General features: G+C 42.4%; 56 protein-coding genes and 1 pseudogene (2 of these 57 only partly in view). 32 read left to right on the forward strand and 25 right to left on the reverse strand.

What is annotated here, in order from left to right; all coding sequences use genetic code 11:
* The 3 genes from lepB (DUL71_RS21065) to lepB (DUL71_RS21075) form a co-directional block, all read left to right on the forward strand.
* Window positions 1-71, forward strand: the 3' portion of a protein-coding gene (lepB, locus tag DUL71_RS21065) for a signal peptidase I (protein ID WP_114939937.1). It extends 1,384 nt beyond the left edge of the window; only the last 71 of its 1,455 coding nucleotides appear in the window; its start codon lies beyond the left edge, outside the window; the stop codon is at window positions 69-71.
* A 198-nt stretch (window positions 72-269) separates the two neighbouring features.
* Window positions 270-1,409, forward strand: coding sequence for a signal peptidase I (gene lepB / locus DUL71_RS21070; protein WP_114939938.1), 1,140 nt, complete (start codon window positions 270-272; stop codon window positions 1,407-1,409).
* 22 nt (window positions 1,410-1,431) lie between these two features.
* Window positions 1,432-2,910 (forward strand): signal peptidase I, encoded by a 1,479-nt coding sequence (gene lepB / locus DUL71_RS21075; protein WP_114939939.1) that lies wholly within the window; start codon window positions 1,432-1,434, stop codon window positions 2,908-2,910.
* Between the two features lie 179 nt (window positions 2,911-3,089).
* On the opposite strand, the gene DUL71_RS21080 is transcribed toward lepB (DUL71_RS21075), so the two are convergent.
* The 15 genes and pseudogenes from DUL71_RS21080 to DUL71_RS21150 form a co-directional block, all read right to left on the reverse strand.
* A complete protein-coding gene (locus tag DUL71_RS21080; protein ID WP_114939940.1) occupies window positions 3,090-4,172 on the reverse strand; it encodes an Ldh family oxidoreductase in 1,083 nt (360 codons plus the stop codon).
* Window positions 4,173-4,649: 477 nt separating this feature from the next.
* Window positions 4,650-4,955 (reverse strand): 30S ribosomal protein S10, encoded by a 306-nt coding sequence (gene rpsJ / locus DUL71_RS21085; RefSeq protein ID WP_022830652.1) that lies wholly within the window; start codon window positions 4,953-4,955, stop codon window positions 4,650-4,652.
* 116 nt (window positions 4,956-5,071) lie between these two features.
* Entirely contained in the window at window positions 5,072-7,183 is a 2,112-nt protein-coding gene (gene fusA / locus DUL71_RS21090) for an elongation factor G (protein WP_091212900.1), read from the reverse strand.
* A 110-nt stretch (window positions 7,184-7,293) separates the two neighbouring features.
* Window positions 7,294-7,761: a 30S ribosomal protein S7 gene (rpsG, locus tag DUL71_RS21095; protein WP_110585619.1), complete on the reverse strand. Its 468-nt coding sequence runs from the start codon at window positions 7,759-7,761 to the stop codon at window positions 7,294-7,296.
* 19 nt (window positions 7,762-7,780) lie between these two features.
* Window positions 7,781-8,194 carry a 30S ribosomal protein S12 gene (gene rpsL, locus DUL71_RS21100; RefSeq protein WP_073405808.1) on the reverse strand — a complete coding sequence of 138 codons (414 nt, stop codon included), beginning with the start codon at window positions 8,192-8,194 and terminating at the stop codon, window positions 7,781-7,783.
* Between the two features lie 638 nt (window positions 8,195-8,832).
* Window positions 8,833-9,015, reverse strand: a complete 183-nt coding sequence (locus tag DUL71_RS21105) for a hypothetical protein (RefSeq protein ID WP_112574741.1) — start codon at window positions 9,013-9,015, stop codon at window positions 8,833-8,835.
* 465 nt (window positions 9,016-9,480) lie between these two features.
* Entirely contained in the window at window positions 9,481-9,687 is a 207-nt protein-coding gene (locus DUL71_RS21110; RefSeq protein ID WP_114939941.1) for a cysteine-rich CWC family protein, read from the reverse strand.
* 183 nt (window positions 9,688-9,870) lie between these two features.
* Window positions 9,871-12,243, reverse strand: coding sequence for a ribonucleoside-diphosphate reductase subunit alpha (locus DUL71_RS21115; RefSeq protein WP_112574739.1), 2,373 nt, complete (start codon window positions 12,241-12,243; stop codon window positions 9,871-9,873).
* A gap of 160 nt (window positions 12,244-12,403) precedes the next feature.
* Window positions 12,404-13,378: a ribonucleoside-diphosphate reductase small subunit gene (locus DUL71_RS21120; RefSeq protein WP_091212919.1), complete on the reverse strand. Its 975-nt coding sequence runs from the start codon at window positions 13,376-13,378 to the stop codon at window positions 12,404-12,406.
* A gap of 560 nt (window positions 13,379-13,938) precedes the next feature.
* A complete protein-coding gene (locus DUL71_RS21125) occupies window positions 13,939-14,310 on the reverse strand; it encodes a methionine-R-sulfoxide reductase (RefSeq protein ID WP_114939942.1) in 372 nt (123 codons plus the stop codon).
* A gap of 245 nt (window positions 14,311-14,555) precedes the next feature.
* Window positions 14,556-15,098 (reverse strand): annotated as a pseudogene (locus DUL71_RS21130) (RBBP9/YdeN family alpha/beta hydrolase).
* A gap of 293 nt (window positions 15,099-15,391) precedes the next feature.
* Window positions 15,392-15,862, reverse strand: coding sequence for an SRPBCC family protein (locus DUL71_RS21135; RefSeq protein WP_114939943.1), 471 nt, complete (start codon window positions 15,860-15,862; stop codon window positions 15,392-15,394).
* A 101-nt stretch (window positions 15,863-15,963) separates the two neighbouring features.
* Window positions 15,964-17,400: an asparagine--tRNA ligase gene (gene asnS, locus DUL71_RS21140; protein ID WP_114939944.1), complete on the reverse strand. Its 1,437-nt coding sequence runs from the start codon at window positions 17,398-17,400 to the stop codon at window positions 15,964-15,966.
* Between the two features lie 215 nt (window positions 17,401-17,615).
* Window positions 17,616-17,825: a hypothetical protein gene (locus tag DUL71_RS21145; RefSeq protein ID WP_114939945.1), complete on the reverse strand. Its 210-nt coding sequence runs from the start codon at window positions 17,823-17,825 to the stop codon at window positions 17,616-17,618.
* Between the two features lie 36 nt (window positions 17,826-17,861).
* Window positions 17,862-18,374, reverse strand: coding sequence for a hypothetical protein (locus DUL71_RS21150; protein ID WP_114939946.1), 513 nt, complete (start codon window positions 18,372-18,374; stop codon window positions 17,862-17,864).
* A 113-nt stretch (window positions 18,375-18,487) separates the two neighbouring features.
* Here DUL71_RS21150 and DUL71_RS21155 point away from each other — a divergent pair, with 113 nt between their 5' ends.
* Genes DUL71_RS21155 through DUL71_RS21170 form a run of 4 tightly spaced genes read left to right on the forward strand, consistent with a single transcriptional unit; the run spans window position 18,488 to window position 22,802 of the window.
* Window positions 18,488-19,357, forward strand: coding sequence for a DMT family transporter (locus DUL71_RS21155; RefSeq protein ID WP_114939947.1), 870 nt, complete (start codon window positions 18,488-18,490; stop codon window positions 19,355-19,357).
* Between the two features lie 51 nt (window positions 19,358-19,408).
* Window positions 19,409-21,352 carry a DNA primase gene (gene dnaG / locus DUL71_RS21160; protein WP_114939948.1) on the forward strand — a complete coding sequence of 648 codons (1,944 nt, stop codon included), beginning with the start codon at window positions 19,409-19,411 and terminating at the stop codon, window positions 21,350-21,352.
* Window positions 21,352-21,720: a YraN family protein gene (locus tag DUL71_RS21165; protein ID WP_114939949.1), complete on the forward strand. Its 369-nt coding sequence runs from the start codon at window positions 21,352-21,354 to the stop codon at window positions 21,718-21,720. The genes dnaG and DUL71_RS21165 overlap by 1 nt, the downstream gene beginning before the upstream one ends.
* A 5-nt stretch (window positions 21,721-21,725) precedes the next feature.
* The gene (locus DUL71_RS21170) at window positions 21,726-22,802 is read left to right on the forward strand and encodes a glutaminyl-peptide cyclotransferase (protein WP_114939950.1); all 1,077 of its coding nucleotides are present in this window, start codon (window positions 21,726-21,728) and stop codon (window positions 22,800-22,802) included.
* An 87-nt stretch (window positions 22,803-22,889) separates the two neighbouring features.
* Here the strand turns inward: DUL71_RS21170 and tnpA are convergent, their stop codons facing one another.
* Together tnpA and pgi are read right to left on the reverse strand one after the other, a co-directional pair.
* Entirely contained in the window at window positions 22,890-23,324 is a 435-nt protein-coding gene (gene tnpA / locus DUL71_RS21175) for an IS200/IS605 family transposase (protein ID WP_114939951.1), read from the reverse strand.
* A 532-nt stretch (window positions 23,325-23,856) separates the two neighbouring features.
* Window positions 23,857-25,503, reverse strand: a complete 1,647-nt coding sequence (gene pgi, locus DUL71_RS21185; protein ID WP_114939953.1) for a glucose-6-phosphate isomerase — start codon at window positions 25,501-25,503, stop codon at window positions 23,857-23,859.
* A gap of 253 nt (window positions 25,504-25,756) precedes the next feature.
* On the opposite strand from pgi, the gene DUL71_RS21190 reads away from it, so the two are divergent.
* The 4 genes from DUL71_RS21190 to DUL71_RS21205 all read left to right on the forward strand — a co-directional run bounded on the left by DUL71_RS21190 (window position 25,757) and on the right by DUL71_RS21205 (window position 29,046).
* Window positions 25,757-26,194, forward strand: coding sequence for a hypothetical protein (locus DUL71_RS21190; protein ID WP_154402449.1), 438 nt, complete (start codon window positions 25,757-25,759; stop codon window positions 26,192-26,194).
* 100 nt (window positions 26,195-26,294) lie between these two features.
* Window positions 26,295-27,387, forward strand: a protein-coding gene (gene prfB / locus DUL71_RS21195; protein WP_114939955.1) for a peptide chain release factor 2 whose coding sequence is annotated in 2 segments (ribosomal slippage) — window positions 26,295-26,354 and window positions 26,356-27,387 — 1,092 coding nt in all. Because the reading frame shifts where the segments join, the coding sequence is not laid out codon by codon here.
* A 207-nt stretch (window positions 27,388-27,594) separates the two neighbouring features.
* Window positions 27,595-28,509: an alpha/beta hydrolase gene (locus DUL71_RS21200; RefSeq protein ID WP_114939956.1), complete on the forward strand. Its 915-nt coding sequence runs from the start codon at window positions 27,595-27,597 to the stop codon at window positions 28,507-28,509.
* Window positions 28,510-28,617: 108 nt separating this feature from the next.
* Window positions 28,618-29,046, forward strand: coding sequence for a hypothetical protein (locus DUL71_RS21205; protein ID WP_154402450.1), 429 nt, complete (start codon window positions 28,618-28,620; stop codon window positions 29,044-29,046).
* 41 nt (window positions 29,047-29,087) lie between these two features.
* On the opposite strand, the gene DUL71_RS21210 is transcribed toward DUL71_RS21205, so the two are convergent.
* From DUL71_RS21210 to DUL71_RS21230, 5 genes are all read right to left on the reverse strand, one after another.
* The gene (locus DUL71_RS21210; protein WP_114939958.1) at window positions 29,088-29,489 is read right to left on the reverse strand and encodes a hypothetical protein; all 402 of its coding nucleotides are present in this window, start codon (window positions 29,487-29,489) and stop codon (window positions 29,088-29,090) included.
* 17 nt (window positions 29,490-29,506) lie between these two features.
* Window positions 29,507-29,884, reverse strand: coding sequence for a nuclear transport factor 2 family protein (locus DUL71_RS21215; RefSeq protein ID WP_114939959.1), 378 nt, complete (start codon window positions 29,882-29,884; stop codon window positions 29,507-29,509).
* Window positions 29,885-29,971: 87 nt separating this feature from the next.
* Window positions 29,972-30,649 carry a LytR/AlgR family response regulator transcription factor gene (locus tag DUL71_RS21220; RefSeq protein WP_244228808.1) on the reverse strand — a complete coding sequence of 226 codons (678 nt, stop codon included), beginning with the start codon at window positions 30,647-30,649 and terminating at the stop codon, window positions 29,972-29,974.
* Window positions 30,650-30,652: 3 nt separating this feature from the next.
* Window positions 30,653-32,182, reverse strand: coding sequence for a sensor histidine kinase (locus DUL71_RS21225; RefSeq protein ID WP_208645622.1), 1,530 nt, complete (start codon window positions 32,180-32,182; stop codon window positions 30,653-30,655).
* Window positions 32,183-32,337: 155 nt separating this feature from the next.
* Entirely contained in the window at window positions 32,338-33,210 is an 873-nt protein-coding gene (locus tag DUL71_RS21230) for a transglutaminase family protein (RefSeq protein WP_114939960.1), read from the reverse strand.
* Between the two features lie 44 nt (window positions 33,211-33,254).
* Between DUL71_RS21230 and DUL71_RS21235 the strand changes: the two genes are divergently transcribed.
* Window positions 33,255-33,854 (forward strand): hypothetical protein, encoded by a 600-nt coding sequence (locus tag DUL71_RS21235; protein WP_114939961.1) that lies wholly within the window; start codon window positions 33,255-33,257, stop codon window positions 33,852-33,854.
* 129 nt (window positions 33,855-33,983) lie between these two features.
* Here DUL71_RS21235 and DUL71_RS21240 read toward each other — a convergent pair whose 3' ends face one another.
* Window positions 33,984-35,111 carry a BamA/TamA family outer membrane protein gene (locus DUL71_RS21240; RefSeq protein WP_112574719.1) on the reverse strand — a complete coding sequence of 376 codons (1,128 nt, stop codon included), beginning with the start codon at window positions 35,109-35,111 and terminating at the stop codon, window positions 33,984-33,986.
* A gap of 205 nt (window positions 35,112-35,316) precedes the next feature.
* On the opposite strand from DUL71_RS21240, the gene DUL71_RS21245 reads away from it, so the two are divergent.
* From DUL71_RS21245 to DUL71_RS21340, 20 genes are all read left to right on the forward strand, one after another.
* Entirely contained in the window at window positions 35,317-36,297 is a 981-nt protein-coding gene (locus DUL71_RS21245) for a deoxyhypusine synthase family protein (protein WP_090530168.1), read from the forward strand.
* Window positions 36,298-36,549: 252 nt separating this feature from the next.
* Window positions 36,550-37,827: a c-type cytochrome gene (locus tag DUL71_RS21250; RefSeq protein ID WP_114939962.1), complete on the forward strand. Its 1,278-nt coding sequence runs from the start codon at window positions 36,550-36,552 to the stop codon at window positions 37,825-37,827.
* 37 nt (window positions 37,828-37,864) lie between these two features.
* Window positions 37,865-40,927, forward strand: coding sequence for a TAT-variant-translocated molybdopterin oxidoreductase (locus DUL71_RS21255; RefSeq protein WP_114939963.1), 3,063 nt, complete (start codon window positions 37,865-37,867; stop codon window positions 40,925-40,927).
* Window positions 40,928-40,953: 26 nt separating this feature from the next.
* The gene (gene nrfD / locus DUL71_RS21260; protein WP_112574716.1) at window positions 40,954-42,426 is read left to right on the forward strand and encodes an NrfD/PsrC family molybdoenzyme membrane anchor subunit; all 1,473 of its coding nucleotides are present in this window, start codon (window positions 40,954-40,956) and stop codon (window positions 42,424-42,426) included.
* 7 nt (window positions 42,427-42,433) lie between these two features.
* Complete coding sequence (locus DUL71_RS21265; RefSeq protein WP_112574715.1) at window positions 42,434-42,970, forward strand: DUF3341 domain-containing protein; 537 nt, start codon at window positions 42,434-42,436, stop codon at window positions 42,968-42,970.
* Window positions 42,954-43,538 carry a c-type cytochrome gene (locus tag DUL71_RS21270; RefSeq protein ID WP_112574714.1) on the forward strand — a complete coding sequence of 195 codons (585 nt, stop codon included), beginning with the start codon at window positions 42,954-42,956 and terminating at the stop codon, window positions 43,536-43,538. The genes DUL71_RS21265 and DUL71_RS21270 overlap by 17 nt, the downstream gene beginning before the upstream one ends.
* Window positions 43,539-43,551: 13 nt before the next feature.
* Entirely contained in the window at window positions 43,552-44,820 is a 1,269-nt protein-coding gene (locus tag DUL71_RS21275; RefSeq protein WP_114939964.1) for a quinol:cytochrome C oxidoreductase, read from the forward strand.
* Between the two features lie 49 nt (window positions 44,821-44,869).
* Window positions 44,870-46,054, forward strand: a complete 1,185-nt coding sequence (locus DUL71_RS21280; RefSeq protein ID WP_223818082.1) for a cytochrome c oxidase subunit II — start codon at window positions 44,870-44,872, stop codon at window positions 46,052-46,054.
* Between the two features lie 20 nt (window positions 46,055-46,074).
* A complete protein-coding gene (locus DUL71_RS21285; protein ID WP_199232914.1) occupies window positions 46,075-47,964 on the forward strand; it encodes a cytochrome c oxidase subunit I in 1,890 nt (629 codons plus the stop codon).
* A 138-nt stretch (window positions 47,965-48,102) separates the two neighbouring features.
* Window positions 48,103-49,161, forward strand: a complete 1,059-nt coding sequence (locus tag DUL71_RS21290; RefSeq protein WP_114939965.1) for a COX15/CtaA family protein — start codon at window positions 48,103-48,105, stop codon at window positions 49,159-49,161.
* The gene (gene cyoE, locus DUL71_RS21295) at window positions 49,158-50,021 is read left to right on the forward strand and encodes a heme o synthase (RefSeq protein WP_114939966.1); all 864 of its coding nucleotides are present in this window, start codon (window positions 49,158-49,160) and stop codon (window positions 50,019-50,021) included. The genes DUL71_RS21290 and cyoE overlap by 4 nt, the downstream gene beginning before the upstream one ends.
* Window positions 50,022-50,034: 13 nt before the next feature.
* Window positions 50,035-50,607 (forward strand): cytochrome c oxidase subunit 3, encoded by a 573-nt coding sequence (locus DUL71_RS21300; protein ID WP_317127560.1) that lies wholly within the window; start codon window positions 50,035-50,037, stop codon window positions 50,605-50,607.
* Between the two features lie 21 nt (window positions 50,608-50,628).
* On the forward strand, window positions 50,629-51,348 hold the full coding sequence (locus tag DUL71_RS21305) for a cytochrome c oxidase subunit 3 (protein ID WP_114939967.1): 720 nt from the start codon (window positions 50,629-50,631) through the stop codon (window positions 51,346-51,348).
* A gap of 11 nt (window positions 51,349-51,359) precedes the next feature.
* The gene (locus DUL71_RS21310) at window positions 51,360-51,701 is read left to right on the forward strand and encodes a cytochrome C oxidase subunit IV family protein (RefSeq protein ID WP_112574708.1); all 342 of its coding nucleotides are present in this window, start codon (window positions 51,360-51,362) and stop codon (window positions 51,699-51,701) included.
* The gene (locus tag DUL71_RS21315; RefSeq protein WP_114939968.1) at window positions 51,701-52,399 is read left to right on the forward strand and encodes an SCO family protein; all 699 of its coding nucleotides are present in this window, start codon (window positions 51,701-51,703) and stop codon (window positions 52,397-52,399) included. The genes DUL71_RS21310 and DUL71_RS21315 overlap by 1 nt, the downstream gene beginning before the upstream one ends.
* Window positions 52,400-52,405: 6 nt before the next feature.
* Window positions 52,406-52,981: a DUF420 domain-containing protein gene (locus DUL71_RS21320; protein ID WP_114939969.1), complete on the forward strand. Its 576-nt coding sequence runs from the start codon at window positions 52,406-52,408 to the stop codon at window positions 52,979-52,981.
* 25 nt (window positions 52,982-53,006) lie between these two features.
* Entirely contained in the window at window positions 53,007-53,285 is a 279-nt protein-coding gene (locus DUL71_RS21325; RefSeq protein WP_112574705.1) for a hypothetical protein, read from the forward strand.
* A gap of 83 nt (window positions 53,286-53,368) precedes the next feature.
* Window positions 53,369-53,746 (forward strand): DUF983 domain-containing protein, encoded by a 378-nt coding sequence (locus DUL71_RS21330; RefSeq protein WP_114939970.1) that lies wholly within the window; start codon window positions 53,369-53,371, stop codon window positions 53,744-53,746.
* Window positions 53,724-54,386 (forward strand): DUF2461 domain-containing protein, encoded by a 663-nt coding sequence (locus DUL71_RS21335; protein WP_114939971.1) that lies wholly within the window; start codon window positions 53,724-53,726, stop codon window positions 54,384-54,386. Before DUL71_RS21330 ends, DUL71_RS21335 begins: the two co-directional genes overlap by 23 nt.
* 25 nt (window positions 54,387-54,411) lie before the next feature.
* A complete protein-coding gene (locus DUL71_RS21340) occupies window positions 54,412-55,239 on the forward strand; it encodes an OmpA family protein (RefSeq protein ID WP_244228809.1) in 828 nt (275 codons plus the stop codon).
* Between the two features lie 124 nt (window positions 55,240-55,363).
* Here the strand turns inward: DUL71_RS21340 and odhB are convergent, their stop codons facing one another.
* The gene (gene odhB, locus DUL71_RS21345; protein WP_114939973.1) at window positions 55,364-56,947 is read right to left on the reverse strand and encodes a 2-oxoglutarate dehydrogenase complex dihydrolipoyllysine-residue succinyltransferase; all 1,584 of its coding nucleotides are present in this window, start codon (window positions 56,945-56,947) and stop codon (window positions 55,364-55,366) included.
* 59 nt (window positions 56,948-57,006) lie between these two features.
* Window positions 57,007-57,671 carry the 3' portion of a 2-oxoglutarate dehydrogenase E1 component gene (locus DUL71_RS21350; RefSeq protein WP_114939974.1) on the reverse strand. Its footprint extends 2,152 nt past the window's final position, so 665 of the gene's 2,817 nt are visible here — the last part of the coding sequence; the start codon falls outside the window, past its right edge; it ends in the stop codon at window positions 57,007-57,009.

Genomic DNA, 57,671 nt, shown 5'->3' on the forward strand with positions numbered 1-57,671 from the left:
TGAGCTGGGATGCTAATTCGCCATCATGGTGTAAGATCAGATGGGATAGGGTGTTTAGGAGGATTAATTAATGTGCAGATGGGGAAGATGTGCGGATGTGCAAATTTCAGATGTGCAGATGAGGGATTTTCCGGAACCAATAATTAATATTGAAGAGCGTAACATATAACGTGTAACATATATCTTATACATAAAATATAAACATTAAAAAATCTGCACATTTGCACATCTGAAATTTGCACATTGAAGCACATTTGCACATCAAGAATATGAACTGGAAATTCTGGAAAAAGAAAGATTCAAGTAAAGTAAAAAAGAAAAAAAGCGCGCTCCGTGAATGGGGCGATGCCATCATATTTGCAGTAATAGCCGCTACCCTTATCCGTACGCTATTTATCGAAGCCTACGTGATCCCCAGCGGTTCGATGGAGAACTCGCTTTTAATTGGTGACTACCTGTTTGTGAGCAAGGTTAACTATGGTGCAAGGATGCCGATAACACCTGTTTCGTTTCCGTTTATGCACCATACAACGCCATGGGGCACTCAGGCCTATTGGGGTGGTGTAAAATTACCTTATTATCGTCTGCCGGGTTTAAGCGACATTAAAAAAGGGGATATCGTTGTATTTAACGCGCCGATAGAGGCTGATTCGCCTTATTTCAGGCCTGTTGATAAACGCGAGAACATTATCAAACGTTGCCAGGGAACTCCGGGCGATACTTTAAGTGTTGTAGACGCGCAGGTTTATATCAATGGCAAAGCCGCACCAAGTCCTGAACGAGGCAAAGAAGGTTATTTTGTTGAAACCAACGGTCAGGAGTTTAACCCGGCTATTTTAAATGAACTTAAAATAGAGATCAGGGGAAATACCGGTAACCGTTACGAAATGATGATGGGAAAAGAGTCTGCAGCTACCTTGAAAACGTATTCAAACGTAAAATCAATTGTGCCGGCCGTTACACTTAAAGGCACCAGCGATCCGCTGAACCCGGTTTATCCAGTCAAATATCCACGTTATAAGATCACGCCTAACTTCCCGGATTTTAAATGGAATGTTGACAACTACGGGCCCATTATTATCCCCAAAAAAGGCTGGACTGTTAAACTGGATAGCCTCACTTTCCCGGTTTATGGGCGCGCTATCGAGCTTTATGAAAACAATAAAGTAAATGTTGTTGGTAAGGATATCATGATTAACGGAAAAAAAGCCGATACTTATACCTTTAAGCTTAACTACTATTTTATGATGGGTGATAACCGTCATAATTCGGAAGATTCGCGCTTTTGGGGCTTTGTTCCTGAAGATCACGTGGTAGGTAAGGCATTATTTACCTGGATGAGTATTGACAGTACAGCCACTTTCTTTGATAAAATAAGGTGGAACAGGCTGTTCAGGGGCATACATTAATTGAAAATATAAAAACACTGAAGTGAACGGAATAGGATTAGTAATTGCATTTGTTCTTTTTATAGTATTACCATTTGCAGGTTTGTGGAAACTGTTTGAAAAGGCAGGAAGACCAGGTTGGGAGGGCATTGTACCACTCTATAACTTTTTTATCATCATTAAGCTCACCGGAAGGCCTGCATGGTGGTTTATCATGTTGCTTATACCTGGTTTAAACTTTTTAATAGCTTTAGGCCTGATTGTTGATTTTTTGAAATCGTACGGTAAGTTCACCTTTGCCGAACATGCCCAGGGTGTTGTTTTGCCTTTTATTTACTTCCCTAAATGGGGTAATGATAAAGACACTAAATATTTAGGTCAATCGGCCAGTCCGGAGTTTAGGACAAAATATAAGATTGCCTTAAAGAAGACCCAGGCACGTGAGTGGGCTGATGCTATCATCTTTGCGGTAATTGCCGCTACCTTGATCCGTACTTTATTTATTGAGGCTTATGTGATTCCCAGCGCTTCGATGGAAAGCTCATTGCTTATTGGCGATTACCTATTTGTAAGCAAAGTGAACTATGGCGCGCGTTTACCCATGACACCTGTCGCGTTCCCTTTTGCACACCATACCATGCCGCTTATTAACACAAAGGCTTACTGGGATGGTATCGAACTGCCATACTACCGTTTGCCAGGATTAGCCGATATCAAGAAAGGCGATGTGGTGGTATTTAACTACCCGATGGATGCCGATTCGCCGTATTTTAGGCCGGTTGATAAGCGTGAGAACTATATCAAGCGCTGTCAGGGTACGCCAGGCGATACACTGAGTGTTGTTAACGCACAGGTGTTTATAAATGGCAAGGCGGCTATTACGCCTCCTAAAGGTGAGATCACTTATGACGTTAAAACAGATGGAAATGAGCTTAATCCGCAGATTGCAACCGATCTACACCTGTCAGATCTCTCATCTATAAACAACAACGAGTTTATAACCAATACCACCGAAGAGTCAGCGAAAGCGTTAAGAGGATATTCTAACATCAAATCGGTTACACCAAGGTTAACGCCAGGAGGCGCGTCCGATCCAATGAACCCGGTTTATCCAACCATATTCTCTAATTACAAATTAGGGGCAAACACCCCTGATTATAAATGGAACGTAGATAATTACGGACCTATCATAGTACCTAAAGCTGGCTGGACAGTAAAACTGGATAGTTTAACGTTCCCAATCTACGGTCGCGCTATTGCGGTTTATGAAGGCAACAAGGTTGAGGTGAATGGTAACGACATCTTGATTAATGGTAAAAAAGCGGATAGTTACACCTTTAAACTTAACTATTATTTTATGATGGGCGATAACCGTCATAATTCAGAAGATTCACGTTTCTGGGGTTTTGTTCCTGAAGATCATATTGTAGGCAAGGCATTGTTTATCTGGATGAGTGTTGACGATAATGCTTCGTTTATCCACAAGATCCGCTGGAGCAGGTTGTTTAATCTGATCCATTAGTCGACGCCCCTAACCCCCTAAAGGGGGGAACAATAGTTAAAGGCCTGTTTTGCGGAGCAAAACAGGCCTTTACTTTTATATAACTGCCGCGGGCTTCCAGCCCGTGGTTTAGCATGGTTTCAGCTTTCAGCTGAACTTTTGTGTAAGCTGAAACCATAGTCCCAACGGGTTACGCTGTGCTAAACCCGCGGTAGTGGCTCTATTCCAAACCTTTCCGCCAGTTTATTTAAATCTTCAACAACGGAATCAACTAACGGGATACCATTAACCATTCTATCGGCTTCGGCTTCCAGTTCGGGTTCGCCGGGGATGATCACTTTTTGATCAGCGCCAACTGTCGCCGATGATTTAAAGCGTTCTATCCAGTTATCTAAATGATTTTTAAACTCGTCTACCGGGCGGAAGCCATCAACGCGCATAGCGCCTAAAAAGTGCCCTATGCCTGCGCCAACCGGATCGTTAGGCGGATCAAGAAATGCTACAAACGGTGGTACCCATGGGCCATAATTTGCGCCAGACAACACTGCCGATAAAATATCTACCGTAGCGCTGAGCCCAAAACCTTTGTGGCTGCCATGATCACGGTCGCTACCCAGGGGAAGGAGTGAGCCGCCGGTTTTCAATGCGTGAGGATCTGTTGTATAATTACCTTCTTTATCCTGGATCCAACCTTCGGGCACTTGTTTTCCCAAACGCTGGGCTATTTCCAGCTTACCGTTAGCCGCAGCCGAGGTTGCCAAATCAACTATCACCGGTGGGTATTTACCTGCCGGAAAAGCATAACACATGGGATTGGTACCCAGAAGTCGTTCGCTTGAAAAAGTAGGCGCCACCAACGGACTTGCATTAGTCATGGCAAAGCCTATCATATCTTTCTCCACAGCCATGAGCCCGTGATAACCGGCGATACCAAAATGATTGGAATTACGCACCGAAACCCAACCCGAACCATATAATTCGGCTTTTTTTATGGCTACTTCCATCGCGTAAGGTGCAATCACCAATCCAAGACCCGCATCGCCATCAATGGTAGCTGTTGTAGGCGTTTCGTGAACTATCCGGATGTTGGGAGTAGGATTAATGCGTTTCTTCTCCCACAGGCGTACATAGCCGCTTAAACGGGCCACGCCATGCGAGTCAATACCCCGCAGATCAGATTTGAGCAGCACATCAGCAGCTAATACAGCGTGTTCATGACTGCAGCCTATGGCTTTAAATATATCTTCGGTGAATGAGCGTAGGGTAGATGGTGATATCAGCATAGCGGCAAAGATAACCGTTGATTATGAACCTTGATGCACTTGATTTTAGGATTTCTTGAGTTTAGTCTACCTCTATACAGGAAAATCCTATAATCCTGTAAATCCTATAAATCATGGTTCAGACAAAGTTCCGCGTTAGGGATGGGAGCGGATACCGGCCCGTGAATAAGGCCTGCAGGCGTATGAGCGCACAGCCCGGGCCGCAGGCAACGCCCCCCAACAGCAGCTTGCTTAAATAAATTGTTAAAACATACGTGATTGCGAGGTACTAAGCAATCGCGAACTATACAGGGGAGATTGGCATGGTTGTCCGGTAAAGTTGGGGATTGCTTCGTGCCTCGCAATGACGGCTGGTGATGATTGCTTCATTTCCTTACAGCTAATGCAATAAATATATCCAACCAAAAAAGACCATCCGCTTACGCAAATGGTCTTTTTTATTTTTTGTCCCACACCTTTCAGTGGGCCGGTCGTCTATCAAACTTTGATCTCAACCTCAACACCGCTTGGCAATTCAAGCTTCATCAGGGCATCTACAGTTTTTGAGTTAGAGCTGTAAATGTCTAATAAGCGCTTGTATGAGCAAAGTTGGAATTGCTCACGTGCTTTTTTGTTTACGTGTGGTGAACGTAATACGGTGAAGATTTTCTTTTCGGTTGGTAACGGAAGTGGTCCGCTAACTACAGCGCCAGTTGGCTTTACTGTTTTTACGATTTTCTCGGCAGATTTGTCTACCAGGTTGTAATCGTAAGATTTCAATTTGATCCTGATTCTTTGGCTCATTGTTAATTTGAATTTTAACTACCCTAAGAGCTATTTATTAGGGATAGTTGATTTTTATTATTTATTGAATTACTGAATCAGCTATAGTAGCTGATTCAGTAATTTAAAATTGATTATTAGTCGATAGCAACTTGTTTGCGGCCTTTTGATTTGGCAACAACTTCGTCCTGTACGTTACGAGGTGCTTCAGCGTAGTGGTCAAACTCCATAGTTGAAGTTGCACGGCCTGAAGTGATAGTACGTAATTGAGTTACGTAACCAAACATTTCAGAAAGTGGTACCATTGCTTTGATTACCTGTGCACCGTTACGGGTGTCCATACCTTGCAGTTGGCCACGACGACGGTTCATGTCACCGATAACATCACCCATGTTTTCTTCAGGGGTTAAGATCTCGATTTTCATGATTGGCTCAAGCAATACCGGTTTACATTTAGGCAATGCCTCACGGTAAGCAGAACGACCGGCGATCTCGAATGATAACGCGTCCGAATCGACAGCGTGGAATGAACCATCAATCAAACGAACTTTTAAGCTTGTAAGTGGGTAACCTGCAAGTACACCATTGTCCATAGCGGCTTTGAAGCCTTTTTCAACAGATGGGATAAACTCACGTGGAATTGAACCACCAACAATTTCGTTAACAAACTGCAAGCCTTCTTTGTTGTCGTCGGCTGGAGAGATAACAACCTGGATATCCGCGAATTTACCACGACCACCAGTTTGTTTCTTGTAAGTTTCACGGTGTTGAATAGTACCTGTGATAGCCTCTTTGTAAGCTACCTGAGGAGCACCCTGGTTAACTTCCACTTTAAACTCGCGTTTTAAACGGTCCATCAAAATATCAAGGTGTAACTCACCCATACCAGAGATAACTGTTTGACCAGTATCTTGATCTGTTTGTACGCGGAAAGTTGGATCCTCTTCGGCCAGTTTACCTAAAGCGATACCTAATTTATCAACGTCGGCCTGAGTTTTAGGCTCAATTGCCAAACCGATAACCGGCTCAGGGAATACCATCGACTCAAGAACCAACTGATGTTTCTCGTCGCAAAGGGTATCACCTGTTTTGATATCTTTAAAGCCTACTACCGCAGCAATATCACCTGCACCCACGTTAGGGATAGGGTTTTGCTTGTTAGCATGCATCTGGAATATACGGCTGATACGCTCTTTGCTTTCTGAACGCATATTGTACACGTATGAACCTGCATCAAGGTTACCAGAGTAAACACGGATGAAGCACAAACGACCTACGAATGGGTCGGTAGCAATTTTAAATGCTAATGCTGCAAATGGTTCTTTAACGTCTGGTTTAACCAAAATTTCGGCACCGGTGTCAGGGTTAGTACCAACAACACCTTTTGAATCAAGAGGTGAAGGCATTAACTCCATCACATAGTCAAGCATGGTTTGTACACCTTTGTTTTTGAAAGATGAACCGCAAGTCATCGGAACGATTTTGCCGGCCAAAGTAGCCTGACGTAAAGCGTCTAATACTTCGCGCTCAGTGATGGTTGTAGGATCTTCAAAGAATTTCTCCATTAAAGAGTCATCAAACTCAGCAACTGCTTCCAATAATTTCTCTCTCCACTCAGTAGCTTCGTCAAGCATATCGGCAGGGATAGGCACTTCGGTAAAGGTCATACCTTTATCATGCTCATTCCAAACAATACCACGGAAGTTGATCAGATCAACCACACCTTTAAACTGGTCTTCAGCACCGATAGGTAACTGCAATGGGATAGCAACGCTGCCCAACATTTCTTTAACTTGTTTTACCACGTTTAAGAAATCGGCACCAGAGCGGTCCATTTTGTTAACGAAACCAATACGCGGTACGTTGTAGTTGTTAGCCAAACGCCAGTTAGTTTCTGACTGAGGCTCAACACCGTCAACCGCGCTGAATAAGAACACCAAACCATCAAGTACACGTAATGAACGGTTTACCTCTACGGTAAAGTCCACGTGACCCGGGGTATCAATGATGTTCATGTGATAGTTATGGTTACGGTATTTCCAGTTTACGGTTGTTGCAGCCGAAGTGATGGTGATACCACGTTCCTGCTCCTGGGCCATCCAGTCCATAGTAGCGGCACCTTCGTGTACCTCACCAATTTTGTGGCTTACACCAGCATAGTAAAGGATACGCTCGGTAGTGGTAGTTTTACCAGCATCAATGTGAGCGGCAATACCAATGTTTCTTGTATATTTTAGATCTCTTGACATTTTATTTGTTTTGTGATTTCACTTGACCCTTTAATGATTACACCGATTAAAAAGTGTAAACGTAAATAATCGGTGTAATCTTATTATTAAATCGGTGTAATCTAAATCTTTTAGAACCTGAAGTGTGAGAACGCTTTGTTAGCCTCAGCCATTTTGTGCGTATCTTCTTTCTTCTTAACAGCGGCACCCTCGCCTTTAGCTGCTGAGATGATTTCGCCGGCTAATTTCTCCATCATGGTTTTTTCACCACGGCGACGAGCATAGCTGATCAGCCATTTCATACCCAAAGCTACTTTACGCTCAGGACGAACCTCTGTAGGTACCTGGAAGTTAGCACCACCTACACGGCGGCTTTTTACTTCAACAGCAGGCATTACGTTGTTCAAAGCTTTTTTCCAGGTTTCTAAACCGTTTTCGCTTGTTTTTTTCTCAACAATTTCAACGGCGTTGTAGAATATAGCGTATGCGGTAGATTTTTTACCATCATACATCATATTGTTTACAAACCTTGTTACCAAAGTATCATTGAACTTTGGATCAGGAAGGATAATTCTCTTTTTTGGTTTTGACTTTCTCATTGCTTTCTATCCTCCTTAATTATTTCTTTTTACCTTTTGTTGGCGCTGCTGCTACCTGACCTGGTTTAGGACGTTTGGTACCATATTTTGAACGACGTTGGTTACGGCCAGCTACACCTGATGTATCCAGTGCACCACGGATGATGTGGTAACGTACACCTGGTAAGTCTTTAACACGACCACCGCGGATCAAAACGATAGAGTGCTCCTGTAAGTTGTGACCTTCACCTGGGATATAAGCGTTTACTTCTTTACCGTTGGTTAAGCGCACACGGGCAACTTTACGCATTGCTGAGTTTGGTTTTTTAGGGGTAGTGGTATACACACGTGTGCATACGCCTCTTCGCTGTGGACAGCTGTCCAACGCTGGTGACTTACTCTTGTCAACCAGAGCTACTCTACCTTTTCTAACTAATTGCTGAATAGTAGGCATTTCTTGCTTTTTTGTCTAATTATTTTATCCCGCATTTCGGGACTGCAAAAGTACGAACATTATTTTTGATTTTCAAGTAGTTGTGTGAAAGTTTTTTTGAGGGGAAGAAGTTGATGGCGTGATGGTTGTAATTCTTTCTAAACACGGATTTGTCTGAACCCGGATTTCTGGAATTAAAGAATTAACAGAAGCAATAATTTCAATAAATTCTTTAATTCGTTTAATTCGAGTTCAGACAAATCCGATAAATCCGCCAATCCGTTTAATCCCGGTTCAGATAACTTGGGCAATGCCTTCGGCCCGGGCTGTACGTTCATACGCCTGCCGGCCTTACGCGCAATGGCCGGTATCCACTTCCATCCCTATTGCAAATATGTGTGTATAGAAAAAGGGCCGGTTACCGATGTAACCAGGTTTAGGTGACAGCGGGCCGGCCCATAATATCTTTTAGTTAATTAGGAAAAATGGTTAATTTATCATCAAACATAAAATTTAATTTGAATATTTTAAAATTAAATTTCGTTTTTTTTTAATATTCGATATATAATTTGTTTTAACCATAAAAAGAGCGCCGGTAAAACCCGACGCCCTCTTTCATCACTCACTAAACTACTTATAGAAAACTTAAATTAACAATCTTAATAACCGCGGTCGTGATAATGGCCATGATCGCTACCATTCTGGTAGCCATTATTATAACCGTTATTATATCCGTTGCGGTACCTGTGATGGTGACCATAATCTTCACGTACTACACAACCTGAGGTTACAGATACTACTGCTGATATTAATAGTGCCAAAGCAACAAATTTCCTTTTCATGGCGTAAATTCTTTAATCCATCATCTTTATTGAAGATGTACACATATATGACTAATGGAAAATGAAAAGGATTAATTTGATGTGGGTATTTAATGAAAATGGAATGGTAAAAACTTCATTTTTAGTATTTAAATCCATTGGCCTGTGAAGGTGATATGACATTAGGTGTGGAGGGCTTGTCATCCTGAGCCTGTCGAAGGACGTGCGTAGAGGCCCACCCCGCTATGCTTCGACAGGCTCAGCATGACCCCGTTTTTTAATTATGTCATGGGTAGGTACAAAGCAATCTTAAACTATACAGGGCTAACCTTTATAGCTGCTTTGCTGCTCGCGGATTATTAATAATTATAATTTGTTTTTATAGGTATTAATGAGCTCCCTTCGGTTGGTTGTCTTCGTACCTCGCTTTGACGGGATGTAATAAGTAGTTGTTTATCTTAAAAAATAGAGTGGCCACATTTCAAATCAAACCAACCCCATGCTCTCCCTATACTCCTGCTGAATAATGAGCAAACAGTTGGCGCACAAGCATCCATCATATAATTCACTTACATACTGAACCTCATTCAATGTAAGCTGAACCGTACTGCACTGGCACTTGGTGAATGAGTTGGCTTTACATTCAAAAGGCGTTTCGCAACGTTCGCAGCGGATAATCTCGTGTTTGGGCATTTCTTTATTTAGTCCGAAAGTCGGTAAGTCCGCAAGTCCGTAAGATGGAGCTGCAAATGCCGATCATCAAAAGTATCAATTAAACATAAATTGAATGTCAACGAAATCCCACTAAAACAAAAAGCCCATAAACCGTAGTCTATGGGCTTTGAAAATTATATACGGACTTACCCGACTAAAAACTTACGCTGAGCAAGTTACGCAGCCTTCTTCCATTGAACAGGTTGGGCCTGCAGGAATTTCGTCGGCAACGGCGTCAACAACGGCTGGGATAACCGGATCCATGTTTTTACCACCTTGGTTCTCAACGGTAAATTTAACCGCTTGCGAAGCTGCTTGTGTACGCAGGTAGTACATACCTGTTTTCAAGCCTTTTTTCCATGCATAGAAGTGCATTGAAGTCAGTTTTGAAGCATTTGGCGAGTTGATGAACAGGTTCAATGATTGCGACTGGCAAATGTACGCGCCCCTGTCGGCAGCCATATCAATAATGCTACGCATTTTGATTTCCCAAACAGTTTTGTACAATGCTTTGATATCAGCAGGGATCTCAGGAATCTCCTGGATTGAACCATTTGCACTGATGATCTTATCTTTCATGCTGGTGCTCCACAAGCCAAGGTTAACCAGGTCACGTAATAAGTATTTGTTCACTACAATGAACTCACCACTTAATACACGACGGGTGTAAATGTTTGAGGTATATGGTTCAAAGCACTCGTTGTTACCTAATATCTGTGAGGTAGACGCTGTTGGCATAGGCGCAACTAACAATGAGTTACGTACGCCATGGTTCATTACATCTAAACGCAGGTTTTCCCAATCCCAACGACCGCTTTCCGGTTTTACACCCCACAGGTCAAACTGGAATTTACCTTGTGACAGTGGTGAGCCTTTGAATGTTTCATAAGCGCCATCTTTTATAGCCATATCTTTTGAAGCTGTCATAGCTGCAAAGTAGATGGTTTCAAAAATCTCGATGTTCAGTTTTTTAGCTTCATCGCTTTCAAACGGCATACGCAGCTGGATGAAAGTATCGGCCAAACCTTGTACACCTAAGCCGATAGGACGGTGACGTAAGTTTGAATACTCGGCTTCTTTAACAGGGTAGTAGTTACCATCAATGATCCTGTTAAGGTTCACGGTAGCCTGGTAAGTTACTTCGTATAGTTTATCATGGTCAAAAGCACCATTGTTGATGTAGCGTGGCAATGCTAATGAAGCCAGGTTACAAACAGCTACTTCGTTTGCATCGGTATACTCAATGATCTCGGTGCAAAGGTTTGAGCTTTTAATGGTACCTAAGTTTTGCTGGTTTGATTTACCGTTGGCAGCATCTTTATATAATAAGTATGGTGTACCGGTTTCAACCTGAGCGTCAAGTACTGCAAACCATAGCTCTTGTGCTTTTACAGTGCGGCGCTGACGGCCTTCTTTTTCGTATTTGGTATAAAGCTCTTCAAATTCTTTACCCCAGCAATCGGCTAAGCCTGGTGCTTCGTGCGGGCAAAATAAGCTCCAATCTTCATTAGCTTCAACGCGTTGCATGAACAGGTCAGATACCCAAAGGGCATAGAACAAGTCACGGGCACGCATTTCTTCTTTACCGTGGTTCTTACGCAGGTCGAGGAATTCGAAAATATCGGCATGCCAAGGTTCTAAGTAAACAGCGAAAGCGCCTTTACGTTTACCACCGCCCTGATCTACATAACGTGCAGTATCATTAAATACACGCAGCATTGGGATAATACCATTGCTGGTACCGTTAGTGCCGCTGATGTATGAACCTGTCGCCCTTACATTGTGGATGCTTAAACCGATACCACCCGCGCTTTGCGAAATTTTAGCGGTTTGTTTCAAAGTATCGTAGATGCCTTCAATGCTGTCATCTTTCATGGTTAACAGGAAGCATGACGACATTTGTGGTTTTGGTGTACCAGCATTGAACAGGGTTGGTGTAGCATGTGTAAACCAACGCTCGCTCATTAAATGGTATGTTTTAATAGCGCTTTCAATATCGTGTTTGTGGATACCTACCGATACACGCATGAACAAATGTTGAGGACGCTCAGCAATTTTACCGTCTATTTTTAACAGGTACGATTTTTCAAGGGTTTTAAAGCCGAAGTAATCGAAACCAAAGTCGCGGTCATAAATGATGGTGCTATCAAGTAACTCAGCGTTTTCCTGGATCACTTCCCAAACATCATCAGCAATAAGTGAGGCATCTTTACCGGTTTTCTTGTCAACATATTCATGCAGGAGGCGCATGGTTTCAGAAAACGATTTGATGGTGTTTTTATGCAGGTTTGATACCGCTATACGCGAAGCCAGCAAAGCATAATCAGGGTGCTTGGTGGTTAATGAAGCGGCGGTTTCGGCAGCCAGGTTATCCAGCTCGGAGGTGGTTACGCCATCAAATAAACCTTCAATTACCTTTTTAGCTACATCAATAGGGTCAACTAACTGAAACCCGTAGCACAGTTTTTCAATACGTGCTGTGATCTTGTCAAATTTTACGGACTCTCTTCTACCGTCTCTTTTTATTACGAACATTTTCCCCCTCCTTTTGCCCCGTTAAAAGCGAAGCTTTTTTAGTTAATATTATTGTGATTTGATTATTTTCTTGAACCTGAACCTTGATTTTCCTGATTTGAGGATTGCCTGATATTGGAGTAAAGCCTAACCTCTAATCTCCAACCTCTGACCTCCAAACCTAAAAATCATCATCAAGCGAAAAGCTCTTGCTTTCGGCCGATGCGTTCAGTACACCACTTTTTTGATAGTCGCCTACGCGTTTTTCAAAGAAGTTGGTTTTTCCCTGCAACGAGATCATTTCCATGAAATCGAACGGGTTGGTCGCGTTATAATATTTATCGTAACCCAGTTCGCTCAGCCATCTGTCGGCCACAAATTCAATGTATTGGCTCATCAGTTTGGCGTTCATGCCTATCAGGTTAACCGGCAACGCATCGGTTACAAATTCTTTTTCTATCTCAACCGCATCGGTAATGATTTTGGTAACCTGCTCTTGCGGAAGTTTGTTTTCAAGCATGCTGTATAATAAGCAGGCAAATTCGCAATGCGAACCCTCATCGCGCGAGATCAGCTCATTGCTGAAAGTAAGGCCCGGCATTAAGCCACGTTTTTTAAGCCAGAATATAGAGCAAAAACTACCTGAGAAGAAAATACCTTCAACAGCCGCAAATGCAACCAAACGCTCGGCAAAGTTGCCATTGTTGATCCATTTTAATGCCCACTCGGCTTTTTTGCCTACGCATGGTACAGTTTCTATGGCGTGGAAAAGGCGGTCTTTTTCGGCCGGATCTTTAACGTAGGTGTCTATCAGCAGGGCGTAAGTTTCAGAGTGAATGTTCTCCATCATGATCTGGAAACCGTAAAAGCAACGGGCCTCAGGCAATTGCACTTCACTCATGAAGTTTACCGCCAGGTTTTCGTTCACGATACCATCACTTGCGGCAAAAAATGCAAGGATGTGTGAAATGAAATGTTTTTCGCCCGAATTAAGATTTTCCCAGTGTTTAAGGTCGTCCGAAAGATCGATCTCTTCAGCCGTCCAGAAGCTGGCCTCCGCTTTTTTGTACATCTCCCAAATTTTGGGATACTTGATGGGAAGGATAACAAACCGGTCCTTGTTTTCCCGTAGTAATAATTCGTTTTCCAAACTCATAAACGTTTACCTTTTTTATATTTTCCTTCAGTTGAGGTATTCAGACACGAAAGCGGGCCTTACTTTTTGATAAAGCCTTACATTGTTGATGCCATCGGATTGCTCCTTAGCAATTATGTTGTGTAACTTTCTGACAGCCAATTGTTTAATTAGGGATTGACGAGTGCGTCGGGCTGCCGGCTGAATGCCTTTTTTATTACTTGTTGAGCAAAGTTAATGTTTGAGTTGTGTACTTGTGAATGATAGTTTTTCACAAATAGCCGAGTTATCAACACTTATGTGTATGGGAGTTATTAACACTAAAAATTAATGAACTTGAAAAGAGGGGGTTAAAATCACAGCTATAAATTAATGCCTTCGAAACTTGCAGATTACGATAATTTAACATTGTAAATTACTTGACGTTTTACCGACAATTATTGCCAATTGTGAAATGCTTTTGCTGTGTGAAAGTATCAAAATTAAAATTGTAAAATAAATTGCACATCCTGTAAAAATGTGGAAAACAAATACGCCCGTAAATCATCAACTTACGGGCGTATTCCTCAAAGTTTTACGATTTATTTTGCGTCCTCAAGCGGAACAAATTTCATCGATACCGAATTCACGCAATGACGGGTATTTTTCGGGGTCATGTACTCGCCTTCAAATACGTGGCCCAGGTGGGCGCCACAATTTGCGCATAAGATCTCAACCCTGCGGCCGTCCGCGTCTACCTCACGGCGAACAGCTCCCGGAATTTCATCATCAAAGCTTGGCCAGCCACAAAATGATTCAAATTTATCTTCCGAACGGTACAGCGGCGCGTCGCAGCGTTTGCAAACGTATAAGCCCTGTGCCTTGTTGTTAAGCAATGAACCTGTGAACGGACGTTCGGTGCCTTTGTATAATATTACCCTTTCTTCTTCGGGCGTTAATTGATTGTACTCCATATATTTTGATTACTCCGATTGGTTTTAATTTCACCGGTTGATGAGCTCAACCCGATGTTTTAATCTATATAAAGATACGACAATTTGGAGCGATATAATGTTTTACGAGTTGATGTTTACACTGGTTTGACGGGGATTTAAATGTGCAGATGTGCAAATTTCAGGTGTGCGGATGAGGGAAGGTAATTATCGCTGCCGCAGGTTTAAAGTCCGTAGCTAAGCATGGCTTCAGCTAACGTTATGAATTAGTATCCCGTATCCAGTTTTTTCAATAAATCCAGCCCTTTATTCCAGTCGCCATAGTTTGCTGACGCATTGATATGGCCTGCGTCACCAATATTCACAACTTCACTTCCCTAACTGTCTGCAAATAGGTGGGCCCGTTCCGGGGTTACGTAGAAATCATTGTTACTAATCACTGTTATAGATTTGAATGGCAGTTTGCCTAAAGGCATCGGCGTAAAGCCACTTGTACCTGTTGGATAGCTATCCGCTTTGGTATCACTCGGTGCAACCAGTAATGCGCCCTTTATCCCGATATTGTATTGCCTTGCCCAATAGGCTATGGCAGCACAAGCCAGACTGTGACCAACTAAAATTACGTTTGACGGATCATAGCGTTTTACATAGTTGTTCAAAGTTTTTACCCAATCGCGGCAAACCGGGGTTTCCCAATCCTGTTGTTCAACACGGGCGAAATTGAACTGCTTTTCCCAAATGCTTTGCCAGTGTTGAGGGCCTGAATTACCCAATCCCGGATGTATAAGAATATCAGCGTTGAAAGTCATGATTTCGGTAAGGTGTTAAATTGTCTGATAATTGAATGCTCAATATATGGATTTTTAAACAGTTGCCCGTAGTAGGCTAAAGGAGTTAAGCTCTCCCTTTAGAGGGTAATAGCCCATCAAAAGACAGTCAGAAGTTTTTAAGAGTGCGGGCTGTGCGATTCCCTCCCCTGGGAGGGTGTAGGGAGGGGTTTCATCGACAGGCTTATTCACTAAATGACGTATAAACCCCTCCCTGCCTACTCGCGATCCTAACGCACCCCTCCCTGGGGAGGGAATTGTCAACTCGTGGGCTATTACCCTTTAGGGGGCTGGGGGGCTTCAGCAATCTGTTTGATCACTTCATTTCTTTTCAGCAACAACCTCGTCATGTAGTTTGAAAGAAAAAGTCCGTTCACAAGATCTCCTAAGATCCCGCCCGGCGATTCAAACGTAAAAATATCCCGCATCATGGTTTGGTTAAGGATGGGGTAAAAATAATGCTCATGCGTAAAGCTTTTGAACGCGCCCTCAACCATGATATCCGTAAAATGATTAGGGTATTCCATTTCGGTGATTTTAGAAGTGAGGTTTTGCCATACACTGAAATGTTTTGCCCGCCAGGTAACGCTTTCGCCAAGTTCAATGAGGCCGCTTGTACGTCCGGCAATAGCCTGCTCGCCGGTGTGTTTGGTTGATTCTATATGTACATCGATATTACGGGCAATGTCAAATACTTTTTCAATGGGGGCATTAATATGGGTAGCGAGTAAGATCTGTGAAGGCATAAGCTATAGCAAAAAAGGCTGTCGTTTAACGACAGCCTAAATATAGTGTTACGCTCGTGTAATAATCAGCGTAATCATCAAAATCAAAAAATAATCAACGGTTAAAATTCCGCGTTTTTAGGGAACCTTGGGAATGGGATCACATCACGGATGTTGCCCATGCCGGTAACAAACAGCACCAACCGCTCAAATCCTAAACCAAAGCCTGCATGCGGACAAGAACCAAAACGACGGGTGTCCAGGTACCACCAAAGTTCCTCGGTAGGGATGCCCATTTCGTTCATACGTTGCTCCAGTTTGTCTAAACGTTCTTCACGCTGAGAGCCACCAACAATTTCACCAATACCCGGGAACAGGATGTCCATGGCGCGTACGGTTTTACCGTCATCGTTCTGGCGCATGTAAAACGCTTTGATCTCCTTCGGATAATCTGTCAGGATCACCGGTTTTTTAAAGTGTTTCTCAACCAGGTAACGCTCATGCTCGCTCTGCAAATCGGTGCCCCAGCCTTCAATCGGGTAAACAAACTTTTTCTTTTTGTTTGGGGTTGATTCCTTCAGGATGTCGATGGCCTCGGTATAAGTAAGGCGCTCAAAATCGTTATTTAAGCAAAACTGCAGTTTTTCAAGCAGTGTCATTTCTGAGCGCTCGTTTTGCGGTTTGGTTTTCTCTTCCTCGGTTAAACGCTGGGTTAAAAACTCAATATCATCGGCATTTTTATCCAATGCATATTTGATCACGTATTTCAGCATGTCCTCTGCAAGGTCCATGTTGTCAACCAGGTCGTTAAATGCAACTTCGGGTTCAATCATCCAAAACTCGGCCAGGTGACGGGTTGTGTTTGAATTTTCTGCACGAAAAGTTGGACCGAAAGTATAAATATCGCTCAGGGCCATAGCGCCGAGTTCACCTTCCAGCTGGCCGGATACGGTTAAGTTAGTGGCACGACCAAAAAAGTCCTGTTTGAAATCTATCTCCCCGGTTTCGGTTTTCGGGATGTTATCCAGGTCAAAGTTGGTAACGTGGAATGTTTCGCCGGCACCTTCCGCGTCTGAAGCGGTAATTACCGGTGTATGCAGGTAAACAAACCCGCGCTCCTGGAAAAACTGGTGCACCGCGAATGCCAGACTGTTACGTACCCTGAAAATAGCGCCAAAAGTGCTGGTGCGGAAACGCAGGTGAGCATGCTCACGCAAAAACTCCAGGCTATGTTTTTTAGGTTGGATAGGATATTTTTCGGGATCGCTATCGCCTAAAATTTCAATGTCGCTTGCCACAACTTCAACAGTTTGGCCTTTACCTAAAGAGGCAATCAGTTTACCCTGAACGCTTAGCGCGGCGCCAACAGTAATGCGTTTAAGCAAAGCCGGGTCGGTGTTTTCAAAATCGACAACTATCTGGATATTATTATTAGTTGAGCCATCATTCAAAGCAATAAAACGATTTGAACGGAATGCACGCACCCATCCTTTAACTGTTACATCAATTTCGGTTTGCTGGCTTTGCAGCAATGCTTTGATCTTAGTTCGCTGACTCATAAAGTGTAATTCTGTATAAAACTGTATAATTTTTAGAATCGCAAAAATACAATTAATTATCAAAGCTTACTTTGAAACATCAGCTAAAAAACACAGTGCAGGGCAGTGGCGAAAAGGCGGGGATTATTAAGGGAAGAGGAGAAGAAAGAAAAAGATGTGCGGGGGAAGCACAGCCGGGAGCACAGCACGCTCCCGGCTATTTCTTTTTCTGAAGCTTAGTTGCTTGATACCATAATGGTGTCACGACGTAAGCTTGGCGTCGCCTTGCTGCCAATCATAATCGTGTCTTTGCCTTTATTCAATGACTGATTAAGAATGCTTTTTTTAGCAGTAGCACTGTCTTGTGCGGGCGCTACGCCATTTTTTTGACAGCCAGCCAGTAACATGAATGATACTGAGGCGATTAATAATAGAGCTTTTTTCATAAAACAAATTTACAACTAATACGAATGATAAGTAAGCTAAGTTACAGTAATACAAAAGTTAATACTAAGTGTAGCTTTAAACTTGCCCTCGCCAAAAGAAACCTTATCCGGATGGCTTCCTGGCGGATTATCACTCACTTTCAGGAACCTTAATTCAAAAAATCCCTGTAGTATTTTACTGGTTTGATTATATGAAATTATGGTTATTGAACTAAGGTGGGTTGGATCGGGAACATATTTACCGGTTAGTGTGCCGGATTTTTTAATTTGGTAATAATTTTCGTTTGCCTTGAGCGTGTAATAGCCAACGCCATCAAATACAAACTTAAAACCAACTTCTTCTTCCTCGCCCGAAATGCTGCTTTTGGCTGATACCGTGATGGTATCTCCCAATATGTTTGAACCGGTTGGGTCGGCCTCCCATAATGTATTATTTTTTTTCGCAAGTATAAAATCTGGCGCGACGGGAAAGTTGCAGCAATCTTTCTTTTTACATGCCGAAAAAAGCAGGGCCACGGCTATGGCTAACATAAACCAGGGATATTTCATTGCTTTGTTGATGACAGGTTAACTAATTGTACAGGAGATATAAAGATATTTAAAAATAGGGGCATATTATACAGGCATTCAGTAAGTTTGCCCCTCATTTAAATTTACCGCTCATGAACCCCAGGTTAAGTCTCGTTATTGGCATTTTATGTATCTCCTTCTCGCCGATATTTGTAAAGCTTGCCGGGGTGTCGCCGATAGGTTCGGCATTTTACAGGGTGTTTGTAGCCTGGATATGCCTCGCCCCTTTTTGTGTAATAAAAAAGAAACTTAAAGTAGATAAAAAACAGTTGCTTATATCCATAGCTGCGGGGATGGTTTTCGCGATGGATATCGCGGTTTGGAATATTTCCCTGCTGAAAATAAGTGCCACCGTTTCAACACTGATAGCCAACCTGGCACCGGTTTGGGTGGGGCTGATGAGTTTCTTGTTTTTAAGAAAACGTTCGGGCCTGTTATTCTGGATTGGTACACTCATAGCAATTACCGGTATGGTGGTATTGGTAGGTTATGAACATATATTACATATGGAACTTAACACGGGCATATTATTAGCCATACTGGCAAGCTTTTTTTATGCTACCTATATCATGATCACCAAAAATATTATGGCAGGTATTGATGTGTTTAGCTTTATGTTTTACAGTATGCTTAGCGCCAGCATTTTTTTACTGGTGATAAATGGATATATGCATAATGACATTATTCATCTTTCATTAAAAGTGTGGCTTTGCTTTATAGGTATGGGGCTTATATGCCAATTAGCAGGCTGGCTCACCATTAATTACTCGTTACGTTACCTCGAATCAACCAGGGTATCTATCGCGTTGTTAAGTCAGACTGTTTTTGCGGGCTTGCTGGCCGCTTTTTTATTGAAGGAGCGTTTAGGTTTTAACGAGATCATTGGCAGTGTAATTGTTTTGGGCGGAATAGCCGTAACTTTTTTAAAGCCACGTAATCAGGCAAATAAAATAGTATCTTGACGATTGTTAATTATCCAATTACGTTTTGCCCTACATTTGCATTTTTAACGCATGATTCAAAAATCCACTATCGACCGTATTATGGAAGCCACCGACATTGTGGAGGTGATAGGGGAGTTTGTGCAGTTAAAAAAACGTGGTGCCAACTACGTAGGTCTTTCGCCTTTTGCTAATGAGCGTACCCCATCGTTTACGGTGTCGCCGGCTAAGGGCATTTTTAAAGATTTCTCGACGGGTAAAGGCGGTTCTGCAGTTACATTTTTGATGGAGCTGGAAAAGTTCAGCTATCCCGAAGCCCTAAAGTGGCTGGCCAAAAAATATGGTATCGAGGTAGAAGAAACCGTTGAAGCGCCTGAAAATCGCGAGGAAGAACTTCGCCGGGAAAGTTTGATGATCGTATCGGCTTTTGCTGCCAAGTTTTTCCATGAAACCATGCTCGAAACCGAAGAGGGGCAAAGCATTGGTTTGAGTTATTTTAAAGAACGCGGCTTTACCGCCGAAACCATAAAGAAATTTGAGCTGGGCTACTCGCCCGATCAATGGGAAGCCTTTACAGGCAAGGCTTTGCGCGAGGGTTATAAAGAACCGTTTCTGGTTGAAAGCGGCCTGTCGGTAAAACGTGATAACGGTGCTTTGTATGACAGGTATCGCGGCCGGGTAATGTTCCCGATTCACAGTTTTACGGGCCGGGTAATCGGTTTTGGCGGTCGTACGCTCAAAAAAGATAAAAACGTAGCCAAATACGTTAACTCGCCCGAGTCCGAGATCTACCATAAATCAAACGTACTTTACGGGCTGTATTTTGCCAAAAAGGCCATCCGCGAGCAGGATAATTGCTACCTGGTAGAAGGCTATGCCGACGTACTTTCGGTGCATCAGGCCGGGGTTGAAAACGTGGTGGCCTCCTCAGGTACATCACTTACAACCGAACAGATCAAGCTTATTGCCCGTTTTACCAAAAACATCACCATATTATATGACGGTGATGCTGCCGGGATCAAAGCCTCGTTACGAGGTTTGGATATGATCCTGGAAGAAGGGCTTAACGTAAAAGTGGTATTGTTCCCCGATGGACATGACCCCGATTCGTTTGTACAATCAAAAGGATCAAGTGCCTTCAAAAAGCATATCGAGGAAAATAAAAAGGATTTCATCCTGTATAAAACCCAGATCCTGCTTAAAGAGGTTGCCAATGACCCGATAAAGAAAGCCGACGTAATTCGCGAGGTGGTTGAAAGTATCGCTAAAATTCCGGATAGCATCAAGGCATCGGTATTTATAAAAGAGTGTAGCGGCTTATTACAGATAGATGAGCGCGCCCTTTTATCCGAGCTTAACAAAATGCGTGCGGCCAAGGCCAAAAAGGAGGAGCAGCAACGGCAGCAACAAAATAACAGGTTTGCGGAAATGCCTGACGAGCCTCATTTTTTTGACGAGCCCGTTGAACTGGAACCTCCGGTTGCAAAAGATGATGCTTTTCAGGAAAAGGAAATTGTGCGTTTATTACTGCATTACGGCGGTCGTATGATTGACTGGGACGGTATTGCAAACACCTACATCGGTCCTTTCATTATAGCCGAGTTAAGCGACGTTGCTTTTGAACATCAGGTTTGTAAGCAAATTACAGAAATTTATCGCCGTGAAGTTGAAAACGGTGTGTTACCCGATGATAACTATTTTATTCACCATAAAGATAAAGGCATTGTTGATTTAACCATCAATATGCTGGCCAGCAAATATTCGCTCAGCGAAAATTGGTACGAAATGCATAGGATTACCGTGAATGATGAGCAGGTGAATATGAAAGCCACTATCCTCGGTGCTATTTTTCACCTCAAAAAGCATAAGGTGGGCAAGATGCTGGAAGACCTACGCTCGCAGCTTCAAAAAGCAGACAGCGAGGCCGACCAGGAGATACTGCTTAACCAGTATATGCGCATGAAAAAAGTGGAAAAATCTATATCCGACTTTCTGGGCTCCGTAATCATCAAATAATGGCGCAACACCTTGAACTTGGCCGAACCGGCGAAGCATTGGCCAAAACCCACCTCGAAAAAGCAGGCTACGAAATCATGGACGAAAACTGGACTTACGGAAAAGCCGAAATAGATATTATTGCTTATAAAGACAAGGTTATTATATTTACCGAAGTAAAAACCCGCACGGGCAATGGCTTTGGCCAACCTGAAGATTTTGTTGATAACCGTAAACAAAAACTCCTGGCCGAAGCTGCCGATGAATATATTTACCTCATGAACCATCAGGGCGAAGTGCGGTTTGATATCATTGCCATTTTGTTTGACCGTAGCGGAAATTATATACTAAACCATATAGAAGATGCGTTTTGGCCTTCGGCCACATAACACTTATGAATAACAATAAATTAAAGCTATTTTTTGCCGTTCTTGCCCTAACAGCTTTAGGTTGCAGCTGTAACCATAAACCTGAAAGCGCGGCTACAGACTACACCATAAGCCCCGACGCGGGCGCAAACTACAAAGCAGGCGATAAGATCGATATTAAAGTCCATGCTCCTGCAGGCAGTAAAGTTGATTCGGTAGTTTACCTGCTCGATTCGGCGAAGATTGCTTCCAGTAAAGATACTTCGGGTATCAGCCTCAAGACAGACACCATTGGCTTAGGCATCAGGATGATCACTGCTAAAGTTTATGAAGCCGGTAAAAGTAACGAGGTAACAACCAATATCCTGTTACTGGCGGCTAAAGCACCAGCCAGATACACTTATAAAGTGGAGAAGGTTTTTCCGCATGATACAGCTGCATATACCGAGGGGCTGCAATATGTCGACGGCGTTTTATATGAGAGCATTGGAGATTATGAACATTCGGCAATCCGTAAGGTGGATTTAAACACAGGTAAAGTTTTACAGGAAACCAAACTTGATAAAAAATACTTTGGCGAAGGGATCGCGGTTGTTGGCGATAAAGTAGTACAGCTTACTTACAAAGAGAAAGTTGGTTTTGTTTATGATAAGAACACGCTGAAACTACTCAATAACTTTACCAACAATGTTGGTCCTGAAGGCTGGGGAATGTGCTTTGATGGTAATAAACTGTATATGGACGATAGCACCAATCGCCTTTGGTTCCTGGATAAAAACAACTATCGCCCAATTGGCCACGTCGACGTATGCGATGATAAACAACAGATTGATTCCATCAACGAGTTGGAATACATCAATGGCAAAATATATGCTAACGTTTATCAAACCGATAGCATATTGGTGATTAATCCTAAAACCGGCGCTGTGGAGCAAATTGTGGATATGAAAGAGATCTACCCGGTAGCAAGCCGTCCGCAGGACAGGGATTGGACCAATAATGTATTAAACGGCATAGCTTGGGATGCAAAAGGTCAGCGCCTGTTTGTAACAGGTAAGAAATGGCCGCACCTGTACCAGGTTAAATTTGTGCCGGTTCCGTAAGCCCCCCTAACCCCTAAAGGGGGAATTACAGTTTGAAAGAATTATTTTAATAATGCAAAACGCCCGGATTTTCCGGGCGTTTTGTGGTTAATTATTGACGTATTGCCAGCCATACCTGGTCATAAACTCTTCAACCTCTTCATTAAATGATTTCTTTTGGTGGTGATTTTCTTGGTTGTTAATATAGCTAATGACAGTTGATACTTGTGATTCACTTATCGATACTGCAAAGTAATCGTCCTGCCAGCTGAATTGCTGATCAATTAACTTCATTTTGTTTATCCAAAGAGAGGACTCGCCTTTAATTAGCTGACTTATTTTGGCAATATTTTGATCTTTACCTAAAGAAATCAGGCAATGAATATGATCCGTATAGCCATTGATGGCCTGTAAGAATATTCCTTTCTCTTTGCAGTTTTCCATGATGTGTTTGTGTACCTGATATCTTACATTTTGCACAAGCAATGGCTGCCTGTCTTTTGTAGCGAAAACCAAATGAATCCAGATTTTTACAAATGACATGGTTTATGGGTTTTGTCCTAAGATATGGTTTATTGGGGCTAAAGCCACTTATTTTAACTGATCTTATCCGTTGGTTAAAACCAACGGCAATGAAACGAAAGTTAGGTTTTCTTGTCCTAAAGGTATGGCTTATTTTGGCTAAAGCCAAGCTATCACTGCTAACGAATCCGTTGGTTAAAACCAACGGCAATGAAAGGAAAGAGTTTAGATTTTCTTATCCTAACGGGACAGTTATATTGGTTAGAGTTATTTTGTCAATTATAATTCTGTTCAACTTGAACCAATGGTGATGAAAAGAATTTGAGAATTGTTTTAAATGGGTGAATAGAACATGCTTTGTTTTGGCGTTTTTCCATAGACAATCAATTCATTGCCGTTGGTTTTAACCAACGGAACAAAGAGTGAAATTAGAGTCGGCTTTAGCCGAAACCGCCGGAAAAGTTTCTGCTATAAATTAAAACTTTTTTAAAAACAAGCAACGCCCGAAAGATCCGGGCGTTGCTTGTTTTTAAACTTATCCTTAGAGGAGGGCTTACCTCCAGGCTTTATACTGATTGATCAAACCATTGGTTGATGAATCATGGCTGCTGATCTGTGCATCATCTTTCAACTCAGGAAGGATTTTGCCGGCAAGTTGTTTACCAAGCTCAACACCCCATTGGTCAAAGCTGTAAATGTTCCAGATAATACCTTGGGTAAAGATTTTGTGCTCATATGCCGCAATCAGTGCACCTAAAGTATATGGAGTGATCTTTTTAATCAGGAATGAGTTTGTTGGACGATTGCCTTCAAATACTTTGAACGGAGCAATCTTAGCAATTTCTTCTTCAGATTTTCCGGCTGCTTTAAGCTCTTCAATAACTACCTCTTCGGTTTTGCCGTTCATTAAAGCCTCGGTTTGAGCGAAGAAGTTTGAAAGCAGCATGTTGTGGTGCTCGCCAAGTGGGTTGTGTGATTGTGCCGGAGCAATAAAGTCGGCAGGGATCAGTTTAGTACCCTGGTGAATTAACTGATAAAACGCGTGCTGACCGTTTGTACCGGGCTCACCCCAAATGATCGGGCCTGTTGAGTAGTCAACATCTTTACCATTACGATCAACATGTTTACCGTTACTTTCCATATCGCCCTGCTGGAAATAAGCAGAGAAACGGTGCAGGTACTGATCATAAGGCAAAATAACGTTGGTTTCTGCCTCAAAGAAGTTGTTGTACCAAATACCTATCAAACCCATGATAACCGGGATGTTCTGGTCAAATTCGGCAGATTTAAAGTGATTATCTGTAGCGTGTGCGCCGGCAAGTAAGTCGGCAAAGTTTTCAAAACCAATGCTCAGGGCAATTGATAAACCGATAGCACTCCATAAAGAGTAACGACCACCTACCCAATCCCAAAACTCAAACATGTTTTTGGTGTCGATACCAAATTTCTCAACAGCTGCCGCGTTGGTTGAAAGTGCCGCGAAGTGTTTAGCCACATCAGCCTCGGTAGCGCCACTGGCCAGGAACCAGTCGCGTGCGCTGTGAGCGTTGCCCATAGTTTCCTGGGTAGTAAAAGTTTTTGAAGCCACCAGGAACAAAGTAGTTTCAGGATCAACCGCTTTCAGGGTTTCAACTATATGAGTACCATCCACGTTGCTTACAAAGTGAAGGTTCAAATGATTTTTGTATGCTTTTAATGCTTCGGTAACCATTACCGGGCCCAGGTCAGAACCACCGATACCAATGTTAACAACGTCGGTAATAGGTTTGCCTGTGTAGCCTTTCCACTCGCCGGAGATGATGGCTTCGCTGAAAGATTTCATTTGGTCAAGCACTTTATTTACATCAGGCATAACATCTTTGCCATCAACATAAATTGGCGTGTTGCTGCGGTTACGTAATGCGATGTGCAGTACCGGTCGGCCTTCCGTAACGTTGATTTTTTCGCCCGAGTACATGGCATCTATTGCCTCTTTTAATGAACACTCTTTGGCCAACTGTATCAATAAGGCGATGGTTTCATCGTCGATACGGTTCTTTGAGTAATCCAGTAATATATCCTCAAACTGAATCGAGAATTTATTAAAGCGCTGGTCATCAGCGTCAAACATTTCCTTCAGGCTTTTTGCTACAATATCAATGTAATGATCTGTTAGGTATTTGTAAGCCTGGGTTGTTGTAAAATCGGTAGTTGGCAGCATAATTGTTTTGTTTTTTGACAAAAGTAAAAAGTTAATTGTAAGGTGGTTATTAAATAAAATAATTGTCTGTCTTAGTGTTGTTTAAACACGGCTGGGATAGTGTTTAGTTTACACCGAAAAATTATGAGAATTACAAAGGAATTACAAATATATTTTGAAGTTTAAAATTTTTATTTAATATATTTGTGTCGATGGTAATCAAATGAGGTATTTATCATCATTTTGTAAATTTACTTTAAAAGCACGTATTACTATGTTTGAGAAACTGTTTTTGCTTGTAAAAGATAATGCCGGGACGGCCGTTATCAACAACCCGGTGATCCCTGCTAAACATCACGATGCAGTGATTAATGAAGCTTCAAGTTCAATCATTGAAGTATTAAAAGGCCAGCTTGAAAGCGGCAAGGTAAAGGAACTTATAAAGTACTTTCAGTTTTCGGGTAGTTACAACAATTCATTAGTATCGAGCATTACCAATAGTTTTGCTAACAAGCTTAACAATTTTTATGGCATTGATCCTGCACATGCTTTAGCTGCAGCCAAGGCTTTAATCCCAACTGTGATGAACGAGTTGGTTAAAGAAACCAAAAGCGGCGAAGCCAAGGAATTTGCATTGGGCACTATGCTTACTAAGCTGAATGGTAACCGTACCGATCTGAACCCACTTGTGAAAGACCTGATGGTTGCCTAACATACTATTACATCTGCCTAATGAATGGGCCTGCTAATTGCTTAACAATTTGCAGGCCTTTTTATTTATGGCAATTTTTCAAATTATATATATTTGCCGTATGACTAAAGAACAAGTTCAGGATTTAAGGGATAGAGTAACTTCCCTGAGGAGGCATCTTTGACATTGATAAGAAGCTGGAACTATTAAAAGAAGAACAGGAAATAACCATTGGCCCGCATTTCTGGGACCATCCTAAAGAGGCCGAAAAGGTACTCGCATCCATCAAGGTAAAAAAAGTATGGACAGACGCGTTCCAAAAAGTGGTAGCTGTTGTTGATGACGCCGGCGTACTTTTTGAATTTTACCAGGGAGGCGATGCTACCGAAGCCGAAATGCAGGAGCAATATAATGCAGCTATAAAAGCGGTTGAGGAGCTTGAATTTAAAAATATGCTTTCGGCCGAAGAGGATCAGCTTAACGCGGTGTTACAGATCACGGCCGGTGCCGGTGGTACCGAAAGCTGCGACTGGGCCGGTATGCTCATGCGTATGTACATTATGTGGGGCGAAAAAAATGGCTATAAAGTAACCGAACAGGATTACCAGGAGGGCGATGTAGCCGGTGTTAAAACGGTTACCCTGCAGCTGGAAGGCGAGTTTGCCTACGGTTATCTTAAAGGCGAAAATGGAGTACATCGTTTAGTGCGTGTATCACCTTTTGATGCTAATGCCAAACGCCACACTTCATTTGCTTCGGTGTATGTGTACCCTTTGGTTGATGATACCATTGAAATTGAGGTAAACCCTGCCGATATCGAGTTTGAAACTTTCCGCTCGGGTGGTGCGGGTGGCCAGAACGTGAACAAGGTAGAAACCGCCGTTCGTTTGTATCACAAGCCTTCAGGTATCATTATAAAAAACCAGGAGTCGCGTTCGCAATTACAGAATAAGGATAACGCCATCCGCTTGTTGAAGTCTCAGTTATATGAAATTGAGATGCGTAAACGTATGGAGCTGACCAACGCCATTGAAGGCAATAAAAAGAAAATTGAATGGGGCTCGCAGATCCGCAACTATGTTTTACACCCGTACAAACTGGTTAAAGACCTGCGTACCGATCACGAAACCTCAAATGCCGCTGCAGTACTTGACGGCGATCTTGATGACTTCCTGAAAGCCTACCTCATGGAATTTGGCGGACCGAAGAGTTAAAAGGAATGTAGACGGTAGAGCGGATGTCATGCTGAGCTTGTCGAAGCATAGCGTGTAGGGCCTCTGCGCACGTCCTTCGGCAAGCTCAGGATGACACCCCAAGGCTTTATTTACGATATAAAACGGAGTTATCAGAAATGATACTCCGTTTTTTGTTTTAGGCAGATTAATTGTATTTTGGACAGATCCAATTTGCCTTTAATAGATATGAAAACCATTTTATCAGCCTTTGCATTGACAGCCATAACTTTTGTTTCCTTCGCGCAGGAAAAACCGATGCCGCTTTATCCGAAGGGCGTTCCCAATTCAAAAAAAGCTCCGTCAACTTATGTCGAAAAAACTGACGACAGGAGCTGGATTTCGATGGTGACAGAACCAACACTAACTCCATATCTGCCAGAAAAGGGTAAAGCAAACGGTGCCGCTATTGTTGTTTGCCCGGGTGGTGGCTATTCCGGATTGGCTTCTGATCACGAAGGCAAGGCTATAGCACGGGCATTTGCGGAAATTGGCGTAACGGCTTTTGTGTTAAAATACCGTTTGCCAAGCGATGATATCATGGCTGATAAATCTATCGGGCCGCTGCAGGATGCGCAAATGGCAATTTATATCGTGCGTAAAAATGCAACCCAGTGGAATATCAATCCGTCAAAAATAGGTATCATCGGTTTTTCGGCAGGCGGGCACCTGGCATCAACCGAAGGAACGCATTTCGATAAACCTGTTATTGAAGATAAAGAGAACATCAGCGTACGTCCTGATTTTATGATGCTGATCTATCCTGTAATTTCTTTTGGCGAATATGCCCACGTTGGCTCAAGGGAAAACCTGATAGGTAAAAGTCCATCGGCAGCACAGCTTGAGTTATACTCGAACGAAAAACAGGTAACTGCTAATACCCCGCCTACATTTTTGGTGCATGCAGAGGATGATACCGTAGTACCGGTACAAAACAGCCTGTTATTTTATGACGCCCTGTTAAAAAACAAAGTGAAAGCCGAAATGCACCTTTTTCAGGAAGGTGGGCATGGTTTTGGAATGAACAATTCTAAAAACAAAGGCAAGTGGTTTGAATGGGCTGCCTCATGGCTGGAAGAGAATGGCTTTTTAGGCGGAAAATAATTAAGGATAAGTAATTTTCTTCTGCTGTGAAAACAGTAGGCTAATTTTATTGTTGAGGTAAACAGTCTTTTTTCAAAAAGTACGAAGTTCGACCTTAATGATCATTTTATGTTGAAAAGAATACTGTTAGCAGTGTTATTCGTTGCCGGTGCCTGCTTTAATGTTATTGCCCAAACTATCAAGTTCAAAAACGTATCTAACCAGGATCTTACCTACGTTTTAAATAACCTGCAAAAGCGTTACGTTTATACAGATCATAAAACGCTGAACATTGCGGTATACCTTGTAGCCGATCAGCAGGGTGATGTTGATGCCCCGGCAGATTGCAAAACGCCGGGTTCCATTTATATCGCGGTGTCTGAGGTTAAGCCCAAGCCCGAACAATATGTTTATAAATTGAACCCGGTATGCGACCCTAAGTTTGTCAACTGGATCAAATCAAAAAAGATGTATAAGATTGCATTTAGCTATGGGGCAGCAGTGAAAAGGAAAACCGCTACTATTGGAATAACGCTGAAGAAGTTGGTAGTGGAGTAAAGTTGCTGTGCTGGCAGTGAGATAATAAAGGCTTGGCGGTCTTAAACCACATGGTAGAACCAAAAATCCGAGGCTGAAAAACCGCTTTTGCATATGATATAAGATATAACGTCATTTATTTCCGGATCCTCATCTAAAACAAAATCTTCGTTGTTTAAATCCGTTGTTGTGATATACTCAATATAAAGTTGATTCTTTAAAGCTATTCGTATATCATCCAATTGACTTGTAAGGGTAAAAATCATTGGATATCTTCTCCATATATATCCAATGATTTTATCTGACAGTGCTATTATGGCCACTTTTTCATCATCATCATCGCAGTATGATATCTCATATCCTTCCTTGCTCAAACGTTCAAGGCAGTAAAAAAACTCATATATGCTCCAAAGGACATCATCTCTGCTCATGGCTTTTTTAACAATGTCAGTTATATTTTGCATTATGTTTAATCTATGTATTAACTAATATCCATTATCCCAACAATCTTATCTCCTTCAAAAGTGAAAATTGAATGCCCTTTCAGGTTCAGCTCATCACCTTTCTTTAAACCGTTCGGCAGGTCGATGGCTATAATGGCGTTGTAATCAATTTCTATCTCGGTTTTGTTGCCGGTATGCTTAAATGACCGGATAATTTGCTCGCGGCGCTCAAAAAGTCTTACAGCCTGTTCAGCCTGGTTCCTGAAGGCTTCTATACCATCAAGCTCCATGTTTACATCGCCGTTTGATACGTTTTCAAACTTTACGGTTGGAGCAAGATCTTTAAGCATGCCTTCAACATCAAAATTGTTATAGGCCTTTACATAATTGCTGATGATAAGTTCACGTTGTTGCATGAACTAAAGGTAATGATTGCCGGGTATATTTAAGATTTACGAAGTTTTTAAAACTTCGTAAGTCTTATGCAGGCGTAAGCGAATAAATTATTTAGTCATCCCCAAATTCTGCACATAAGCACCACCCACGGGCAACATAAAGCCATTAATGGTCACCTGGTGGCGTTCTATCTTATCAATTTTACTTACGGCGGCAATAAACGACCGATGGATCCTGATAAATTTTTCGGCAGGGAGTAGGTTTTCCACTTCGGTGATGGTCATGCGGGTAACCACCTTGCTATCCTTCAGCATAAAATTGACATAGTTACCTGTGGCTTCCAGGTGATAGATTTCATCAAAATTAACACGTACCTGGTCGTAACCGGTTTTCAGGAAAATGTAATCCTTAACATCGGCAGTGTTCCTGAAATTGTAAAGCTCGTAGGCTTTATTGCAGGCTTTTATAAACCTGGTAAGCGCGAAAGGTTTTAATAAGTAGTCAACCGCGTCGAGCTCAAAGCTGGTTACAGCATGTTCAGTATAGGCGGTGGTGAATATAACCAGCGGCTTTTTGTTGAGGCACGTTAATAGGTCGATGCCCGAGATATCGGGCATCTTAATATCAAGAAATAGCAAGTCTACCTGTTCGCGCTGCAGGTAATCCATGGCTTTAAAGGCATCAGTAAACTCGGCTTTCAGGTCAAGAAATGGCACCTTGGCGGCATGCGAGCGAATCACATCAAGCGCTATCGGTTCATCATCAATGGCTATGGCGGTAATCAAAGCTTATTGTAGTTGTATAGTTAAATGTATGAAAAAATCCCTGGCACTTTCGCGGATCACCAGCTCATGTTTGTTAGGGTACAGGAGTATCAGCCGTTGTTTCACATTTTCCAGACCAATGCCGTTGTTATATTTTTCGGTATCGTTAAACACTTTTGGGTGGATGCTATTATGCACATCAAAGTAGAGCGTGTTTTCTTTGGTTTGCAGACTGATATTGATATGCGATGGTTGGCGCAGACTGATGCCGTGTTTAAAGGCGTTTTCAATAAAAGGGATTAGCAGCATGGGGGCAATCTGCAGGGCGTTTACATGCTCTTCAATTTGTAGTACAATACTGATATCGGGCGATGTTTGGGTTCGTAGCTTTTGCAGGGCGATGTAGTTATTCAGGTAATCGATTTCGCGTACCAGCAGTATTTTTTCCTGCATGTTTTCCTGTAGCATAAAGCGCATCATATCGCCAAGGCGCTGCACACCTTCAGCGGTGCGTTCGGCATTTTCCTGCAGGGCGGTACCATACAAAGTATTCAAGGCGTTAAACAGGAAATGCGGATTAATTTGTGAGCGAAGGAAGTCCAGATCTGCTGTCGAACGGCCGAGGGCGGTTTTTAAATAGGTGATTTCCTGGTTGCCAGCCATTTTGCGTTTGTAAACTATCCAGGCAAAAGGGCCGGTAATAAGCAGTTGTATACCGCAATTAAAACCGCCAACAATAAATGTTGGCTCCGATGATTCAAATATCAGGCTTGTTAAAATGCCTATTGGGATGCTGATCAGTAACATAACACCTGCAGTTTTAAGCAGGTAGTTGAAAATGCCACGATTTTTGGCCAACGTTTGCGGTATTAAACTGTAGAAAGACAAGGCGTAAATGCCTATAGCTACCGGTGCTATAATTACGAAAGTAGTGATCAACTCAACCGGGAAATCGGCAAGCGCCATCATGAAGGCAACGATCATGCAAATCACAATCGCTATAATGCAATCGTGGGTAAGCACACGGTATTTGGCTTGTATTTTATCTACGTTACTTAACAGGAAATTTGCCGAATACTTGATCATGCTGTAAAAAGTAAGCATCATCATCACCCATAAAGCATACAGCACATTAGTTTTGAAAACAAGGTTATACACATAATCTGGAGACTTATGGTAAAACAGGTAGCCCTTTAGCCATGTATCGGTTATGCCAAACAAGCCCCAAAGAGCGGTAAGAAGAGCTAACCCTAAAATGATGTGCCAGGCAATGCGCCGTTTTTCGGCTAAGGCCGGAATGATAACAAAGTTCCAAAGTAAAAAGGCACCATAGTATCCGGTATATCTGAATACCTCCGGAAAAAAATAAAATTTAGAGTACGAATAATGCAGGTGATAATTGTTGAACATGTACCTGTATGGGGTCCATATTTCTTTATAGTTACTGTCGGCAACTTTGGTTAACAGCAGTATAAGTGCAAAAGCATAAATGGTGGTTGCGGCCCAAAATTCAATTTTGCCAAGGTTCAGGTTTTTTTTCAGCAGATCGTTCATAGTGTTTTGAATTATGCCCGCAAGGTATAATGCACAATACTACTGAATAAATAAATGGGATGAAACCGGATCCTGGTGGGATGAAGCCCCCTAACCCCCTAAAGGGGGAACGATAGTTGAAAATCACAACGCGGCGCAAATCAAAAGCACCCCCTTTAGGGGGCGGGGGGGGCATCCATTATCTCCAGCAACTCATTCAACTCTCTTACCTTATCTGCAGAGCCAAGGTTTTCATACGCGCTGATGAGGTTACGGAGCACACGTTTAATGATATCGGTGTTAGAGCAGGGTTCGTAAAATTGCTTATCAAATTTGAGGTTAAGCTGTTTCAGGAACATATCTACATCGCGCCTGCCAAACAAGAAGCCTTTATTAAAGGCGTTAATATAAAACAGGATGCCACTTTCAAATTCGCTTTGCATACTTTCATCCAGATAGGCCAGGATGAAGTGTTGCGGCAGGTTTACGCCATATACCGGGATATCCAGTTTTTGCGCTATGATAGAATAAATGATGGCTAACGAAATCTGGTTGCCCTTTTTGGTTTCCAATACTTGGCTCAGGTAGCTGTTTTGCGGATCGAGGTGATTGGAGGTGTTGCCGCTGAAACCGTAGATGTTGTAAAATACATGGTTAATGAGCTTGATCTGCTCTTTCGGACTGGCCTCGTTCATCATTTGCAGCCAGATATCACGCTTAATGGCCTCTATCTGGTTGATGATCTTTTGCTCGTCAAGATCCGGGTATTGGTAACGGTTAATGATCAGGATGCCTTGCAGCAGATCAAACGCCCCACTTTGGTTCCATAATTTCAGGTCGTTTTTAAGGCTGCTGAACTGTATTTCGTGTACCAGGTTGGCAATACGCTCCTGTAAAATAGGGTCAAAAGCCTGCTCAAAAGCCGACTCAAGATAGCTGATAGCTTCGGCTCCATATGAAAACAATTTGTTATACACATGTTCATAAATGCCGCTGTCCGGATCGTCCAGCAGGCGGATCAATGAATTAACTTCAGTTGGATTTATCATACACTGTAATGCTAAAATACTAAACCTTTTCTATTTTTACAGCGATGTATAATATAAGGTATGGGCTTAGTTATCTGCGGCACCGTTTTTTGGCCAATAACAGGCATGGCATACACTCTCCATTTGTTTACAAGCTGATTGATACGGTTATTTACGATTATACTTCCCAAAAAGTGTACCGTGATATCAAAGAAATTTGCAGGAAGCAACATTCTGACAAGAGTGTGATAAATACACTACCCTTGAAATTTTACCGTTTGCTTTATCGGTTTGCTGTTTACTTTAAACCACAAACAGTATTGTTAGCTGATACAGCGGATTACATCACAGCGTTTGTTATCAAACAAGCTAACCCCGAAGTTAAAGGTATTTCATCTTCAACATCTGGCACTCGTCAGGCTGACATGATCCTGGCAGATGCCTTAAAACAAAACCCTGCCAGTTATCTTGAAAAGGTTATGCCATCCGTTCATGACGATACCGTTTTAATATTTACAAACATCCATCGCAACTCCGCAGCCCAACAATCATGGGAGCAGCTTAAATTAAATCAACAGGTTAGGGCTACTATCGATCTATATTTTATCGGGATGGTGTTTTTTAAACCGGGGATGAGTAAAGAGGATTTCAGGGTGAGGTATTGATAGCTTATGTCTGAACTCGAATTAAACGAATTAATTGAATGGGCGGAATTTTGAAAAAATGGAATTCAGAAGAAAGCGGCATTCGATGAATTATAAAAATTCGTTTAATTCGAGTTCTGACAGACAACATTAAAACGACTGCCCCAATCCAATATAAAATCCGGTTAATCTTTTTTCGTTAGGGATTTTCTGGCCTACGCCATAATCTACACGGACAGCGAGGCCTTTTTGAACATCAAAAAAGTAACGGAGGCCACCGCCGTAGTTTGGTTTTAGTTCCGAAGAACTGAAGCTGTTTTTAAAAACCTCACCGGTGCCGACAAAGCCTGCAAAGCCTATACGATTGCTTAGGCGGTAGCGCAGTTCGGCTTGTCCGGCTATCATGTTGCGGTCGCGAAAACGGCCGTTATAATAACCCCGCATCAGCTCGTCGCTACCCAGATCGGGCAGTAAATAAAATGGCGAAGCAGAACCGGTAAGGCTTTGTTCCTGCACATCGAGGCCAAGCACCCATTTAGGCGCAAGTAAAAAAAACTGCGAATATTCGATATTAAAGAAACCTCCCTTGTAATCGTTATTGCCAAACATGCCATGTATAGCCTGGAAATAAGCACCTATAATAAGGCCTTTGGTGGTGTAAGTATTATTGTTCCTGTTATCAAATGTAATGGTAGGACCTATATATACGCTTGGCCCGCCTCCGCGATTTTCAACACGCGGATCGGTATAAAATATACCTGTTTTATCATCATCACTGAAATGGTAGTCCCATGCACCGGCGTTTATACCTGCGTATAAATTATCGGTGATCTTTTTTTCACCTGCAAAGTTTACTTTGAAACGTTTTTGACCAATCCTGTCGGAGTTGGCCTTTAAGGTATTATTACCAATGCCATAAAAATCAAAGGGGAAGTTGATATAACTCACGCCTGCCGTAAGGTGATAGGTATTGCCTGGAGTCCAGTAGCTGCTGGTAAGGCTTAAACGGCTTTGACCTTTGGTGGTTATAGTAGCGTAGGCAAAAACATTAGATACACGGGTATTGAGCTTGGATGTATCGGTGTAAAAAGATAACAATCCGGCGCCGCCAACCTCAAGGCCGGTTTCGGGGGCCGAGCTTAAAACGGGTAATATAACAAAACTGCTTTTGCGTGTGGTATCTTTATCAAAATACATCCGCTTTACTACACGGGATATTTGCGAAAAGGCACCGGTTGAAATAGCGCACAAAAGCAATAAGGTAACGAGTTTTTTCATAGGTGTTTACGGTGGCTAATATAACCCATTTTGGTGTATAAGGTTCTGCCAACAATATTTTAAAATTAGGATGACATATAAGGACGAGGGTAGGGGTGAAGGGATGACAATTTCAGAACGAAATAGTTATAAAAAGATAAAGTTTCATTTAAAATTCAATTTAACTAAAATGTCTACTTTTGCGCAGAAATTTTATTGAAATATTATGAGCACTACAAGAGGACCTATTTCGCAGTTTATTGAAAGAAATTATCTGCACTTTAACGCCGCGGCATTAATGGATGCAGCTAAAGGCTATGAAACACACCTTGAAGAAGGCGGTAAAATGATGGTTACCTTAGCCGGTGCCATGAGTACAGCCGAGCTGGGTATTTCACTGGCTGAAATGATTCGTCAGGATAAAATTGCTATCATATCATGTACAGGCGCCAACTTGGAAGAGGATATCATGAACCTTGTAGCGCACTCGCATTACAAAAGGGTACCTAACTACCGCGACCTGAGCCCTCAGGAAGAGTGGGACCTGCTTGAAAATCATTACAACCGTGTTACTGATACCTGTATCCCGGAAGAAGAAGCTTTCCGTCGTTTGCAAAAACATATCCACAAAATTTGGAAAGATGCTGATGACAGCGGCGAGCGTTATTTTCCGCATGAGTACATGTACAAAATATTATTAAGCGGCGAGCTGGAGCAATACTATGAGATAGACCCTAAAAACTCATGGATGCTGGCTGCTGCCGAAAAGAACCTGCCAATTGTTGTACCGGGATGGGAAGACTCAACCATGGGCAACATCTTTGCTTCATACGTAATTAAAGGTGAGCTTAAAGCATCAACCATGAAAAGCGGTATCGAATACATGGCATGGCTGGCCGACTGGTATACTAAAAATTCATCGGGCAAAGGCATTGGCTTTTTCCAGATTGGTGGCGGTATAGCGGGCGACTTCCCGATTTGTGTTGTACCTATGCTTTACCAGGATATGGAGATGCATGATGTTCCTTTCTGGAGCTACTTCTGCCAAATCTCTGATTCAACCACATCATATGGTTCGTATTCAGGCGCTGTACCTAACGAAAAAATAACCTGGGGCAAGCTTGACATCCATACCCCTAAGTTTATAGTAGAGAGCGATGCAACCATTGTTGCACCACTTATTTTTGCCTGGTTACTAAAACAATAGATAAAATTTTATAATTAAAGTTGGATTGTAATTATTCCAAAAAAATGTCAAATGACATTAATATGCATTTAGCAGCGTTTAAACGCGGTTTTTTGTCTATTTAGAACGATTATAAATTATAGGTTGGTGTCATTTATGTGTCACCGATAGTGTATAAAATTATACTTTTGTGCCTGTAATTATCCGATGAAACATACATCTTACAACAGTTTCCATCATTAATATAAAAATTATTTAGCATAAATACACTGTATGAGAAGTTTCTCATTGATTCTTAAACAATTCTCAAGGTCGGTTTTACTGATTGCCGGGTTTGCTTTTTGGAGTTTATCTAATGCGTACGCGCAGACTGACGCTGCTAAAGGCGAGGCCATTTTCAAGTCAAAATGTACTACCTGTCACAAAATCGAAAGCCGCTTAATTGGTCCGGCATTAGGTCCGCAACTTACTGAAGAAACTGATGATAAATATCTTATCCAGTGGATCCAGAACAACCAGGCATTAATTGCTGCTAAAAACCCTAAGGCACTCAAAATTTACAATGAGTACAACCAATCGGGTATGACCGTATTCGCTGACCTTAGCGATGCCGATGTTGGTAACATTATTACCTACGTTCGTAACACATGGAAAGAAGATCAGGCTAAGCCAGCTGCTGGTGCTGCTGCTCCGGGTGCCAAAGTTGAAAGCGGACCAAGTGATATGGTTGTTTTCGGTTTGATCGGTATCATCGTTATCGCTTTCATCGTTATCCTGGTATTAAACAAGGTAGTAGGTTCATTAGAGCGTATCCTGCTTAAAAACAAAGACCTTGTTATCGAGGACGAAGTTACTGCAGATGGCGCTGTAGCGGTTGACGCTAAAAAAGAGTTCATCGCCAAGATCCTTAAAAACAAAAAACTGGTATTCTTTATATTGGTTGCAGGTACTGTTGCTATGTGCAGCTGGGGTTGGGTTTCTTTATGGACTACCAACGTACACCAGGGTTACCAGCCGGTACAGCCAATTAAATACTCACACGAGTTACACGCCGGTATCATGAAAATTGATTGCCAGTACTGTCACTCAGGTGCATACAAGTCAAAAAATGCTTCTATCCCATCATTGAACGTATGTATGAACTGCCACAAAGTTGTTAAAACTGAGTCGGAAGAGATACACAAGATCTATGACGCTTTGGGTTACGATCCAAAAACACAGAAGTATGACAGCACCCAGGCTAAACCAATCCAGTGGGTACGTATCCACAACCTGCCTGACTTAGCTTACTTTAACCACTCTCAACACGTAAAAGTTGGCGGTATTAAATGTCAGCAGTGCCACGGTCCGGTACAGGAAATGAAAGAGGTTTACCAATACTCTCCGCTTACCATGAAATGGTGTATCCAGTGCCACAAACGTACCGAAGTTAACGGTAAAGGCAATGCTTACTATGACAGCATCCTGGCTGCACACGATAAGATCAAGAAAGGTGAGAAGGTTACAGCCGCCGTGTTAGGTGGTATCGAGTGCGGTAAGTGTCACTATTAATAAAAAGAATTTTAGCATTACAGTTTATACAGCTTAAATGGACAGCAATAAAAAATACTGGAAAGGTTTAGAAGAACTAAACAGAACACCAGAATTTGTTGAGAAAAATAAGAACGAATTTGCAGAGCCAATTCCTATCGAGGAAGTGCTTAGCGGATCTGGTTTGTCATCTAAAACTCCACGTCGCGACTTTTTAAAGGCGCTTGGCTTTGGTGTTGGTGCAGTTACATTGGCGGCTTGTCAAAAAGTACCTGTGCATAAATCAATTCCATACCTGATTAAGCCTGAAGAGGTTACCCCGGGTGTGGCTAACTATTATACTTCAAGCTACGAAGGTCAGGCTATCCTGGTTAAAACCCGCGAAGGTCGTCCTATCAAAGTTGAAGGTAACCCTAACGATTTATTTTCAAAAGGTGGTTTAAGTGCACAGGCCCAGGCTTCTGTACTTGACCTTTATGATGTAAACCGTTTGCAGGGCCCGCGTATTAAAGGCGTTGAGGCTGGCTGGGAAGAAACAGACGCTTACATTAAGAAAGAGCTTGCCGCGGTTGCCGCTTCAGGTAAAGGTATCCGTTTGGTTACTTCAACGGTGTACAGCCCTTCAACTTTAGCAGTTATTGCTGAGTTCACAGCTAAATACCCTACTACTAAACATATCAATTATGATACCGTATCATATACAGGTATCATCCAGGCTAATCAAAACAGTTTTGGTAAAGCAGTATTGCCTCACTACAACTTTGATAAAGCCGATGTAATTGTAAGCTTTGGTGCTGATTTCTTAGGTACCTGGATCTCTGGCGAAGAATTTACACGTCAGTACGTATCTAATCGTAACAGCAAATCACTTGCTAACAAAAAAATGTCCCGCCACATTCAGTTTGAAACTGGTATGAGCATGACCGGTACTAACGCCGATGCCCGTATCACTACCAAACCATCTGAAATTGGTGTTGCATTGATCAACTTATACAATGCTATTGCAGGTACTACTTTGCCAGGTTCAAAAGCAACCGGCAGCAAAAAAGTTGATACCGCTATTATGTTAGCTGCTAAAGAATTAGTTGCTGCAAAAGGTAAAGCCTTAGTAGTTTCCGGTTCAAATGATGTTGCTACACAAGTATTAGTAAACGCCATCAACTCTTTATTAGGTAGCTACGGTACTACTATTGATCTTGATAACCCATCAAAACAATACGCTGGTAACGATGCTGCATTTGTTGAGTTTGTAAACGAAGTAAAACGTGGTGATGTTGGCGCGGTATTATTCCTGAACGCTAACCCTGCTTACGATTACTACAAAGCCGACGAATTCAAAGCTGCTCTTAAGAACGTTCGTTTATCGGTATCATTTGCCGATCATGCCGACGAAACAGCTTTATTAGCTACCGTTAACGCGCCAAACCACCATTACCTTGAGTCATGGGGTGATGCTAACGCTGTTGAAGGTTACTATACTGTAATTCAGCCGGCTATTAACCCGGTTTACAACACCCGTCAGGCAGAGCATAGCTTACTGGCCTGGATGGAAAATCCTATAAAAGATTACTACACCTACGTTCGCAAAACCTGGGATTCAGGCTTGTTAGCAAAAGGCGGCCTGTCTGGTCAAAAAGGTTGGGAAGCTTTATTACAAGCAGGTATGGTTGTAGCTACTCCTGCAGCAGCAGGTGCTTACAGCTTTAGCCTTGACCTTGCCGGTGTAACTCAAAAAATATTAACTCAAAGCAAAGCAGTTGCTGCTGATGGCGACAAATTTGAGTTACAGCTTTATGTAAGCCAGGCTATCGGTGACGGTAAACGCGGTAACAACCCTTGGTTACAAGAGCTTCCTGACCCGGTTTCAAAAGTTACCTGGGATAACTTCGCTGCCATGTCAATTTCTGATATGAAGAAATTGAAACTGGAAGAAGGTGACGTGATCAAAATTGATGCTAACGGTTATTCAGTTGAGTTGCCGGTATTGGCTCAGCCAGGTCAAACTCAGGGCACTTTATCAGTAGCTGTAGGTTACGGTCGTACAAATGCTGGTCCGGTTGGTAACAACGTTGGTAAAAACGCTTTCCCATTCTTTAGCTTAAGCAATGGCACCTTCCAAACTGCTGCGGTAGCTACTTTCAAATCGGCTGGTTACAAATCGCCGCTTGCTCAAACACAAACCCACCACTCATATGAGGGCAGGAGCGTGATCCGCGAGGCTACTTTTGTTGAATACAAAAAGAACCCTGCAGCAGGTAGCGGTAACGAGCATGGCCGTAAAGATTACAATGCCGAATCACTTTGGGATAACCATGACCGCCCTGTTTATGACTGGGTAATGGCTATCGACCTTAACGCTTGTACCGGTTGCGGTGCCTGTGTGGTTGCATGTTCTGCAGAAAATAACATCCCGGTTGTAGGTAAAGATGAGGTTTCACGTCGTCGTGAAATGCACTGGATCCGTATCGACCGCTACTATAGCTACAATGACCATGGTAACAGCGAAGAAGCAGTTACTAAAGAAAAGGAAATTGATAAGCTTGATAACTTTGACAATGTATCGGTTGTTCACCAGCCAATGCTTTGCCAGCACTGTGATCACGCGCCTTGCGAAACTGTGTGCCCGGTATTAGCTACCGTTCACTCATCAGAAGGTTTAAACCACATGGCTTACAACCGTTGCGTAGGTACACGTTATTGCGCTAACAACTGTCCGTTCAAAGTACGTCGCTTTAACTGGTTCAACTACTGGAACGATGCACGTTTTGATAACTACCTGCAAGGTGAGCATACACAATTAGTACTTAACCCAGACGTAGTTACACGTTTCCGTGGTGTTATGGAAAAATGTTCAATGTGTATCCAACGTATCCAGGCTGGTAAACTGAAAGCTAAAATTGAAAAACGTCCTCTTAAGGATGGCGAAATCAAAATGGCTTGTCAGCAAACATGTTCTGCCAACGCTATCGTGTTCGGTAACAGGAATGATCCTAACTCTGAAGTTTCAAAAGCACTTGCAAGTGAAAGAACTTACTACGTGCTTGAAGAACTTAACGTACAACCAGGTATCGGTTACCAGACAAAAGTTAGAAATATAATAGAAACTGAAGCTCAGGCATAAATTTTTATATACAGAGATTAAGATATATGGCATCTCATAGTGAATCAATAATAAGGGAACCGTTAATTACGGGTAAAGACATCACGTATGGACAAATTACGAATGATGTATTACGCCCTGTAGAAAATATGCCGGGTAAAGCCTGGTGGATCGGTTTTAGTGTGGCTTCGCTTGGCGCCTCACTTTGGGTTTTCGCGATCAGCTGGACTTTCTGGTTCGGTCTTGGTGAGTGGGGCCTGAACAAAACAGTAGGATGGGCCTGGGACATTACCGGTTTCGTATGGTGGGTAGGTATCGGTCACGCCGGTACGCTTATCTCTGCGGTGTTGTTACTGTTCCGTCAAAACTGGCGTAATTCCATTAACCGCTCGGCCGAGGCGATGACAATCTTCGCGGTAATTTGCGCGGCTACTTATATCGCCGCTCACATGGGTCGTCCATGGATGGCTGTTTATTCATTACCGTTACCAAACCAGTACGGTTCATTATGGGTAAACTGGAACTCACCGCTTATCTGGGACGTATTTGCGATTTCAACATACTTCTCGGTTTCATTAGTATTCTGGTATACTGGTTTATTGCCTGATATCGCTACTATCCGTGACCGTGCACAAGGTCTTCGCCGCCGTATCTATTCGGTATTGTCTTTCGGCTGGACAGGTTCAGTTAAAACCTGGCAGCGTTTTGAAACAGTATCATTGATCCTGGCAGGTGTTTCAACCCCACTGGTACTTTCGGTACACACCATTGTATCCATGGACTTTGCAACTTCATTGGAACCAGGATGGCACACTACCATCTTCCCTCCATACTTCGTTGCCGGTGCGATCTTCTCTGGTTTTGCTATGGTGCAAACCCTGTTGCTTATCGCACGTAAAGTATTAGGACTTGAAAATTACATCACCATGTTCCACATCGAATCGATGAACAAGATCATCATGTTAACCGGTTCGATAGTAGGTGTGGCTTACTTAACAGAGTTGTTCATCGCGTTCTACTCACAAAACGAGTATGAGCAGTATGCTTTCGCAAACCGTATCGCCGGTCCGTACTGGTGGGCTTACTGGAGTATGATGACCTGTAACGTAATTACTCCACAGCTGTTCTGGTTCAAAAAGATCCGTACCAACATCCCGTTGTCATGGGTATTATCAATCGTGGTTAACATCGGTATGTGGTTCGAGCGTTTTGTAATTATCGTTACCTCATTGCACCGTGACTTTATACCATCAAGCTGGGCTATGTTTTATCCAACCTGGGTTGACGTGAGCGTGTTCATCGGTTCAATTGGTGTATTCTTTACCATGTTCCTGTTGTTCATCAGGGTATTACCTTCAGTGGCTATGGCCGAGGTGAAACTGTTGCTGAAAAGCTCAAGCGAGCAAGCTAAGAAGAAACTTATGGACGAAGGTCATGTTGAGCCGGCTGAGGCTGAGTTCTACATCGCTTCACTTGAGAAATTTGATAGTGTTAACCAGTCTGAATACTTAAAAGCATAATACTATAATGAGTAGCACTAAATATATATTAGGCGTTTTTGATGATCCCGATGAAATGATGCACGGGATTGATAAGCTGCAAAAAAACAGCGTACCAATTTATGATGTTTACACTCCTATGCCTATCCACGGTATCGAGGCTAAACTGAACATTAAGGATTCGCGTCTTGGTTATGCAGCATTTATGTTCGGCTGTTTAGGTGGCACGATCATGTTCTCGATGGTGTATTATATGCTTGTTCATGACTGGCCTATTAACATCGGTGGTAAAAACTTTTTCGCTATCCCCGATTTTATCCCGGTTACATTTGAGTGGACGGTATTATGGACTTCTTTTGGTATGACATTTACGTTCTTCTTCGCGTCACACCTGTTCCCGGGCCGTACGCCAAGGGTAATGGATTTAAGAGCGACAGATGACAAGTTTGTAATTGCCATTAACGCTAAAGGAAACATTCCACACGAGGATATAACTAATTTACTAAAAGAAGCGGGCGCTACAGAAGTGAAGCATAACGACAGAAAATATGTTAGCTATGAATAAAATTAAAATATTAGGAACAATAGTTACCGTTATCGCTGCTTCGATAATTTTTACATCGTGCAAAGATAAAAGGAGTACCGGTTGGGAGTATGCACCTAATATGTACGAGCATTTAGCATACGATCCGGATCAAAAAAATAACAATTTCAAAGATGGTAAAACGGCTCAGTTGCCACCTGCCGGAACAATCCCGGTTGGCTTTACCAAATTTGATTATCCAAATACCAAAGAAGGTTATGAATTAGCCAGCGTAGAGGTTAAATCAGTATTGGCGCAAACCCAGGCTAACTACGCTGATGGTAAGATTTTGTTTGAGCATTTCTGCTCTCCTTGCCATGGTGTTAACGGACAGGGTGACGGATTAGTGGTTCAGCACGGTTATCCGGCCCCTCCATCATATTCAAAAGGCCAGTCATCACGCGGTGGTAACATGAAAGACCTTACAGACGGTAAAATTTATCATACCATTACTTACGGTGTAAATGCTATGGGTTCATACGCTTCTCAGCTTGCTCCCGAAGAACGCTGGAAAGTGATCATGTATGTTCACCATTTACAAACCTTATAAGAAAAAGATATTAATGAAGACTCATAATAATTTTGACGGGCAATACGAATTTGTCGGCAAAGCCAAAACATGGAGCTTGATATGCATCGTGATTGGTTTGGTTGCCATACTTGGTGGCTTTGCGCTTGGTCAAGCCGAGCGTACTTTTGCCAACCTATTGCTGATGACCTACTACTTTGCAGCGGTTTGTATGTGCGGTATTTTCTTTTGCGCCGTACAATATGCAGCTCAGGCAGGTTGGTCTGCATCAATGATCAGGATCCCTCAGGCTTTCGGTAAAGTTTTGCCGATTGCGGCAGTTACCCTTATTTTGGTAGTAATTGCAGGGTTTTCATTAACACATACAGTAACCAACGAGGAAGGTAAGCAGGTTGTTGCCCCTTACTTATATAAAATTTGGGCTGCTGTTGGCGTTACTGATCCTCACAGCGAAAACTATAATGCTATCATCGCTGGTAAAGCAGGTTACATGAACAAAGTAGGATTTGTGATCCGTTTGATCTGTTTCCTTGGTTCATATTGCATATTCGGTCGTTTATTAGCTAAATATTCAGAAGCTGAAGACGATTTGGGCGGTATGTTCTACTACAAAAAGAGCTTTAACATGTCATGTCTGTTCCTGGTGATCTTTGGTTTTACTACTCCTATCTACGCTTTTGATACTATTATGTCATTAGAAGCTGAGTGGTTTTCAACCATGTTTGGCTGGTATAACTTTGCTGCCATGTGGGTAAGCGGTTTATCGGTTATCACCCTTACATTGATCAGGTTGAAACGTATCGGTTATTTTGAATGGGTTAGTGAAGATCACATGCATAGCTTAACCAAGTTCATCTTCGGTTTCTCTATCTTCTGGACTTACGTATGGTTTGCTCAGTTCTTGCTGATCTACTATGCTAACATGCCTGAAGAAACTGTTTACTTCTTTAAACGTTGGGAGCCAGAGTTTAAACCATGGTTCTGGATTAACATTGTTGTTAACTTCCTTACTCCGTTATTGGTGTTGATGTCACGTGACTCTAAACGTATCTATCGTACAGTTGAGATTATGTGTATCATCCTGATCGTTGGTCACTGGTTAGATTACTTTATGATGATCATGCCTGGTACAGTTGGCCCAACTTCATCATGGTTAACTGAAATTGGCCCGATTGAGATAGGCGTATTCGTAGGTTTCGGTGGTTTATTTACTTTCACAGCGATGACTGCTTTAACCAAGTTCAAGTCGCTTGTTCCTAAAAAACACCCGTTCTTGCAGGAAAGCCTTCATCATCACATATAATAATTATTACATTTGCACCAAAATACAGAATACCAAACAGCTTACTAAAATGGGATTCAGAAAACTAATAAATTCTAAAAAATTACTATCGTTCTTCGCTGCGTTTATGCTCCTGGGCACAAACCTGCTGATGGCGCAAACTGCGGCCGCAGGTGCGGCACAGGAGGAAGCCCCTAAGGTTGACTGGACCGGGGTAGCATATTATGTAGCTATATTTTTCCTGATCTGTTTAGGTATTGCTATTGTTGGCAAAATCCTTAAGATATATGACCTTACCCTGAAAATGCAGGGTAAAAAAGGTATCAAATGGAACAACATTATGGCGGTGATCTGTATCATCTTCCTTCTTGCTGGTCTTTATGGTTCTTACTGGTCATTTACTGAACAAGGCAGCATGACTTTGCCAGAAGCTGCATCAGCTCACGGTGTTAAAATAGATGAGATGTTTACCGTCACTACTGTTTTAACGATGATAGTATTTTTCGTTACCCAGATCTTGCTGTTTACATTCCTGTTCCGGTACCGTCATTCTGATAAACGTCGTGCGCACTTCCTGCCTCACAATAACACCATCGAGAAAGTTTGGACAATTGCTCCGGCTATCGTTCTTACCATCCTGGTAGTATTTGGTTTCTTTACCTGGCAGAAGATCATGAACAGCGAGAACCTTAAGGATGATATCAACATCGACGTAACCGGTCACCAGTTTGCATGGGAACTACGTTACCCTGGTAAAGATGGTGTATTGGGCCCTAAAGATTTCCGTTTGGTTACAGGTGCAAATAACCTGGGTGTTAACTTCAAAAAGAAAAGCAGCTTTGATGATTTAAAGGTTGATACTATGTATCTGCCGGTTAATAAATCAATCAGGTTGAATATCCTTGCTCAGGACGTGATCCATAGTGTTTACATGCCTCACTTCAGAGTTCAATTGAACGCTGTACCTGGTTTGCCAACCTTCTTTAAATTTACCCCAACTATTACTACCGCTCAAATGCGGACTAAATTGGACGATCCTAAATTTGAATATACCCTTTACTGCAACAAAATATGCGGTGGAAGCCACTACAACATGCAAAAAGTTGTACGTGTTGTTACCGAAGCCGAATATCAGTCATGGCTGTCAAGGCAAAAGCCTTACCTGAATGACGCTTTAAGAAAAGAGCTTCATTTTGCAGCAGCAAACAGCGAGCAGAGCGGTGCTTCAACAAATAGGATAGCGTTAAATAATTAATAAAGATAAGAAAGATAGATATGTCAACATTAGCAGTTCACGACCACGCAGGAACACACCACGACGAACACGGTCACGAACATCACCATGACCAATCATTCCTGTCTAAATATGTATTTAGCATGGACCACAAGATGATTGCCAAGCAATTCCTGATCACAGGTATTACTATGGCGGTTATCGCAATGATTTTGTCAATCCTGTTTAGGATCCAACTTGCTTACCCTGATAAAACATTCCCGCTGTTAACTACCCTGTTAGGTCGTTTTGCTCCTAACGGTCGTATCAGCCCCGATTTTTACCTGGCTTTGGTTACCATTCACGGTACCATCATGGTATTCTTCGTATTAACTGCCGGCTTGAGCGGTACTTTTGCCAACTTATTAATTCCATTGCAGGTAGGTGCACGTGATATGGCTTCGCCTTTCATGAACATGCTTTCATACTGGTTCTTCTTTTTAGCCAGCGTTATCATGTTGTCATCATTCTTTGTACAAAAAGGCCCTGCCAGTGGTGGCTGGACAATTTACCCGCCGTTATCTGCATTGCCTAAAGCGATGCCAGGCTCTGGTGAAGGTATGACCCTTTGGTTAATTAGTATGGTATTGTTCGTAGCATCATCATTAATGGGTGGTATCAACTACGTAAGTACTGTATTAAACATGCGTACAAAAGGTATGGACCTTTGGAAAATGCCTTTAACTATCTGGGCATTATTCCTTACAGCTATCTTAGGTATCCTTGCATTCCCGGTTTTAGTTGCCGGTGTTGTATTGTTGATATTTGACCGTAGCGTTGGTACAAGCTTCTATTTATCTGATATCGTATTGAACGGCGTACAGCAACCATTTGAAGGTGGTAGCCCGATCCTGTTCCAGCACTTATTCTGGTTCTTAGGTCACCCGGAAGTATATATCGTAATTATGCCTGCGATGGGTATCTCATCTGAGATAATGTCGGTAAACTCACGCAAACCTATCTTTGGTTACCATGCGATGGTTTACTCTTTGATCGGTATCACTGTATTATCGTTCATCGTATGGGGCCACCACATGTTTGTTACCGGTATGAACCCGTTCCTTGGTGGTGTGTTCATGATCACTACGCTGATCATCGCTGTACCATCGGCTGTAAAAACATTCAACTGGTTAGCTACACTTTGGCGTGGTAACATCAGGTTTACGCCTGCTATGTTGTTCGCTATCGGTATGGTGTCGTTCTTCATCTCTGGTGGTTTAACAGGTATCTTCCTGGGTAACGCTGCTTTGGATATCAACTTACATGATACTTATTTCGTAGTTGCTCACTTTCACCTCGTAATGGGTTCTGCTGCTATATTTGGTATGCTTGCAGGTGTTTACCACTGGTTCCCTAAAATGTTCGGCCGTATGATGGACGAGAAATTAGGTTACCTGCACTTCTGGTTAACATTTATCTGTGCTTACCTGGTATTCTTCCCAATGCACTTTATGGGTCTTGACGGTGTGCCACGTAGGTACTATGCCTTCACCGAATTTGCTTCAATGCAAAAATGGTTAACCATCAATACCTTTGTTACCTGGGCTGCTATTATCGCCGCGCTTACACAGTTTGGTTTCCTTTACAACTTCTTTGTATCAATCTTCAAAGGACAGAAAGCAACTCAAAACCCATGGGAGTCAAATACTTTAGAGTGGACTACTCCTGTTGAGCACCTGCATGGCAACTGGCCAGGTGAAATCCCAACTGTTTACCGTTGGCCATATGACTACAGCAAACCAGGTGCAGAAGAGGATTATATCCCACAAACTGTTCCTTACTCGCAAACAATGAGCTCGAACCAGCCTCACGATTTTGAAGATAATCCTGCAGGTTTAGAAGAACTGAACAAGTTTACAAGTACGCTGAAAGCAAACGAACAAGTAAAATAATTTTAATACTTATCTGATCTTTTAGGGTACCAGTTAAGTCTTAAGTCGGAAGTTTTAAGTACGAGGTTTAACAACTGAGAACTTATTGCTTGGAACTTCCGGCTTGGCAGGTACCCTAAATTTTTAGAAATATTTTAGATGAGCACAGCCGCAAAAAATAGGTTTCAAAAGATCAATATTACAACCATTGTTCTGCTGTTTGTTTTGATTCTTGCCGGTGGTGTTGTACGTAGCTCGGGTTCAGGTATGGGTTGTCCCGACTGGCCAAAATGTTTCGGAAGGTATATCCCACCTACCGATATAAGCGATCTCCCAAAAGATTACAAGCAAAAATATGTTGCCAAACGCCTGGAGAAGAACCAGCGTTTTGCTAAAACACTTGATGTGTTTGGCTACAGCGACTTGGCTAAACGTATCCGCGAAGACCGTTCTATCCTTGTTCCTGAAGATTTTAATGCAGGTAAAACCTGGACTGAATATATAAATCGTTTAGTTGGTGCGTTATCCGGCTTCTTCCTGTTGCTTTCGGTGGTATTTTCTTTTAGCTATTGGAAAACAGATAAGAGGATAGCTATCCTGAGCATATTCAATCTTGTTTTGGTTGGATTTCAGGCCTGGTTGGGTTCAATTGTAGTATCTACCAATTTAGTAGCCTGGATAGTTACTGTACATATGCTTTTAGCCCTGGCCATTTTAGCGATTTGTATTTACACTTACCACGTTGCGAAGATCTCCGGAAAGAAAACTGCGGGTTCAACGCCTTTGGTTTACATCATAACACTTGCAGCAGTTTTTGTAAGTATCCTGCAGATCGCTTTCGGTACTGAAGTTAGGGAGAAGATAGACGCGGTTGCTAACCATTTTCAGGGCGGTTACCGCAAAGATTGGATTACTAACGCCGGCGAGATATTTCAGCATCACAGGGATATCGCTATCCTGGTATTGGTGCTTAACGTGGCTTTATTTGTTTTGATCCGTAAGGGCTTTAACAGGCATTCTATTCAACAACAGTTGATGAGCTTTACATTTTTAATGATCACGCTACAGATAGTAACCGGGATCTTATTATCATACCTCGCTTTGCCGCCGGTTGCCCAGGCCGCACATATTGTACTGGCGAGTTTAATATTTGGGGCACAGTTTTATTTGCTTTTGAATTTATTTCAAGGTGTTAAGGGTAGGGAGGTAAGCAGATGAAATGGGCTGATTTTTCAAAACTAATTAAAACGAGGCTCACCTCGTTGGTGGTGTTTTCGGCATCAATATCATTTTTAATCGGAAGCCGTGCAAACGGTCATATCGTTTGGATTGATTGGGTAAAACTTATCATTGGTGGTTTCCTGGTTACATCAGCTGCTAATGCTTTTAACGAGATCATCGAAAAGGATCTTGATAAGCTGATGAAGCGCACCATGGACCGCCCGATTCCTTCCGGTAAAATGACTACCGGTCAGGCATTGGTGTTGGGTTTAGGTATGGGCATGGCTGGTACTTACCTGCTTGGCAGTTTAAACCTGTTAACAGGATTATTATCAGTATTCTCGATATTATTATACGCGTTTGCTTATACACCGTTAAAGCGTAAATCGCCCATAGCGGTTTTTGTTGGCGCTATTCCCGGTGCTTTGCCTCCACTTATTGGTTATGTGGCCGCGCAGGTACACGGAAGGATCGATGAGATCGCGATAATTTTATTTTCGATCCAGTTTATCTGGCAATTTGTTCATTTCTGGGCTATTGCATGGGTTCTGGATGACGATTATAAGCTGGCCGGTTTTAGGTTGCTACCATCGGGTAAAAGAGATTTAACAAGTGCGGTAATTACGTTTATATTTGCCATTGTATTAGTACCTGTGAGCTTGCTGCCAACCATTTATGGTTACGGAGGTTACTGGGTAGGGGGCGTATCGCTGATATGCAGCCTTATATTTTTGTACCAGTCATTTATGCTGTTGCATACCAGGCAAATACCCGAGGCCCGCAAATTAATGTTCGGCTCGTTTTTTTACCTGCCGGTAGTTCAGATAATGTTTTTAGTAGATTTTATAGTTAAGTGAGATGATGGCAAGGATGGAACAAGATAACGACAGGCTTAACCTGGGTGCCAAAAAGTTTAACATGTGGATTTTCATATTCACATCGTTTATGCTTTTTGCAGCATTTACCAGTGGTTTTATTGTTTATGCCGGTGGTAGTGGCCACGGTTTAAACGTGATCATGCCTCAGTCGTTTTTGTATAGCACTATTGTTATTGTATTAAGCAGCGGTACGTTGTTTTTGGCCTCGAGGGCTGCAAAAGCATTGCAGTTTGATAAGCAGAAGCTGTATTTATGGATCACGTTGGGCTTAGGTTTGGCATTTTTTGCCTTACAGATCTATGCCTGCTACGTGTTAACCTACAAAATGCAGATCTATTTTGTTGATCCTAATGCTTCACGTTCGTTTGTTTACGTTTTTGTAGGCGCGCATTTGGTGCACATTTTTGCCGCGCTGTTATTGTTAATAAATACGCTTATAGGTACATACCGTAATATCCCACAGGTACGGAATATGTTTAAGATGGAATTAACCTCCATTTTCTGGCATTTTCTCGATATTATATGGATTTATCTGTATGTTTTTTTACTTTTGAATCATAATTAATACACCCATAGATTAGTACAGATGAGTACAACAGTTTCACAAATTGACGAAGTAAAAACTTCGCCCTGGTCGGGAGGAAGATCCCCGTTCAACGTGGAGTACGGAAAAATAATGATGTGGTTTTTCCTCCTTTCGGATGCGTTCACCTTTTCATCATTATTGATAGCTTATGGTTCATTACGTTTCAGTGCAAGCGTATGGCCAGGTGCTGATAAGGTTTTTCAATCAGTACCGGGATTAGTTGATCACGGTGCACCACTGGTGTTTGTGGGTTTAATGACCTTCATCCTCATCGCAAGCTCTGTTACCATGGTATTAGCTGTTGAGGCTGGTCACCGTAACGCAAAAAGCGAAGTGGTAGGTTGGATGATAGCTACAGTTATTGGTGGTTTAATGTTCCTTGGCTGCCAGGCTTTGGAGTGGGGCCATTTACATCATGAAGGTTTCTGGTGGGGAAGTGTTCCTCCTGCAGAAGAGCTTAAAAAGTTATTCACGGGTGGTACCGAGGCTGTGCAGCATATGACTTCTCAGGAGTTTGCTAACCTGTTCTTTACCATCACAGGATTCCACGGTTTCCACGTATTTACGGGTGTTATTATTAACATTATCATCACGGTTAACGTGTTGATGGGCACATACGAAAAACGCGGCAGTTATTTAATGGTTGAAAAAGTTGGTTTATACTGGCACTTTGTAGACCTTGTTTGGGTATTCGTATTTACATTCTTTTACTTAGTTTAAAACATTTACATATGTCAGCAGAATCGCACGAAGTTCACCACGATGGTGAGCACGAATCAATGAGCAAAAAGCGTATATGGCAGGTAGCCGGTATATTAACCTTTATTACTTGTATTGAGTTTATCATTGCGCTTGCTATAGTTCCAAGTCACCCCGAACTTTTGAAATATGCTAACCCTGTATACATTGTTTTAACTTTGTTTAAAGCATTTTATATAGTTGCATACTTTATGCACTTGAAGTTTGAAAAAATGGGGTTGATCCTTTCTTTAGTAATCCCAATTATATTTATAATCGGTTTAATCCTGGTACTTACAAACGAAAGCCACCACTGGGTTGACTTAAGGTTCTAATGAACAAGGCTTCCATCTTAAAAAAGATTATGATCCTGGTGCTCATCTTAGCAGTACCAGGATTTTTATATTATTTACTTACCGCAAAGGGTAAAAACAGGTATAAACCTCTCGCTGTTTTCGGCCCCAAGGAGGTTGCCAAAACCGGCCATAAGTATCACGGCAAATATATCCCGGATACCATTTACCACACCATTCCTGATTTTAAACTTACCGACCAGGAAGGTAAACCGGTTACCTTATCTACCCTAAAAGGAAAGATCTTTGTAGTAAACTTCTTTTACGCCAACTGCCCAACTGTTTGTCAAACCATCAATAAAAACATGAGTTGGCTGGTAGGAACGTACTATAAAAACAAGATGGTTTATTTTCTGACCATCACTGTTGATCCAGAGCATGACACGCAGGAGGTACTAAATAAATACTTGCAAACCTTTAAGCCCGAATCAAACCGCTGGCTGATGTGCAGCGGTGATACCTCATCTGTTTACAGCTTTGCACGCAATGGCCTTTTTGTTAACGCTGCAAGAGCCGGTAACGACTTTGTTTATAGTGATGACTTCGTGCTGATTGATCAGGAACATCGCATCAGAGGATACTACAAGGCCGCTGTAACCCCCGAGGTTAACCGCCTTAACGATGAGATTAAAGTGCTTATTGCCGAAGAGCTTCGTAAAGTTGATAAGGCCCTATATTAATTGACTATGAGTGATAAATTTATAATCCGCTTTGTTGCGGGTGTTACCATATTTGTAATTGCTGTTGTTGTTTTATTAAACAGGCACCTTATTCCCGGTCCGGCAGTTGCCCCCGCGTTTACTCCGTATTTGCCAATGCTTAACGCGATGCTCAATGGCACCTGTACGCTGTTGCTGCTTTTATCGCTTTATCAGATTAAACAAGGTAATATAACCTTACACAAGCGCCTTAACATTGTTACCTTCTGCTTGTCTTCGCTTTTCCTGGTATCGTATATCCTGTTTCATTACCTGATGCGGAATGAAATTATTTATGGTGATATCAATGGCGACGGAAAATTGTCAGAAGCAGAAAGGGCTTCAGTTGGTTGGTTGCGAACAGTTTACTTAGTCATTTTATGGCCCCATATTGTACTTGCCGCAGCCGTTTTACCGTTAATATTGATGAGTTTTCACCGTGGCTTGCAAATGCAGGTTGAAAAACACCGTAAGCTGGTACGCTGGGCATTCCCGATATGGTTATACGTTACTGCAAGTGGTGTTGTGGTTTACTTAATGATCCGTCCGTTTTATCATTTTTAATTTATAATTAGTTAAATTTGCACCTATGAAACAAGGTTTTAAAGTTATCCTTTTTGTAATGGCCCTTGGCCTTATGTTGATTGCCCGCGAGCCGGTAAAAGCCCAGTGTGCGCAATGTGCAGCAACAGTTGAAACCAACGCGCAAAGCGGTAGCTCAAAAACAAGGGGATTAAATAATGGCATCCTGTTTTTATTGGGTGCGCCTTACTTTGCAGTTGCATTAGGCGGCTACATCTGGTATAAAAAATACCGTCGTAAAGATGTTAAGCTTGAAATGCGCCCCGAAAAACTCAATCTGAATTAATAAAGAGAACGCGACCCTATAATGGGCGCTGTCATAATCTTATAAGATACTTCCACGTGTCTCAAACACCAAAGTCATGGGCTATGCTTAAATGTAAATGCCCCCGCTGCAGGCGGGGCGATATGTTTAAGGATAGCCCTTACAGTTTCTCCAATAAAATAAATCTTAATTGCCCGCATTGTGACCTTTTCTTTGAGATAGAACCGGGTTACTTTTACGCCGCCATGTATGTGAGTTACGCGTTAAATGTTGGCGAGGCTTTAGGGATAGCCTGGCTTACCTATCTTTTAACCCATAACCAGGATTCGCCCTGGTTGTATCTTGGTACTATAATTTTAGGCTGCTTCGCGCTTGCTCCGGTAAATTTCAGATATTCGCGGGTGTTTTTGTTGTATTGGTTATCACCCAAGATACATTACCAAAGCTATTTAGATACTGATGATATACCAGGAAAGTCTTGATTTTTTAAAAGATCTCGCGGAGCATAACAGTCGCGAATGGTTTGCCGCCAATAAAGAGCGTTACGAAAAAGCCCGCGAAAATGTAATTGATTTTACAACAACCGTGCTTGAGGGTGTTCGTAAAATTGAAGCGGGCATGGATGAAAACCTTGATGCCAAAAAGTGCGTGATGCGTATCTACCGCGATATCCGCTTCAGTAAAAATAAAGCGCCTTATAAGAATAATTTTGGGGTAAGTTTACCAACGTCCGGCTTAAAGGGCGGCGGGGTTGAGTACTACCTGCATATCCAGCCCGGCAATTCATTTATTGGCGGCGGATACTGGATGCCTGAGGCTCCGCATTTGAAAGCTATTCGCCAGGAAATTGATTATAACGCGGCGGATTTGAAAAAGATCATAGATGACAAGGAGTTTGTTAAGCTCTTTGGCGATTTTAGGGCACAGGAGCAATTAAAATCGCTGCCGAAGGGTTACGAGGCCGATAATGAAAATCTCGACCTGATAAAGCTTAAAAGCTTTGTGGGTTGGCATAAGCTTACGGATAAGGACTTAACTCAGGCCGGATCGGAGAAAATTATCATAGATATGTGCAGCAGGATCCATCCGCTTAATGTGTTTTTGAAGAACGCGCTTGCGTAATAATATATTTAAACCCCAATGTACTATGAAAATTAGATATAGCATTTTAGCCGCTGCTCTGTGTGTAACAATGTACTCATGTAAGGTCATGTCGCCAAAAGCATACAAAACACTTGTTGCCGAACGCGATTCATTAGCCACACGTACATCAAATTTAGAAGGACAGGTTGCGCAACTACAATCAGATACGGCGCGCCTGCACAGGCAGCTTAACGATCTGCGTAAAAACAATAGTGTACTGAACAGTAACCTTGATGCCACATCGTCAAAAGCTAATGAATTAGCTGCTCAGGCCTATAAACTGGAAGCTGATCTGAAAAAACGTGAAGCGCGTTTAAAAGAGGTAGAAGACATTTTAAAGAAACGAGACGAGGCTACCAATGCGCTTAAAGATAAATTGCAGAAGGCATTATTAGGCTTTCAACAAAGCGGTTTAACCGTAGATATCAGAAATGGCAAGGTTTATGTGTCATTAGCCGATAAGTTACTGTTTCCTTCCGGAAGTATTATTATTGATGATAAAGGAAAGGCAGCATTGAAACAGCTTGCCGCGGTAGTTAATAAGGAAGCTGATATCAATATGGCAGTAGAAGGCCATACCGATGATAAGAAAGTGAAGAACCTTGGCCAGATCAAAGATAACTGGGACCTGAGTGTTTTACGTGCTACTTCGGTAACCCGCTACCTGACCGAAACAGAAGGTGTTGATCCGCACAGGCTTACCGCGACAGGTAAGAGCGAGTTTCAGCCGATAGATGCTACTGCTACTGACGAAGCCCGTGCGAAGAACAGGCGAATAGAGATCGTGCTTACCCCTAAGCTTGATGAGTTATACAACCTGATCACTAAGTAAATAAATGAAGGGCTCCCGGTTAACCATCGGGAGCTTTTTTGTTTCCAATAACAAGGAGTATATTAAAACAACAAAGCCCGACGTTTTCGCCGGGCTTTGTTGTTTATGTCTGTTGAAAGTTACGTTAAACACCTAACAGTAACCTTGCAGGATCTTCCAATAATTGTTTAACCCTTACCAGAAAGCTTACTGACTCGCGACCATCAATGATGCGGTGATCATATGACAGAGCGAGATACATCATTGGGCGGATAACTACCTGTCCGTTTACAGCTACCGGGCGCTCAATAATGTTGTGCATACCTAAAATGGCCGATTGCGGGGCATTGATGATAGGTGTAGACAACATTGAACCAAACACACCACCGTTAGTAATGGTGAATGTACCGCCTGTCATTTCAGGGATGGTCAGTTTGTTTTCGCGGGCTTTACCTGCAAGTACCACAATGGCCTTTTCAATTTCGGCAAGGCTCATGCTATCGGCATTACGGATAACCGGTACAACCAAACCTTTAGGGGCAGAAACAGCGATAGAGATATCAGCAAAGTTGCTATAAACAATCTCTTCCCCTTCAATGCGTGCACCAACAGCAGGCCAGTCTTTCAAAGCTTCTGTAACCGCTTTGGTGAAGAACGACATGAAGCCTAAGCCCACATTGTGTTTCTCTTTGAATTTATCTTTGTACTTAGCGCGCAATTCCATGATGGGCTGCATATCCACCTCGTTAAAGGTAGTAAGCATAGCCGTTTCATTTTTAACCGATACCAAACGTTTAGCAACGGTTTTGCGCAGCGAGGTCATTTTCTCACGTTTTTCGTCCCTGGCACCACCAGTAGACGTTGCAACCGGAGCGGCAGCAGCAGGTTGAGCCGCAGGAGCAGCTGGTTTGGCTGCAGGAGCCTGCGCACCAAGGGCATCGCCTTTAGTAATACGGCCGTCAACGCCCGAACCTGATACTGATTTTGGATCAACGCCTTTTTCGGCTAATATTTTAGCGGCAGCAGGTGACGGTGTACCAGATGCGTAAGTTTTAGCACTTTCGGCAGCTGCACCACCACGAGGTGATTCATCAGCAGCGCTAACTACTGCAGGAGTAACCGGGGTAGCTGCAGGAGCAGAAGCGCCTGCGCCTTCAATAGTACAAACTACGGCATCAATAGGCAATACATCACCTTCTTTAGCAATAGTTTTTAATGTACCTGCTTTTTCTGCAGTAAGTTCAAATGTAGCTTTATCTGATTCCAGTTCGGCAATAGCTTCATCCATAGCAACCGCTTCACCGTCTTTTTTGATCCAGCGTGATAAAGTAACCTCTGTGATAGATTCACCAACCGGAGGTACTTTAATTTCAACTGATGCACCTGATGGAGCAGGGGCAGCAGCGACAGGCTCGGCGGCAACTGGTGCAGGAGCAGGTGCATTGGCTACAACTTCTGGCTGTGGTTGTGCAGCCGGAGCAGCAGCTTCTGCGCCACCATCTTCAATATTGGCCACAACAGCGCCAATGGCTAATACATCGCCTTCATTGGCAACGATTTTTAAAGTACCGGCTTTTTCGGCAGTAAGCTCAAAAGTAGCCTTGTCTGATTCCAGCTCGGCAATAACTTCGTCCATTTCTACATGGTCTCCGTCTTTCTTTTTCCAGCTTGCAAGGGTTACTTCAGTAATTGATTCGCCTACGGTAGGCACCTTAATCGCTAAGCTCATATTGTAGTTTGTAGATTTTATATTTTTTAATGGACTATGTCGGGATGCTTATTGACTGATCAATCAGCACCGGCATCAGCCATTTTCTTTGTTGTTTTTTTTACTGATTCTTTAACTGTTTTACCGGCAGGTGCTTCAAAAGCTTTTGACACGATGTACAACTGCTGAGCAGCGTGCTGTTTAGCAAACCCGGTTGCAGTACTGCTGCCTTCAATTCTTGAGATAACGCTCAGGTTAATCAATTTATCATTGTGGAATTTGCGGCAAATGTAAGGCCATGCACCCATATTTTCAGGCTCTTCCTGTACCCAGATAAATTCTGCCTTTTCGTACTTGGCTTTAACTTTCAGGATTTGGGTAATCGGAGTTGGGTAAAGCTGCTCAACACGTACTATGGCTACATCCTTGCGGTTATCGGCTTGCTGTTTATCTAACAGATCATAGTATACCTTACCGGTACATAGCAATACACGTTTTACCTTTTTAGGATCAACATAAGTATCATCAATCAGCTCGTGGAATTTACCATTAGTAAAATCTTCAATTGGCGATACGCATTTAGGACTGCGCAGCAAGCTTTTGGGTGTAAAGACGATCAGGGGTTTGCGGAAATCGCGGTGCATTTGCCTGCGCAAAATATGGAAGAAGTTCGCAGGAGTAGTACAGTTAGCTACCTGGATATTATCATCGGCACAAAGCTCCATAAAACGCTCAACACGTGCAG

Source organism: Mucilaginibacter endophyticus, assembly GCF_003351025.1.
GTDB classification, from domain to species: Bacteria; Bacteroidota; Bacteroidia; order Sphingobacteriales; family Sphingobacteriaceae; genus Mucilaginibacter; species Mucilaginibacter endophyticus.

Coding starts and splice junctions, on each gene's coding strand:
- DUL71_RS21325 (WP_112574705.1), top strand. CDS start 53,007: ATGAAACAAGGTTTTAAAGTTATCCTTTTTGTAATGGCCCTTGGCCTT.
- DUL71_RS21120 (WP_091212919.1), bottom strand. CDS start 13,378: ATGAGTTTGGAAAACGAATTATTACTACGGGAAAACAAGGACCGGTTT.
- fusA (WP_091212900.1), bottom strand. CDS start 7,183: ATGTCAAGAGATCTAAAATATACAAGAAACATTGGTATTGCCGCTCAC.
- DUL71_RS21250 (WP_114939962.1), top strand. CDS start 36,550: ATGAGAAGTTTCTCATTGATTCTTAAACAATTCTCAAGGTCGGTTTTA.
- DUL71_RS21265 (WP_112574715.1), top strand. CDS start 42,434: ATGAGTAGCACTAAATATATATTAGGCGTTTTTGATGATCCCGATGAA.
- DUL71_RS21105 (WP_112574741.1), bottom strand. CDS start 9,015: ATGAAAAGGAAATTTGTTGCTTTGGCACTATTAATATCAGCAGTAGTA.
- DUL71_RS21210 (WP_114939958.1), bottom strand. CDS start 29,489: ATGCAAAATATAACTGACATTGTTAAAAAAGCCATGAGCAGAGATGAT.
- DUL71_RS21300 (WP_317127560.1), top strand. CDS start 50,035: ATGGAACAAGATAACGACAGGCTTAACCTGGGTGCCAAAAAGTTTAAC.
- DUL71_RS21115 (WP_112574739.1), bottom strand. CDS start 12,243: ATGTTCGTAATAAAAAGAGACGGTAGAAGAGAGTCCGTAAAATTTGAC.
- DUL71_RS21320 (WP_114939969.1), top strand. CDS start 52,406: ATGAGTGATAAATTTATAATCCGCTTTGTTGCGGGTGTTACCATATTT.
- asnS (WP_114939944.1), bottom strand. CDS start 17,400: ATGAGTCAGCGAACTAAGATCAAAGCATTGCTGCAAAGCCAGCAAACC.
- DUL71_RS21245 (WP_090530168.1), top strand. CDS start 35,317: ATGAGCACTACAAGAGGACCTATTTCGCAGTTTATTGAAAGAAATTAT.
- dnaG (WP_114939948.1), top strand. CDS start 19,409: ATGATTCAAAAATCCACTATCGACCGTATTATGGAAGCCACCGACATT.
- DUL71_RS21285 (WP_199232914.1), top strand. CDS start 46,075: ATGTCAACATTAGCAGTTCACGACCACGCAGGAACACACCACGACGAA.
- DUL71_RS21215 (WP_114939959.1), bottom strand. CDS start 29,884: ATGCAACAACGTGAACTTATCATCAGCAATTATGTAAAGGCCTATAAC.
- DUL71_RS21205 (WP_154402450.1), top strand. CDS start 28,618: ATGTTGAAAAGAATACTGTTAGCAGTGTTATTCGTTGCCGGTGCCTGC.
- DUL71_RS21170 (WP_114939950.1), top strand. CDS start 21,726: ATGAATAACAATAAATTAAAGCTATTTTTTGCCGTTCTTGCCCTAACA.
- DUL71_RS21240 (WP_112574719.1), bottom strand. CDS start 35,111: ATGAAAAAACTCGTTACCTTATTGCTTTTGTGCGCTATTTCAACCGGT.
- odhB (WP_114939973.1), bottom strand. CDS start 56,947: ATGAGCTTAGCGATTAAGGTGCCTACCGTAGGCGAATCAATTACTGAA.
- DUL71_RS21290 (WP_114939965.1), top strand. CDS start 48,103: ATGAGCACAGCCGCAAAAAATAGGTTTCAAAAGATCAATATTACAACC.
- DUL71_RS21135 (WP_114939943.1), bottom strand. CDS start 15,862: ATGCCTTCACAGATCTTACTCGCTACCCATATTAATGCCCCCATTGAA.
- rpsJ (WP_022830652.1), bottom strand. CDS start 4,955: ATGAGCCAAAGAATCAGGATCAAATTGAAATCTTACGATTACAACCTG.
- DUL71_RS21155 (WP_114939947.1), top strand. CDS start 18,488: ATGAACCCCAGGTTAAGTCTCGTTATTGGCATTTTATGTATCTCCTTC.
- DUL71_RS21235 (WP_114939961.1), top strand. CDS start 33,255: ATGTATAATATAAGGTATGGGCTTAGTTATCTGCGGCACCGTTTTTTG.
- DUL71_RS21080 (WP_114939940.1), bottom strand. CDS start 4,172: ATGCTGATATCACCATCTACCCTACGCTCATTCACCGAAGATATATTT.
- DUL71_RS21110 (WP_114939941.1), bottom strand. CDS start 9,687: ATGCCCAAACACGAGATTATCCGCTGCGAACGTTGCGAAACGCCTTTT.
- tnpA (WP_114939951.1), bottom strand. CDS start 23,324: ATGTCATTTGTAAAAATCTGGATTCATTTGGTTTTCGCTACAAAAGAC.
- rpsL (WP_073405808.1), bottom strand. CDS start 8,194: ATGCCTACTATTCAGCAATTAGTTAGAAAAGGTAGAGTAGCTCTGGTT.
- DUL71_RS21225 (WP_208645622.1), bottom strand. CDS start 32,182: ATGAACGATCTGCTGAAAAAAAACCTGAACCTTGGCAAAATTGAATTT.
- lepB (WP_114939938.1), top strand. CDS start 270: ATGAACTGGAAATTCTGGAAAAAGAAAGATTCAAGTAAAGTAAAAAAG.
- DUL71_RS21255 (WP_114939963.1), top strand. CDS start 37,865: ATGGACAGCAATAAAAAATACTGGAAAGGTTTAGAAGAACTAAACAGA.
- DUL71_RS21200 (WP_114939956.1), top strand. CDS start 27,595: ATGAAAACCATTTTATCAGCCTTTGCATTGACAGCCATAACTTTTGTT.
- cyoE (WP_114939966.1), top strand. CDS start 49,158: ATGAAATGGGCTGATTTTTCAAAACTAATTAAAACGAGGCTCACCTCG.
- DUL71_RS21340 (WP_244228809.1), top strand. CDS start 54,412: ATGAAAATTAGATATAGCATTTTAGCCGCTGCTCTGTGTGTAACAATG.
- DUL71_RS21165 (WP_114939949.1), top strand. CDS start 21,352: ATGGCGCAACACCTTGAACTTGGCCGAACCGGCGAAGCATTGGCCAAA.
- DUL71_RS21125 (WP_114939942.1), bottom strand. CDS start 14,310: ATGGAGTACAATCAATTAACGCCCGAAGAAGAAAGGGTAATATTATAC.
- DUL71_RS21270 (WP_112574714.1), top strand. CDS start 42,954: ATGTTAGCTATGAATAAAATTAAAATATTAGGAACAATAGTTACCGTT.
- DUL71_RS21190 (WP_154402449.1), top strand. CDS start 25,757: ATGTTTGAGAAACTGTTTTTGCTTGTAAAAGATAATGCCGGGACGGCC.
- DUL71_RS21330 (WP_114939970.1), top strand. CDS start 53,369: ATGCTTAAATGTAAATGCCCCCGCTGCAGGCGGGGCGATATGTTTAAG.
- rpsG (WP_110585619.1), bottom strand. CDS start 7,761: ATGAGAAAGTCAAAACCAAAAAAGAGAATTATCCTTCCTGATCCAAAG.
- DUL71_RS21310 (WP_112574708.1), top strand. CDS start 51,360: ATGTCAGCAGAATCGCACGAAGTTCACCACGATGGTGAGCACGAATCA.
- DUL71_RS21230 (WP_114939960.1), bottom strand. CDS start 33,210: ATGATAAATCCAACTGAAGTTAATTCATTGATCCGCCTGCTGGACGAT.
- DUL71_RS21145 (WP_114939945.1), bottom strand. CDS start 17,825: ATGAAAAAAGCTCTATTATTAATCGCCTCAGTATCATTCATGTTACTG.
- DUL71_RS21275 (WP_114939964.1), top strand. CDS start 43,552: ATGAAGACTCATAATAATTTTGACGGGCAATACGAATTTGTCGGCAAA.
- DUL71_RS21315 (WP_114939968.1), top strand. CDS start 51,701: ATGAACAAGGCTTCCATCTTAAAAAAGATTATGATCCTGGTGCTCATC.
- DUL71_RS21335 (WP_114939971.1), top strand. CDS start 53,724: ATGATATACCAGGAAAGTCTTGATTTTTTAAAAGATCTCGCGGAGCAT.
- DUL71_RS21150 (WP_114939946.1), bottom strand. CDS start 18,374: ATGAAATATCCCTGGTTTATGTTAGCCATAGCCGTGGCCCTGCTTTTT.
- pgi (WP_114939953.1), bottom strand. CDS start 25,503: ATGCTGCCAACTACCGATTTTACAACAACCCAGGCTTACAAATACCTA.
- DUL71_RS21305 (WP_114939967.1), top strand. CDS start 50,629: ATGAGTACAACAGTTTCACAAATTGACGAAGTAAAAACTTCGCCCTGG.
- DUL71_RS21280 (WP_223818082.1), top strand. CDS start 44,870: ATGGGATTCAGAAAACTAATAAATTCTAAAAAATTACTATCGTTCTTC.
- nrfD (WP_112574716.1), top strand. CDS start 40,954: ATGGCATCTCATAGTGAATCAATAATAAGGGAACCGTTAATTACGGGT.